This is a genomic window from Xanthomonas sp. CFBP 8152, assembly GCF_014199025.1.
GTDB lineage: Bacteria > Pseudomonadota > Gammaproteobacteria > Xanthomonadales > Xanthomonadaceae > Xanthomonas > Xanthomonas arboricola_B.
Window position 1 is genome coordinate 423,632 of the sequence record NZ_JACHNO010000002.1, and the last position, 57,671, is coordinate 481,302.

Annotated in this window: 48 protein-coding genes and 1 other RNA gene (1 of these 49 cut by a window edge); 20 read left to right on the forward strand and 29 right to left on the reverse strand. The window is 66.3% G+C overall.

What is annotated here, in order from left to right; all coding sequences use genetic code 11:
- Positions 1-171: 171 nt before the first annotated feature.
- Genes ftsL through mraZ form a run of 3 tightly spaced genes read right to left on the reverse strand, consistent with a single transcriptional unit; the run spans position 172 to position 1,960 of the window.
- A complete protein-coding gene (gene ftsL / locus FHT09_RS09540) occupies positions 172-435 on the reverse strand; it encodes a cell division protein FtsL (RefSeq protein ID WP_005991913.1) in 264 nt (87 codons plus the stop codon).
- Entirely contained in the window at positions 432-1,490 is a 1,059-nt protein-coding gene (gene rsmH, locus FHT09_RS09545; RefSeq protein WP_166775443.1) for a 16S rRNA (cytosine(1402)-N(4))-methyltransferase RsmH, read from the reverse strand. Before rsmH ends, ftsL begins: the two co-directional genes overlap by 4 nt.
- A gap of 14 nt (positions 1,491-1,504) precedes the next feature.
- Positions 1,505-1,960: a division/cell wall cluster transcriptional repressor MraZ gene (gene mraZ / locus FHT09_RS09550; protein WP_104538522.1), complete on the reverse strand. Its 456-nt coding sequence runs from the start codon at positions 1,958-1,960 to the stop codon at positions 1,505-1,507.
- 314 nt (positions 1,961-2,274) lie between these two features.
- Between mraZ and FHT09_RS09555 the strand changes: the two genes are divergently transcribed.
- On the forward strand, positions 2,275-3,048 hold the full coding sequence (locus tag FHT09_RS09555; protein ID WP_104606801.1) for an NRDE family protein: 774 nt from the start codon (positions 2,275-2,277) through the stop codon (positions 3,046-3,048).
- Between the two features lie 198 nt (positions 3,049-3,246).
- On the opposite strand, the gene rnpB is transcribed toward FHT09_RS09555, so the two are convergent.
- Both rnpB and rsmI read right to left on the reverse strand, forming a co-directional pair.
- Positions 3,247-3,674, reverse strand: an RNA gene (rnpB, locus tag FHT09_RS09560) — RNase P RNA component class A.
- Positions 3,675-3,836: 162 nt separating this feature from the next.
- Positions 3,837-4,658: a 16S rRNA (cytidine(1402)-2'-O)-methyltransferase gene (gene rsmI / locus FHT09_RS09565; protein ID WP_039523544.1), complete on the reverse strand. Its 822-nt coding sequence runs from the start codon at positions 4,656-4,658 to the stop codon at positions 3,837-3,839.
- An 82-nt stretch (positions 4,659-4,740) separates the two neighbouring features.
- On the opposite strand from rsmI, the gene FHT09_RS09570 reads away from it, so the two are divergent.
- The 4 genes from FHT09_RS09570 to FHT09_RS09585 are packed head-to-tail and all read left to right on the forward strand — an operon-like array spanning position 4,741 to position 8,782.
- Complete coding sequence (locus FHT09_RS09570; protein WP_104606775.1) at positions 4,741-6,471, forward strand: penicillin-binding protein activator; 1,731 nt, start codon at positions 4,741-4,743, stop codon at positions 6,469-6,471.
- Positions 6,472-6,475: 4 nt separating this feature from the next.
- Positions 6,476-6,844, forward strand: a complete 369-nt coding sequence (locus FHT09_RS09575) for a YraN family protein (protein ID WP_104538525.1) — start codon at positions 6,476-6,478, stop codon at positions 6,842-6,844.
- A 16-nt stretch (positions 6,845-6,860) separates the two neighbouring features.
- Entirely contained in the window at positions 6,861-7,400 is a 540-nt protein-coding gene (locus FHT09_RS09580) for a metal-dependent hydrolase (RefSeq protein WP_104606776.1), read from the forward strand.
- Complete coding sequence (locus FHT09_RS09585) at positions 7,397-8,782, forward strand: FAD-linked oxidase C-terminal domain-containing protein (RefSeq protein WP_104606777.1); 1,386 nt, start codon at positions 7,397-7,399, stop codon at positions 8,780-8,782. Before FHT09_RS09580 ends, FHT09_RS09585 begins: the two co-directional genes overlap by 4 nt.
- Before the next feature lie 13 nt (positions 8,783-8,795).
- Here FHT09_RS09585 and FHT09_RS09590 read toward each other — a convergent pair whose 3' ends face one another.
- From FHT09_RS09590 to FHT09_RS09615, 6 genes are read right to left on the reverse strand one after another with little or no spacing between them, the layout of a single operon-like run.
- A complete protein-coding gene (locus FHT09_RS09590; protein ID WP_104606778.1) occupies positions 8,796-9,512 on the reverse strand; it encodes a response regulator transcription factor in 717 nt (238 codons plus the stop codon).
- Positions 9,502-12,168 carry a sensor histidine kinase KdpD gene (locus tag FHT09_RS09595; protein WP_104606779.1) on the reverse strand — a complete coding sequence of 889 codons (2,667 nt, stop codon included), beginning with the start codon at positions 12,166-12,168 and terminating at the stop codon, positions 9,502-9,504. Before FHT09_RS09595 ends, FHT09_RS09590 begins: the two co-directional genes overlap by 11 nt.
- A gap of 55 nt (positions 12,169-12,223) precedes the next feature.
- Positions 12,224-12,877: a potassium-transporting ATPase subunit KdpC gene (kdpC, locus tag FHT09_RS09600; RefSeq protein WP_047130174.1), complete on the reverse strand. Its 654-nt coding sequence runs from the start codon at positions 12,875-12,877 to the stop codon at positions 12,224-12,226.
- Positions 12,878-12,880: 3 nt separating this feature from the next.
- Complete coding sequence (gene kdpB, locus FHT09_RS09605) at positions 12,881-14,929, reverse strand: potassium-transporting ATPase subunit KdpB (protein ID WP_104606780.1); 2,049 nt, start codon at positions 14,927-14,929, stop codon at positions 12,881-12,883.
- 11 nt (positions 14,930-14,940) lie between these two features.
- Entirely contained in the window at positions 14,941-16,755 is a 1,815-nt protein-coding gene (gene kdpA / locus FHT09_RS09610; RefSeq protein ID WP_104606781.1) for a potassium-transporting ATPase subunit KdpA, read from the reverse strand.
- A gap of 15 nt (positions 16,756-16,770) precedes the next feature.
- The gene (locus FHT09_RS09615) at positions 16,771-16,863 is read right to left on the reverse strand and encodes a potassium-transporting ATPase subunit F (protein WP_006452907.1); all 93 of its coding nucleotides are present in this window, start codon (positions 16,861-16,863) and stop codon (positions 16,771-16,773) included.
- Positions 16,864-17,880: 1,017 nt separating this feature from the next.
- Here FHT09_RS09615 and FHT09_RS09620 point away from each other — a divergent pair.
- A complete protein-coding gene (locus tag FHT09_RS09620; protein ID WP_039509881.1) occupies positions 17,881-18,219 on the forward strand; it encodes a hypothetical protein in 339 nt (112 codons plus the stop codon).
- A gap of 41 nt (positions 18,220-18,260) precedes the next feature.
- On the opposite strand, the gene FHT09_RS09625 is transcribed toward FHT09_RS09620, so the two are convergent.
- Together FHT09_RS09625 and FHT09_RS09630 are read right to left on the reverse strand one after the other, a co-directional pair.
- Positions 18,261-19,187, reverse strand: a complete 927-nt coding sequence (locus FHT09_RS09625; RefSeq protein WP_047130177.1) for a DMT family transporter — start codon at positions 19,185-19,187, stop codon at positions 18,261-18,263.
- Positions 19,184-19,975, reverse strand: a complete 792-nt coding sequence (locus FHT09_RS09630) for a PhzF family phenazine biosynthesis protein (RefSeq protein ID WP_047130234.1) — start codon at positions 19,973-19,975, stop codon at positions 19,184-19,186. The genes FHT09_RS09625 and FHT09_RS09630 overlap by 4 nt, the downstream gene beginning before the upstream one ends.
- 129 nt (positions 19,976-20,104) lie before the next feature.
- Between FHT09_RS09630 and FHT09_RS09635 the strand changes: the two genes are divergently transcribed.
- Complete coding sequence (locus FHT09_RS09635) at positions 20,105-21,514, forward strand: PLP-dependent aminotransferase family protein (protein ID WP_047130178.1); 1,410 nt, start codon at positions 20,105-20,107, stop codon at positions 21,512-21,514.
- Positions 21,515-21,575: 61 nt separating this feature from the next.
- Here the strand turns inward: FHT09_RS09635 and FHT09_RS09640 are convergent, their stop codons facing one another.
- The 11 genes from FHT09_RS09640 to FHT09_RS09690 form a co-directional block, all read right to left on the reverse strand.
- Positions 21,576-22,292: a DUF4386 domain-containing protein gene (locus tag FHT09_RS09640; protein ID WP_104606782.1), complete on the reverse strand. Its 717-nt coding sequence runs from the start codon at positions 22,290-22,292 to the stop codon at positions 21,576-21,578.
- 44 nt (positions 22,293-22,336) lie between these two features.
- Positions 22,337-22,741, reverse strand: a complete 405-nt coding sequence (locus tag FHT09_RS09645; RefSeq protein WP_104538845.1) for a hypothetical protein — start codon at positions 22,739-22,741, stop codon at positions 22,337-22,339.
- Positions 22,734-23,012: a hypothetical protein gene (locus FHT09_RS09650; protein ID WP_104606783.1), complete on the reverse strand. Its 279-nt coding sequence runs from the start codon at positions 23,010-23,012 to the stop codon at positions 22,734-22,736. Before FHT09_RS09650 ends, FHT09_RS09645 begins: the two co-directional genes overlap by 8 nt.
- 9 nt (positions 23,013-23,021) lie before the next feature.
- Positions 23,022-23,522 (reverse strand): helix-turn-helix domain-containing protein, encoded by a 501-nt coding sequence (locus tag FHT09_RS09655; protein WP_258077247.1) that lies wholly within the window; start codon positions 23,520-23,522, stop codon positions 23,022-23,024.
- Positions 23,523-23,534: 12 nt separating this feature from the next.
- The gene (gene fghA / locus FHT09_RS09660; RefSeq protein WP_104606784.1) at positions 23,535-24,365 is read right to left on the reverse strand and encodes an S-formylglutathione hydrolase; all 831 of its coding nucleotides are present in this window, start codon (positions 24,363-24,365) and stop codon (positions 23,535-23,537) included.
- Positions 24,366-24,423: 58 nt separating this feature from the next.
- Entirely contained in the window at positions 24,424-24,999 is a 576-nt protein-coding gene (gfa, locus tag FHT09_RS09665; protein WP_104606802.1) for an S-(hydroxymethyl)glutathione synthase, read from the reverse strand.
- Positions 25,000-25,067: 68 nt separating this feature from the next.
- Entirely contained in the window at positions 25,068-26,177 is a 1,110-nt protein-coding gene (locus FHT09_RS09670) for an S-(hydroxymethyl)glutathione dehydrogenase/class III alcohol dehydrogenase (protein WP_104606785.1), read from the reverse strand.
- Positions 26,178-26,240: 63 nt separating this feature from the next.
- Positions 26,241-26,516: a formaldehyde-responsive transcriptional repressor FrmR gene (gene frmR / locus FHT09_RS09675; protein ID WP_016902624.1), complete on the reverse strand. Its 276-nt coding sequence runs from the start codon at positions 26,514-26,516 to the stop codon at positions 26,241-26,243.
- Between the two features lie 275 nt (positions 26,517-26,791).
- The gene (locus FHT09_RS09680; protein WP_258077248.1) at positions 26,792-27,208 is read right to left on the reverse strand and encodes a hypothetical protein; all 417 of its coding nucleotides are present in this window, start codon (positions 27,206-27,208) and stop codon (positions 26,792-26,794) included.
- A 164-nt stretch (positions 27,209-27,372) separates the two neighbouring features.
- On the reverse strand, positions 27,373-27,666 hold the full coding sequence (locus FHT09_RS09685; RefSeq protein WP_104606803.1) for a hypothetical protein: 294 nt from the start codon (positions 27,664-27,666) through the stop codon (positions 27,373-27,375).
- 499 nt (positions 27,667-28,165) lie between these two features.
- Complete coding sequence (locus FHT09_RS09690; protein ID WP_104606786.1) at positions 28,166-29,266, reverse strand: glycosyltransferase; 1,101 nt, start codon at positions 29,264-29,266, stop codon at positions 28,166-28,168.
- 137 nt (positions 29,267-29,403) lie between these two features.
- Here FHT09_RS09690 and FHT09_RS09695 point away from each other — a divergent pair, with 137 nt between their 5' ends.
- Complete coding sequence (locus tag FHT09_RS09695) at positions 29,404-30,123, forward strand: response regulator transcription factor (RefSeq protein WP_104606787.1); 720 nt, start codon at positions 29,404-29,406, stop codon at positions 30,121-30,123.
- On the forward strand, positions 30,120-31,640 hold the full coding sequence (locus FHT09_RS09700; protein WP_184416929.1) for an ATP-binding protein: 1,521 nt from the start codon (positions 30,120-30,122) through the stop codon (positions 31,638-31,640). The genes FHT09_RS09695 and FHT09_RS09700 overlap by 4 nt, the downstream gene beginning before the upstream one ends.
- A 135-nt stretch (positions 31,641-31,775) precedes the next feature.
- Here the strand turns inward: FHT09_RS09700 and FHT09_RS09705 are convergent, their stop codons facing one another.
- Positions 31,776-33,140, reverse strand: a complete 1,365-nt coding sequence (locus FHT09_RS09705) for a glutamate--cysteine ligase (protein WP_104606789.1) — start codon at positions 33,138-33,140, stop codon at positions 31,776-31,778.
- 309 nt (positions 33,141-33,449) lie between these two features.
- Here FHT09_RS09705 and FHT09_RS09710 point away from each other — a divergent pair, with 309 nt between their 5' ends.
- Together FHT09_RS09710 and FHT09_RS09715 are read left to right on the forward strand one after the other, a co-directional pair.
- The gene (locus FHT09_RS09710; protein ID WP_104606790.1) at positions 33,450-34,292 is read left to right on the forward strand and encodes a helix-turn-helix transcriptional regulator; all 843 of its coding nucleotides are present in this window, start codon (positions 33,450-33,452) and stop codon (positions 34,290-34,292) included.
- Between the two features lie 104 nt (positions 34,293-34,396).
- Positions 34,397-35,371 carry an MBL fold metallo-hydrolase gene (locus FHT09_RS09715; RefSeq protein ID WP_104606791.1) on the forward strand — a complete coding sequence of 325 codons (975 nt, stop codon included), beginning with the start codon at positions 34,397-34,399 and terminating at the stop codon, positions 35,369-35,371.
- Positions 35,372-35,443: 72 nt separating this feature from the next.
- Here the strand turns inward: FHT09_RS09715 and yihA are convergent, their stop codons facing one another.
- Positions 35,444-36,067, reverse strand: coding sequence for a ribosome biogenesis GTP-binding protein YihA/YsxC (yihA, locus tag FHT09_RS09720; RefSeq protein ID WP_104606792.1), 624 nt, complete (start codon positions 36,065-36,067; stop codon positions 35,444-35,446).
- A 144-nt stretch (positions 36,068-36,211) separates the two neighbouring features.
- Here yihA and FHT09_RS09725 point away from each other — a divergent pair, with 144 nt between their 5' ends.
- The 7 genes from FHT09_RS09725 (at position 36,212) to betA (ending at position 44,905) form a co-directional block, all read left to right on the forward strand.
- Positions 36,212-37,009, forward strand: coding sequence for a c-type cytochrome (locus tag FHT09_RS09725; RefSeq protein WP_181141376.1), 798 nt, complete (start codon positions 36,212-36,214; stop codon positions 37,007-37,009).
- A 97-nt stretch (positions 37,010-37,106) separates the two neighbouring features.
- Positions 37,107-37,757, forward strand: a complete 651-nt coding sequence (locus FHT09_RS09730) for a thiol:disulfide interchange protein DsbA/DsbL (protein ID WP_104606793.1) — start codon at positions 37,107-37,109, stop codon at positions 37,755-37,757.
- A gap of 91 nt (positions 37,758-37,848) precedes the next feature.
- Complete coding sequence (locus FHT09_RS09735) at positions 37,849-38,664, forward strand: thiol:disulfide interchange protein DsbA/DsbL (RefSeq protein WP_104606794.1); 816 nt, start codon at positions 37,849-37,851, stop codon at positions 38,662-38,664.
- Between the two features lie 49 nt (positions 38,665-38,713).
- Positions 38,714-39,451 carry an endonuclease/exonuclease/phosphatase family protein gene (locus FHT09_RS09740; RefSeq protein WP_104606795.1) on the forward strand — a complete coding sequence of 246 codons (738 nt, stop codon included), beginning with the start codon at positions 38,714-38,716 and terminating at the stop codon, positions 39,449-39,451.
- 136 nt (positions 39,452-39,587) lie between these two features.
- Positions 39,588-41,567, forward strand: a complete 1,980-nt coding sequence (gene betT, locus FHT09_RS09745; RefSeq protein WP_104606796.1) for a choline BCCT transporter BetT — start codon at positions 39,588-39,590, stop codon at positions 41,565-41,567.
- Between the two features lie 40 nt (positions 41,568-41,607).
- The gene (gene betB, locus FHT09_RS09750) at positions 41,608-43,080 is read left to right on the forward strand and encodes a betaine-aldehyde dehydrogenase (RefSeq protein ID WP_104606797.1); all 1,473 of its coding nucleotides are present in this window, start codon (positions 41,608-41,610) and stop codon (positions 43,078-43,080) included.
- Positions 43,081-43,234: 154 nt separating this feature from the next.
- A complete protein-coding gene (gene betA / locus FHT09_RS09755) occupies positions 43,235-44,905 on the forward strand; it encodes a choline dehydrogenase (protein ID WP_104606798.1) in 1,671 nt (556 codons plus the stop codon).
- A 1,295-nt stretch (positions 44,906-46,200) separates the two neighbouring features.
- Here the strand turns inward: betA and FHT09_RS09760 are convergent.
- Positions 46,201-49,080 (reverse strand): TonB-dependent receptor, encoded by a 2,880-nt coding sequence (locus tag FHT09_RS09760; RefSeq protein ID WP_104607316.1) that lies wholly within the window; start codon positions 49,078-49,080, stop codon positions 46,201-46,203.
- Between the two features lie 275 nt (positions 49,081-49,355).
- Between FHT09_RS09760 and FHT09_RS09765 the strand changes: the two genes are divergently transcribed.
- Positions 49,356-51,329: a transglycosylase SLT domain-containing protein gene (locus FHT09_RS09765; RefSeq protein ID WP_181141457.1), complete on the forward strand. Its 1,974-nt coding sequence runs from the start codon at positions 49,356-49,358 to the stop codon at positions 51,327-51,329.
- Between the two features lie 811 nt (positions 51,330-52,140).
- The gene (locus tag FHT09_RS09770) at positions 52,141-53,373 is read left to right on the forward strand and encodes a multifunctional CCA addition/repair protein (protein WP_104607314.1); all 1,233 of its coding nucleotides are present in this window, start codon (positions 52,141-52,143) and stop codon (positions 53,371-53,373) included.
- A 179-nt stretch (positions 53,374-53,552) separates the two neighbouring features.
- Here the strand turns inward: FHT09_RS09770 and FHT09_RS09775 are convergent, their stop codons facing one another.
- Both FHT09_RS09775 and FHT09_RS09780 read right to left on the reverse strand, forming a co-directional pair.
- Complete coding sequence (locus FHT09_RS09775) at positions 53,553-56,216, reverse strand: TonB-dependent receptor (protein ID WP_258077288.1); 2,664 nt, start codon at positions 56,214-56,216, stop codon at positions 53,553-53,555.
- Between the two features lie 630 nt (positions 56,217-56,846).
- Positions 56,847-57,671, reverse strand: the 3' portion of a protein-coding gene (locus FHT09_RS09780) for a S41 family peptidase (protein WP_258077287.1). 531 nt of this gene lie beyond the right edge of the window; 825 of the gene's 1,356 nt are visible here — the last part of the coding sequence; its start codon lies beyond the right edge, outside the window; it ends in the stop codon at positions 56,847-56,849.

Here is a 57,671-nt window from a genome sequence, read left to right on the forward strand (position 1 = left end):
GTGCAAAACGGCTGTCCTGCCGTTTTGTCATGGGCGTACCTGTGTGTGCGCCACCCTGCGGGCGGCTTCGCCGTGCAAAACGGCTGTCCTGCCGTTTTGTCATGGGCGTACCTGTGTGTGCGCCACCCTGCGGGCGGCTTCGCCGTGCAAAACGGCTGTCCTGCCGTTCGGTCATGGGCGCACCACCACGATGTCGTTGGTCTCCGGGAACTTCATCCCGATGCGCGCACGCGCGACCTGATCCACGCGATTGCTTTCCGCCCAGGTGGCCTGCTCCAGCTGCAGCCGGCCGAATTCGATGTTCAATTCATCGCGCGTGTGCTCGAGCTTGGACAACTGCACGAACAGCTTGCGATGCATGTGACGCATGTACACGACCCCGATCGCCGAGGCGATGCTGCAGGCGAGCAGCACGATGAGCAGCAGGCGGCTCATGCGGCGTCTCCGTTCGGAGACGCCGGGAATCGGGAATCGGGAGTCGGGAATCGGAAAGCAGCGGCACTGTTGCCTTTGTCCATTCCCGATTCCCCATTCCCCATTCCCAGCTTTTCGGCCACCCGCAATACCGCGCTGCGGGCGCGAGGGTTGACGCTCAGTTCGGCGTCGTCGGCCTTGATGGCGCCGCTGATCAGCTGCAGCGTCGGCACGAACGGCTGTGCTTCGGGCAGGCGGCGGTTGCTTGGCGGGGCCTTGGCGTAGCGGGCCATGAACTGCTTGACGATGCGGTCTTCCAGCGAGTGGAAGCTGATCACCGCCAGGCGGCCGCCGGGCTTGAGCGCGCCCAGGGCGGCATCCAGGCCGGCTTCCAGATCGTCCAGTTCGCGGTTGATGTAGATGCGGATCGCCTGGAAGCTGCGCGTGGCCGGATGGGTCTTGCTGTCGCCGCGCGGCATCACCGAGGCGATCAATTCGGCCAGTTGCGCGGTGCGCAGCAGCGGCTGTTCGGCGCGGCGCGCCACGATGGCGCGCGCGATGCGGCGGCTCTGGCGCTCTTCGCCATAGGTCCACAGCACGTCGGCGATGTCGCGGTCGCTGGCATGCGCCAGCCACTCGGCCGCGCTCTGGCCGGCGTCCGGGTCCATGCGCATGTCCAGCGGGCCGTCCTTGCCAAAACTGAAACCGCGCCCGGCCACGTCCAGCTGCGGCGAGGACACGCCCAGATCCAGCAGGATGCCGTCGACGGTTGCCGCAGCGACCACCTGGCCGAGGCCGGCAAAGCTGCCGCGATGGATGGACACGCGCGCATCGTCACCGAACGACTGTTCGGCCACGGCGATCGCGTCGGGGTCCTTGTCCATCACCAGCAGTCGACCTCCCGGGCCAAGGTGTTGCAGCACACCACGGGCGTGTCCGCCACGCCCGAACGTGCCATCGAGATAGGTTCCGTTGTCGATCACCTGCAGGCCGTCCAGAACCTGCGTGTACAGCACCGGCACGTGGGCCGCCGGTGGCTGCGACACCGGGTGACCGGGCTGCGCTTCACCGCGCATCCGGGCACCCCGGCTCACAACCTGAGATCGAGCAATTCATCGCCCAGATCCCCGTCAGACAAGGTCTGCTGGATCAATGCGCGATGTGCCTGCTCGCTCCAGAGTTCGAATTTGTCGCCCATGCCCAGCAGCACGGCCTTCTTCTCGATGCCGACCGCATTGCGGTGGCTGGCCGGGATGCTCAGACGGCCATTGGCGTCCAGCTCGAGCATTGCGGAAGAACCCACCAGTTTCTGCTGCAGCGTGCGGACCACGCGCTGGGTATTGGGCTTGGACATCACATCGTCACGCACCCGCTCCCACTCCTTTTCCGCATACAGCCACAGGCATCCGGCTTCGAACGGGTTGTACGTCAGCACCAGGCGATTGCCGCTCGCGCGCGTGACCAGGTCGCGGTACGCGGTCGGCACCGCCATACGCCCCTTGTCGTCCACCGTGATGGCAGTCTCGCCCTGAAACACCGAATACAACCTCGAATACCCGCTGGGGGATCATTGAACCACGAAAAACCACAAAACACCTGGTTTTCCCTCCGTTGCCCACCTTAGCAGCGCGTCAAAGGTTGTCAACAACTTTGAAGGCCATAAATCGCCAGTTGCATCAATGAGTTGCAGCACTCTTTAGAGACTTGTTCAAAGGTTATCCACAAGTTGCTGTTTCATCTCAGATTTTGAGATTGAACAAAAATTCAGGGGCGTGAAGGCGATGTAAACCCGACCGCAGTCTCACTTCACACTGCGCCAGCTGCACATGGGCATTGCGCAAACAGGCGACAATCGGCGCCATGTGCCTGGTCGCTCTTGCCTGGAAAACCCACCCGCGTTGGCGTCTGCTGCTGGCGGGCAACCGCGATGAGTTCCACGACCGGCCGACCGCTGCGCTGGCGCGCTGGCCGGCGCCCGCCAATGGCGTACTGGCGGGCCGCGACCTGCGCTCGGGCGGCAGTTGGGTGGGGTTGGGCAGCGACGGGCGCGCCGCAGTGGTGACCAACGTGCGCGACCCGCTCGCCAGCACGTCCGGGCGCTCGCGCGGACATCTCATTGCCGATTACCTGGCCGGCAGCCTGGACGCGGCCGTTTACGCTGGCGACCTGGCAGCGGCCGCGCACGAATTCCCGCCATTCAATCTATTGCTGTGCGACACCGAGCGCTGCGAACACCTCAGCAATCACCCGCCGTTGGCGCGCACGCTGGCGCCCGGCATCCACGGCATGTCCAACGGCCCGCTGGACGCGCGCTGGCCCAAGACCGCTGCACTGACTGCAGCCCTGCAGGACTGGTGCGCCGCAGGTACCGACGACCTGCAACCGCTGTGGACCGCCCTGGGCAACCCCGCCATCGCGCCTGACGCCGCCCTGCCCCACACTGGCGTAGACCTGCCCACCGAACGCCTGCTCTCGGCCGCCTTCATCAACGGACCCAGCTACGGCACCCGCGCCAGCACCATCGTCGCGGTGGACCATCAAGGCTGCGGCTTCATCCACGAACGCCGCTTCGGTCCCGCCGGGATCTTCCAGGGCGACACACGGCTGGACATCGTCGGGACGCGTCGACAATGACCGCAGCAACCGGCTCACATTGATCGCAGCCAAGGCAAGGCGCCCGGCAAAGCACCCAAGTGCAAGCCCCCTTGAGTCAAGGGGGCGCGGCAACAGCCGCGGGGTTCTGGCATGCCCGGAGCGGGGCCCGCGTTTTGTACTGCCGAAGGCGGTACCAAGCGTGGGCATCTTCGAGAAGGGCGAACGCCCAAACGAAGGTGGCGGAGCCGGCCGGTAAGCCGGGTTCTGTCGTGGACAGTCATTCGTCTAGGCGCTACGTCACCGCAGCGCTCAAGCAACCTACCCGGATCCAGCGCGGGCCACGCCAATGGATCCCTATTTGGTCTTGCTCCAGGTGGGGTTTGCCGTGCCGGTCCGTTACCGGACTCGCGGTGCGCTCTTACCGCACCATTTCACCCTTACCGGCCCCTCGCCACCCCTCTGCGGCCTCCGAACGCACTTGGCGATGCTGATGCATCGCCGACACGTTTCAGTGGCGGCAGAGGGGTGACGAGGGACGTAGGCGGTATCTTTCTGTTGCACTTTCCGTCGGCTTGCGCCGCCCAGGCGTTACCTGGCACCTTGCCCTATGGAGCCCGGACTTTCCTCGGCACTCTTGCGAGTGACGCGACTGTCTGGCCGACTCCGCCGGGGCGCACTATACGCTATCGCCACCGTGCAGAACGGCGTAACGCTGCTAGCCCCGCAATTGCCGGTAGGCCCGCAATTGCCCGTAGGAGCGCACCTGGGCGCGAGAGGCCTTACCGAGAAAAATCCCAGTGCACGTCAACCTGCTCCTGCAACAGCACCTAGCCGCCATACAACGCCTTGCGTGGTGCACCGGTCAGCTCGGCGGCCAGCTTGGCGGCGGTGGACGGCGGCAGGTGTTCGGCCAGCTTGGCGTAGACGCGGCGGCCTTCGGCCAGCTGGCCTTCGGCGGCGTCGGCGGCGCCCTGCACCATCACCACGAACTCGCCCTTGCGCTGGTTGTCGTCGGCTTCGACCCTGGCCTGCAGCTCGGCCAGGGTGCCGTCGAGCACGGTTTCGAACAGCTTGGTCAGCTCGCGGGCGATCACCGCCGGACGCTCGTCGCCGAAGGCGCCGCGCAGGTCGGCCAGCGACTCGACGATGCGGTGCGAGGACTCGTAGAACACCAGGGTGCGGGTTTCGCCGGCCAGGTGCGCCAGGCGCTCGCGGCGGGCGGCGCTCTTGGCCGGCAGAAAGCCCTCGAAGCCGAAGCGGTCGCTGGGCAGGCCGGCCACGCTGAGCGCGGCGATGGCGGCGCAGGCGCCCGGCACCGGGCTGACCCGGATCCCGGCGGCGCGGGCGGCGCGCACCAGCTTGAAGCCGGGGTCGCTGACCAGCGGGGTGCCGGCGTCGCTGACGATGGCTAGCGACTCGCCCTCGCGCAGGCGCGCGACGATGCGCTCAGACATGGCTTCTTCGTTGTGGTCGTGCAGGGCCAGCAGCGGGCGGTCGATGCCGAAATGGCCGAGCAGCTGGCGGGTATGGCGGGTGTCTTCGGCGCAGATCGCGGCCACGCCACGCAGCACCTCCTGCGCACGCGGCGACAGGTCGGCCAGGTTGCCGATCGGCGTGGCGACCACATGCAGGGTTCCAGGGGAGGTCATCGACGGTATTCCGTAGGGCAAAGGGTAGAATCGTAGCGTTTTTAACGGTCCGCCCCGGCGGACCCCGTCCAATGGATCTGAAATGAACAAGCGTGTTGCAAGGATCTCCGCCCTGTCGCTGATGGCGATGCTGGCCGCCGGTTGCGCCACCAGCAGCGTGACCCAGACCGCCTCGCCGACCCAGAGCGCGGCGCTGGCGTTGCTGGACCAAGGCAAGCCGCGCGAGGCGGCCCAGCAACTGGAAGCCGAGGCCGCCGGCGCCAGCGGTGCGCAGCGCAGCCGCCTGCTGGCGGCGTCCGCATTCGGCTGGCACGACGCCGGCGATGACGCACGTGCGCGCACGCTGCTGGCGCAGGTCACCCCGCGTCATCTCAGCGGCGAAGACCGCGCCCGCTTCGAGCTACTGACCGGCGAGCTGGCAGTGATCGACAAGCAGGCCGCGCAAGCGTTGCAGGCGCTGGGCGACAGCCCGCAAGGCCTGCCGCAGCCACTGCAGACCCGCTGGCTGCTGGCACGCGCCGCCGCACTGGAAGGCACCGGCGACCTGTTCGGGGCCGCCGCCGACCGCGCACGCGCCGACGCCAGCCTGACCGGCACCCCGCGCAGCGAGAACCAGCGCGCGATCGTGCGCCTGCTCGCCGCGCTCGACGACGCCACGCTGAAGGGCCGCACCGCGGCGCTGCCGGCCGGCGACCCGCTGTACAACTTCGCCGGCCGCGCCTTGATCAGCCGCGGACTGGCGCTGCCGCGCGCGTTCGACCGCGACGCGCAATGGGGCTTTGATACCAGCAAGCGCCCGCCGGCCGAACGCGATGGCTACCGCCCGCCGGTCAAGCTGGGCGTGCTGCTGCCGCTCAGCGGCAGCCTGGCCACCGCCTCGGCACCGGTGCGCGACGGCCTGTTGGCCGGCTACTACGCCGAAACCCGCCGCCGCCCGGAACTGCACTTCTTCGACACCGCCGGCACCGCCGCCGGCGCCAATGCCGCCTACGACAAAGCGGTGAGCGCCGGGGTCGATTACGTGGTCGGCCCGTTGGGTCGCGACGAGGTCAGCGCCGTGTTCGCACGTGGCCAGCTGGCGGTGCCGGTGCTGGCGCTCAACCGCCCCACCGACAACAAGGCCCCGCCCAGCGGCAGCGCCGGCTTCTCGCTGGCGCCGGAAGACGACGGCATCATGGCTGCCGAATACCTGCTCGCGCGCGAGCGCCGCAACGTGCTGATCGTCGGCACCAGCGATGACAACGGCAAGCGCACCATCAAGGCGTTCCGCGACCGCTTCAGCGAACGCGGCGGCAGCGTGGCCGGCAGCATCAGCGTGGCCGAGGTGCCGGGCGACATCGGTGCACAGCTGCGTAACTATGGTGCTGCCGATGCAGTGTTCCTGGCGGTGCGTGGCAACACCGCGCGCGCGCTGGCACCGCAACTGGCCCTGAGTGGATTCGCCGGCAAGTCACGCGTGGGCACCTCGCAGCTGGTGGCCGGCACCGGCAAGGTCGAGGACGACCTGGCCCTGGATGGCATCATCTACCCGAGCGAAACCTGGACCGCGCTGGGCGTGTCCGGTCTGCCGGCCTCCACCCAGGTCGCCAGCACGCTACCCAGCGCACGCGGACCGGGCGCGCGCCTGTTCGCGTTCGGCTACGACGCCTGGAAGATCAGCGCGTACCTGGAAAAGCTCGCCACCGGTACCGATGGCGGCCTGCGCGGCGCCACCGGCACGCTGCATCTGGATGGCTTCGGCAACGTGCTGCGCACCCCGGCCTGGTCCACGTTCAACGGTGGCCGTCCGGTGCCGATCGCCGACGGCCGTTGACGCCATGCCGGCAACGCGCCAGCAGCGTGGTGCGGCGGTGGAAGCGGCCGCACGCGCGCTGCTGGAGCAGGCCGGGCTGCGGCTGGTGGTGGGCAATGCCAACTACCGCGGCGGCGAACTGGATCTGGTGATGCGCGACGGGCAGGCGCTGGTGTTCGTGGAAGTGCGTTATCGCCGCGACAACCGCTTCGGCGGCGGGGCGGCATCTGTGGATGCGCGCAAGCGCCGCAAACTGGTGCTGGCCGCGCAACTGTTTCTTGCCTATCACCCGGCGCTGGCAACCTTGCCGTGCCGCTTCGATGTGGTGGAAGCCAGCGGCGAGCCGCCGGTGCTGAACTGGATCCGCGACGCCTTCCGCGCCGACGATTGCTGATAACGACCCACGCGCGATGCCCACCATCATCACCCATGCCGCGGTGCCGCTGGCGCTCTGGTGCGCCAGTGAACGCGGCCGCGTATCGCCGCGCCTGCTCGGTGCCGGCATCGTCGCGGCGATGCTGCCGGATGCCGACGTGCTGGCGTTCGCGTTGCATGTTCCGTATGCGGATGCGTTCGGCCATCGCGGTGCCAGCCACTCGTTGCTGTTCGCCGGGCTGAGCGCGCTGCTGGGTGGGGTTGCGCATCGCCTGTTGCGTGCGGACGCGCTGCAGGCAGCCGCATTCCTGTTCGTCTGCACCGCATCGCATCCGCTGCTGGATGCGATGACCTCCGGCGGACTGGGCGTTGCGCTGACCTGGCCCTGGAGCGAGGCGCGCTGGTTCGCGCCGTGGCGGCCGATCCGCGTGTCGCCCTTGGCCAACGGTTTCTTCAATGCGCGCGGCCTTGCCACGCTGCTCTCCGAGCTGCGCTGGGTCTGGCTACCGCTCACCGTCGCGGTGCTGGGATGGACATGCATCCAGCGCGCGGCACCACAGGATCACCCGTCATGACCGATGTGCTTCCCACTGCCCTGGCCGCGTTGCTGGCCGCGCGGCTTGGCCCCGATGGCTGGTTGACCGGCGGCGACGCGCGGCGCCGCTATGGCGAGGACGATTCGCGCCGCTGGGCATTGCCCGCCGCCGTCGCCTTGCCGGGCGATACCGAGGATGTGGTGGCGATCGTGCAGGCCTGCCGCGCACATGGCGTGCCGATCGTGGCGCGCGGCGCCGGCACCGGCACCACGGGTGCGGCGGTACCGTTTTCCGGCGGCGTGGTGGTGTCGATGGCACGCATGCATCGCATCCTTGCGCTGCGTCCGGCCGATCGCTGCGCCATCGTGCAACCGGGCCTGCTCAACGGCCACTTGCAGCAGGCCTTGCAGCCGCATGGCCTGTTCTGGCCGCCGGATCCGTCCAGCGCGGACATCTGCAGTGTAGGCGGCAACCTGGCCACCAATGCCGGCGGCCCGCGCGCGGTGAAGTACGGTGCCACCCGCGACAACGTGCTCGGCCTGGTCGCAGTGACCGGCACCGGCGAGGTGATCCGCTGCGGCGGTGCGTACACGAAAAATTCCACCGGCTACGACCTGACACATCTGCTGGTCGGCAGCGAAGGTACCCTGGCGATCATCGTCGAAGCGACCCTGAAGCTGACGCCGCGCGCGGTCGCACAAGCCGGTTTGCGCGCGCTGTATCGCGATGCGGCCAGCGCCGCAGCGGCGGTGTCGCGCATCATGGCGCAACCGACCACGCCGACAATGCTGGAATTCATGGATGCCAGTGCGATCGCATTACTGCGCCGCAACGGCAGCGATGTGCCCGAGGCCGGCGCGATGCTGCTGATCGAAGCCGATGGCGATCACGACACCCTGCCCTACGCATTGCAGGCCTTGCACGATGCCGCCGATGGCGAGGGCGTGGTGAGCCTGGACGTGGCCGCCGATGGCAGCGCGCGCGACAGGTTGTGGGCTGCGCGGCGTGCGCTGTCGCCGGCATTACGCACGATCAAGCCGGGCAAGATCAACGAAGACGTGGTGGTGCCGGTCTCGCGCATCCCCGAACTGGTGGCCGGCGTGGAAGCGCTTGCCGCCGAGTTCGCGTTGCCGATTGTGGCCTTCGGCCATGCCGGCAACGGCAACCTGCACGTCAACATCATGTACGACCCGGCCGATGCCGACGAAGACGCGCGCGCACATGCCGCATTGCCGCGCCTGTTTGCACTGGTGCTGGCGCTGGAAGGCACGCTCTCCGGCGAGCACGGCATCGGCGTGGCCAAGCGCGATTTCATGGCCCAGGCCTTCAGCGCACCGACCCTGGCGGCGATGCGCGCGATCAAGGCCGCGCTGGATCCAGACGGGATCCTGAATCCGGGCAAGGTGCTGCCACCGTTCTAGTGGCGTTGTCGCCTCAACGCGTCACCCCGATAAAGCGCAAACCCACGCCCGGTTCGGTGACGATGTAATGCGGGTCGGCGGCATCGTCGTGCAGTTTCTGGCGCAGCTTGCCGACCAGGATGCGCAGGTAATGGGTGTCTTCCTCGTGGGTGGGGCCCCACACCTCGCGCAGCAATTGCGGCTGGGTGACCACGCGGCCGGCGTGCTTGAGCAACAGCGCGAGCAAGGCATATTCCTTGCGGCTCAAGGGCACCGCCTCGCCATCGAGCGTGACCTCGCGCAGGCCCAGGTGGATATGCAGGCGGCCGTCGTTAAACACGCTCTCTTCCACCGTGCTGCCGGCGCCGGCCTGGCGCAGCAGCGCGCGGATGCGCGCCATCAGTTCCTGCACGCCGAACGGCTTGGTGACGTAGTCGTTGGCGCCGGCATCGAGCGCGGCGACCTTTTCGGTTTCGCCGGCGCGCACGGTAAGCATGATCACCGGCACGTTGGACCACTGGCGGATCTCGCCCAGCACCTCGTGGCCGTCGCGATCGGGCAGGCCGATGTCCAGCACCACCAGGTCGGCGCCCTGCCCGGCCAGCGTGGCCAGGCCTTCCTCGGCAGTGCCGGCCTGCAGCACGCGATAGCCCTGCGCACGCAGGCTGATGTCGAGAAAGCGGCGGATCTGCGGCTCGTCGTCGACGATCAACACGCGGGCAGGCGGGATGGCAGTGGGGTCAGTCGGCATCGGGGCGAGGTGGCGCGGCGGGAACCAGCAGCGGCAGCGTAATGCGGATCGTGGTGCCGTGACCATCGGCGCCGGCCAGTGCCTCCACGCTGCCGCCATGGGCGCCGATCATGCCCTGGCAGATGGTCAGGCCCAGCCCGGTGCCGTGACGGCCGCGGTCGCCACGCTCCACGCTGTAGAACATGTCGAAAATGCGCGCGCGCTCGTCCTCGGGAATGCCGGGGCCCTGGTCGCCGATATCGATCTGCAGGGCGCCGGCCTGCAGCCGCGCCTGCACGGTCACCGCAACTCCTGGTGGCGAAAATTTCGCCGCATTCTCCAGCACGTTGAAGATGGCCTGTTCCACCAGTGCCGGGTGCACCCAGATCGCTGGCAGGTCGGCGGCCAGATCCAGTTGCAGGCGCACCGCCGGCTGGTAGCGCTGCAGCCGCCGCGTGGCCGAGCCAATGAGCTCGTCCACGCCGATCCAGTCGCGCTTCAAGGTCAGCCCGGTGTGGCCGAGCCGGGTCATGTCGAGCAGGTTCTGGATGTAGCGATCCAGCCGCTCGCCTTCGAGCTGGATGGTGTCGAGCAGGCTGTGGCGGTCCTGTGCGTCCATCGCATCGCCGTAGCTGGCCAGGCTGCTGGCCGAGCCGATCATCGAGGCCAGCGGCGAGCGCAGATCGTGCGAGACCGACGACAGCAAGGCCGAGCGCAGGCGCTCGGTTTCGCCACTGACGCGCGCGCCTTCCAGATCGGCGACCAGGCGCGTGCGCAGCGCTGCCTGGCCGATGTCTTCCACCATCGCTTCGGCCAGCCGACGCTCTTCCAGACCGGGCCGCTGCACGCTCTGACGAAAGCGCAGCGCGGCCACTCCCAGGCTGCCGCGTTCGTGCCGCACCGGCAGGCACCACCACTGCGCGCCGGCCAGCGTATCGGTGAAGCGGCCGGCCGGCTGCGCGTGGCGCTGGGTCCAGTCCGCCGCGCTGCGATCGAGTGCGCCGAAGCTGGCCGGTGCATCGCTCTCGCGTTGCTCCAGACGCAACCAGGCCTCGGCATCCAGTGCCGTGGCCAGGGCGCGACGGCCGGCTTCCAGCACCTGCCCCAGATCGGCGGCAGTGCTGAGCTCGCGGGCCAGCGTCTGCAGCGCGTTGGCATGCGCATTGGCGGCGCGCAAGGCCAGCACCTGGCTGCGCAGGCGCGAGGCCAGACGGCCGGCGACCAGCGCGGCGATCAGGAACAGGCACACCGTCACCACGCCCTGACGCGCGCTGATGTGCAGGGTGAAGCGAGGTTCGATGAAGAAGAAGTTGTAGGCGACAAAGCTCAGCAGCGCGGCGATCACCGCGGCGGCCATGCGCGTGCGCGAGGCCACCAGCACCACCGCGACAATGAACACCATCGACAGATCGTCGATGTCGGTCCAGCGCTGGATCACCCACGCCACCGCGACCGCGGCCGCGGCGGCGATCGCCGCGAAGGCCAGGTCGTCGCGCTGCAACCACTGGCGCGGATTGCGCCAACGCTGGCGTGCGCGTGCGCGTGCACGCGCATCGGCGGAGCTGACGATGACCAGTTCGTAATGCGCGCCGCGCTGCAGCAGTTGCTGGGTCAGCGTGCGGTTGAACATGCGCGCCAGCGGGCGTTCGCGCGTGCGCCCCAGCACCAGCGTGGACACGCCGTTTTGCGCAGCGAAATCCAGCAATGCCTCGGCGACGTTGGCGCCGTGCAGCAGCGCGGTATCGCCCCCCAGGCGGCGTGCCAGTGCGAACGCGCGGTCGATCTCCAGCTGCCAGGCGGCGTCGGCCACGGTGCGCGTCTGCACGGTGACCACCGTCCATGGGGCATCGCGTCGTTCGGACAACCGCCGCGCCACCCGCACCAGATAATCCGAGCTGCCACGGCCATCGATGGCCACCACCACGCGGCGACGCAAGGCGGCGGTGCCGGGCAAACCGCGTGCGGCCTGGGTGTCGCGCAGGTCGCTGTCGACGCGGTCGGCCGCGGTCTGCATCGCCAGCTCGCGCAGCGCGGTGAGGTTGGAAGGCGAAAAGAACGCCTGCAAGGCCTGTGTCGCCTGCTCGGGCAGATACACCTTGCCCTGCTGCAGGCGCTCGATCAGTTCGCGCGGTGGCAGGTCCACCAGCACGATGTCGCGCAGACGGTCAAATACCGCATCGGGCACGGTTTCGGACACGCGCACGCCGGTGATGCGCAGCACGATGTCGTTGAGGCTTTCCAGGTGCTGGATGTTGACCGTGGTGTAGACATCGATGCCGGCATCGAGCAGCTCGACGATGTCCTGCCAGCGCCGCTCGTGCCGGCTGCCCGGCACGTTGCGATGGGCCAGCTCGTCGATCAGGGCCAGCTTCGGCTTGCGCGCCAGCAACGCATCCAGGTCGAGTTCTTCCAGCTCCCGGCCCTGGTAGCCGATGCGGGTGCGCGGCAGCAGCGGCAGGCCGTCCAGCAGTGCGGCGGTTTCGCTACGGCCATGGGTTTCCACCACCCCGGCCACCACGTCCATGCCCTGGCGCAGGCGCTCGCGCGCCCGCGACAGCATGGCGTAGGTCTTGCCCACCCCGGGCGCTGCGCCCAGAAACACGGTCAGGCGCCCGCCATGTTCGCGCTGCAGTTCGCCGATCAGCGCGTCGGCTTGTTGGGTGCGGGCGTCAATCATCGGGAATGGGGAATGGGGAATGGGGAATCGCAAAGCCTACAGCTGCCCGATGATCCTAGTGCTTTTGCTTCACCCCATTCCCGATTCCCGACTCCCCATTCCCGGCGCGCTCCAGCGCCAGGTTCAGCGCCAGCACATTCACCCGCGGCTGCCCGAGCAGGCCGAACTGTGGTTGTTCGGTGGCGGCCTGTACCAACGCGGCCACGCGCTGTTCCGGCCAGCCGCGCGCGGCGGCGACGCGGCGCACCTGGACCTGTGCGCCGGCCGGGCTCAGGTGCGGGTCCAGGCCACTGCCGGACTGGGTGATCAGCTCAGCGGGAACCGCCTCCGGTGCGATGCCGTCGCGTGCCGCCACCTCGGCGCGCGTGGCGGCGATGCGGGTTTGCAGGTCGGGATTGGAACGCGCCTGGTTGCTGCCGGCGGCCGCGGCCGGGTCGTACTTGGCCGCCGAGGGACGTGGCTGGAAATAGCGCACATCGGCAAACGGCTGCGCCACCAGGGCCGAGCCGACCACGCGCGCATCATCGCGCAGCAGCGAACCGTGCGCCTGCACCGGGAACAGCGCACCGGTGATGCCGGTGGCGACCAGCGAGTAGCTCAGGCCCAGACCCAGCAGGATGAACAACGCCAGCATCACGGCCCCGCGCAGGGCGCCGTCGTCACGCAACGGCTGCGACATGGATGTACCGGTTCTCGAAGAAATCGTCATGACTCAGTTCCCTAAAGTGGCGACAAGCGCCAGGTCGATCACCTTGATGGCGGCAAACGGCAGCAACACGCCACCCACGCCGTACATCACCATGTTCCGGCGCAGCAAGGCCGTGGCGCTGGAGGGGCGAAAGCGCACGCCGCGCAACGCCAGCGGAATCAATGCCGGAATGATCAACGCATTGAAGATCAACGCCGCCAGCACCGCATGTCGCGGGTTGGACAACTGCATCACGTTGAGTGCGGCCATCGACGGAATCGCCGCGGCAAACAGCGCCGGCAGGATCGCGAAATACTTGGACACGTCGTTGGCCAACGAGAACGTGGTCAACGCACCGCGCGTGATCAGCTGCTGCTTGCCCACTTCGACCACCGCCAGCAGTTTGGCCGGATCCGAATCCAGATCGACCATGTTGCCGGCCTCCTTGGCCGCCTGCGTGCCGGAGTTCATCGCCAGGCCCACATCGGCCTGGGCAAGCGCCGGTGCATCGTTGGTGCCGTCGCCGACCATCGCCACCAGCCGCCCGCCGGCCTGCTCGGCGCGGATGCGGGCCAGCTTGTCTTCCGGGCGCGCCTGGGCGATGTAGTCGTCCACGCCGGCTTCGGCGGCAATCGCGGCGGCCGTGAGCGGGTTGTCGCCGGTGATCATCACCGTCTTGATGCCCATCGCACGCAGCTGCGCGAACTTTTCCTTGATGCCTTGCTTGACCACATCGCTCAGCTCGACCACGCCCAGCACATGCCGGCCTTCGGCCACCACCAGCGGGGTGGCGCCACCGCGCGCGACTTCTTCGATGCGGCCGTTCAACTCCGGCGACACCGTGGCGCCCTGCGCCTGCACATAGGCCACGATCGCATCGCCGGCACCCTTGCGGATGCTGCGCCCGGCCAGATCCACGCCGGACATGCGGGTTTGCGCGGTAAAGGCGATGAAATGCACGCCCTCCGGCTCGATGGCCACCGCGCCCTGCTGGCGTGCCAGCTTGACGATGGACTTGCCTTCCGGCGTCGGGTCGGCCAGCGAGGCCAGCATTGCCGCATCGCGCAGCTGCGCACGGTCGATGCCGGCCAGCGGATGGAACGCGGTGGCCTGCCGGTCGCCGTAGGTGATGGTGCCGGTCTTGTCGAGCAACAGCACGTCCACGTCGCCGGCCACTTCCACCGCCTTGCCGGATTTGGCCAGCACATTGGCCGACAGCGCGCGGTTCATGCCGGCAATGCCGATCGCCGGCAACAACCCGCCGATGGTGGTCGGGATCAGGCACACCAGCAGCGCGATCAGCAACAGCGGATCCAGCGTAACGCCGACAAAACCCGCAATTGCCGGCAGCGAGGCCACCACGATCAGGAAGGTCAGCGTCATCGCCGCCAGCAACAAAGTGAGCGCGATCTCGTTCGGCGTCTTCTGCCGGTTGGCGCCTTCCACCAAGGCGATCATGCGGTCCAGAAAGCTGTGCCCCGGCTCGGCGGTGACCTTGAACACGATCTCGTCGGAGAGCACGCGCGTTCCGCCGATCACGCCACTGCGATCGGTACCGGCCTCGCGTAGCACCGGTGCCGATTCGCCGGTGACCGCCGCTTCGTTGATCGTTGCAACGCCGCGCACGATCTCGCCATCGGCCGGGACGAATTCGCCTTCGGACACCATCACGTAGTCGCCCGGGCGCAGTTCCGCCGCCGGCACGCGGGTCTGGCGGCCGCCGAGTGCGGTTTCCACCCGGCGGGCGACCAGATCCTTGCGCGCACGGCGCAGCGATGCGGCCTGCCCACGCCCGCGCGCTTCGGCGATGGCCTCGGCGAAATTGCCGAACAGCACGGTGACGAACAGGATCGCCGTCACCGCCCAGCCGAACCCGGCATTGCCATACCCGCTGGCGGTGATCACCGCCGCCAGCAGCGTGCCGCCCATCACCACCGCCATCACCGGGCTGCGCAGCAGATGCCGCGGCGCCAACTTGAGGAAGGCCGCGCGCATTGCCGCCACCAGCACGGCGGCGTCGAACAACGCCGCGTCACCGCGCGCGCGTTTTTCAGTCGTATCGATCGTAGACATTGCTCAAACTCTCAGGACGCCGCCAGGGCGAGGTGTTCAGCGATAGGACCCAGCACCAGTGCCGGCATGAACTGCAGCACGGTGAGCACCAGCACGATCGCCATCAGGGTCAGCGCGAAGGTTGGCGTTTCGACCTGCAGGCTGCCGGCCGATTCCGGCGCGCGCCGCTTCACTGCCATGCGCGCGGCCACCATCAGCGGCAGGATCAGCGCGGGATAGCGGCCCAATGCCAGCACCGCCGAGCAACTCAGGTTCCACCAGTACGTCGCATCGCCCAGGCCTTCGAAACCCGACCCATTGTTGGCAAAGGCCGAGGTGTACTCGTAGAACACCTGGCTGATGCCGTGGAAGCCGGGATTGGAATTGGCGGTAAATGCCGGCACCGCCAGCGCCACTGCGGTGAAGCCCAACACCACCAATGGCTGCAGCAGGATCAGCAGCGCAAGCAACTGCACCTCGCGCGCTTCGATCTTGCGGCCGAACAACTCTGGCGTGCGCCCGGTCATCAAACCGGCCAGGAACACGCTCAGCAGCAGATACACCACGAACTGCTGCAGGCCGCAGCCGATGCCGCCCCAGATCGCGTTGATCAGCATGTCCACCAGGGTGACCAGGCCGCTCAACGGCGCCAGCGAATCGTGCATCGCATTGACCGAACCGTTGGAGGTCTGCGTGGTCAGGGCCGCCCACAACGCCGAGGCATCCGCACCGACACGCACCTCCTTGCCTTCCATCGAGGCAGGCGAGCCGGCGCTGGCCGAATGCGCTTCGGACCACAGCAACAGCGCGGTGGACGCGGCCGACATCGTCAGCATGGTGCCGAAGACCAGTGCGGTGAGACGCCTGCGCCCGGTCAGGTAGCCGACCATGAACACCACGCTCACCGGCAACAGCACCAGCGCCAGCGTCTCCAGCAGATTGCTCAGCGGCGTGGGATTTTCCAGCGCCACCGAACTGTTGGGGCCGTACCAGCCACCGCCATTGGTGCCGAGCTGCTTGACCGCGACCATCGCTGCCACCGGTCCGACCGGAATGGTCTGCTCGGGCATGCCGGCGCTGCTGTCCAACGGTGTGGCGGTGGCCGCACCCTGCAGCGTGGAGGGCACGCCCTGCCAGCCGAGCAGCACCGTCCACAGCAGGCACAGCGGCAGCAACACACGCACGCTGGCGCGGATCACATCCGCCCAGTAATTGCCGACGTCTGCCTCGGGCAGTGCCTCCAACCCGGAAGCCGACTGCTGCCGTCCCGGGCGCGGCATGACGATCTCCGGCTCGTCCGGCCCGGCCACCGGTTGTTTAGCGCTCGCGGTCGCATTGGATGCCGGCAAGGCGTCGGACACAGTGGCGACGGCTCGCCCACCGAACAATGCGCGCAAGGTCGCCACCGCCAATGCCAGGCCCATCATCGGCGTCACCACCTGCAGGCCGACGATGCCGGTCATCTGCGCCAGATACGACAGCTGCGCCTGGCCCGAGTAGTGCTGCTGATTGGTGTTGGTGACGAACGACACCATGGTGTGCAGCGCCGTGTCCCAGCGCATGTTCGGAATGGCGTCCGGGTTGAACGGCAGCCACGCCTGGGTCATGAACACCGCCCAAGTCAGCAGGCCGACAACCAGGTTGCTGAGCAAGAACGCCACCGCATACCCACGCCACGACATGCCCTGCTGCGGGCGGGTGCCGAGCAACGCATACAACGGCCGTTCGATCCAGACGAACAGGACATCGCCACGCATCGGGGCGCCGCGCATCACCGCTGCCAGGTAGCGGCCCAGGGGCCAAGCCAGCACGATGGCCAGCGCGTAGACAAGGAGAGTTTCAATCATTGGAGCGCACTCGCATCAGAAGTCTTCGGGGCGCAGGACCACGTACAGCAGGTACGCGGCGGCAACGAGTACGGCCACGCCGCACAACAGGGACAACCAGGCAGGCATGTCGGCTACTCCCCGAGACGCGCGCGACGCGGCGCGATGGATGCGAGATGCGACGGCGCATGCAGCGTCTGCAGGCCGACAAGGCAAAGCGCTGCCGCACCGCGCGCGCAGCGGCGATGGAGCAGACAGGTCAAGGGATGCATCGGGATCGTCCACGGCGGAACCGCTCCGCCAACCTGCGCAGTGTCTGCCCGGGCTGCGTAAAGTCGCTATGGACCTGCGACAGCCGCCGCGTAAATTCCGCATAAATGCTGGGTGGCGACGGTCTTCAGTCACGTCTCCACGCTATGCAGTCGTTTCCGAGCAACCGCGACCTCACCCACGCCGTCCGGTCCCAACTCAGGACAACCACGTTTTGAGTGAAGGCGTATGAGGTCGTAGCAAAGCCTCATTGGTCGAGGGCGCGGTGCCCTCACCACTTCCGGGACACGCCGTGAATCCGTCCATGGAGGCTCCTTGGCGGCATCCATGCCGCCAAGGGTCCCGGAACCGGCAAGGGCACCGCACCAGGATTTGCTGAGGTTGCTTTATCGAAAGCCTGCTGATTGCTTGGCTCGTCTTGGCAAATGATTGGCCATGCTGCAAACGATGCATGCCGCGCCTTGCTTACCCGTGCGCACCGACCATCTGGACTGGTCCTTGCCCGCCCACCGTCGCGGGACCTTACGCGGCATGGATGCCGCGTAAGAGCCTACACGGACGTACTTGCGGCGTGTCCTGCGAGGGTGGGCGGGCAAGGGCCCTGCAGCCAAGCCGCAGAGTAGCCGCTCTACAACTGATCTAGCCGCGCGACCTCATCCCTAATACACAAGGAGACAAAGACAACCGGGATTCCGAGTTGCAGCCTCGCTCACCAGATGCCGTCAAAACCTGGGCAGGCGAGCGCACAGCGCCCTCCCCGCTCGCGAAACAAGCCGTGACTCCGCAGCTGGAGGCTCCCACGTGTCCCCACCTGTCGACGGAGCGATCACCGCCGCTGCACTAACGTACCGGCGTCATCCATCAGAGTCCTTGCACATGCCTGTCAGCTACTCGATCAGCCTGCCCGACCCCAAGCTCGCCCGCGGCGGCGATGCGAGCGTGAGCTTCAGTGCCCATGGCGCCGAGGCCTTTGCCGAACAGTTGCAGGCCGCCCTACGTGATCCGGCCTGGTTCGATCGCTGGCGCCAGCTGCAGGCCGACCCGGACGCGGTGGACCCCAGCCTGGGCGTGACCGATCCATCGGCCACGGTTACCGGCAAGCAGGGCGACCTGCGTGTGGACCTGGTCGCCACCACCAGCATCCCCGGCGACCTGCTCAAGCAGCGCATGCAGGCCCTGGCCGGGCACCACTGGGAACTGCGCGACGTGCGTTGAGTTCTACGGCCGCCGCGTGCACTGCGCGGCGGCAACTTCGCTCAGGTCGGTGCGCTGTCTGTTATGCGCCGCGGCCAGCGCCATTTCAGGTTCACCGCCAGCGTGCCCACCACGATCAGCGTCAGGCCCAGCCACTGCACCGGCACCAATGCGTGACCGTAGAGCAGATAGTCCAGCAGTAGCGTCACCAGCGGATACACGAACGCCAGCACCGCAATCGTGGCCACATGCAGATGGCGATAGGACGAATAGAACAGCACATAGACGATACCGCTGTGGATCACGCCCAGGCCCGCCAGCCACAGCCAGTGCAGGCCCGGATGCAACGCCGCACTGCTGGAAAACCCGGCCAGCAGGAACGTGCCGACCCAGCACTGCACCGTCACCACCGCCAGCGGCCGCTCGCGGCTGATACGGCGCGACATCAGCAGCGACGCACCGCATAGCAGCGCCGCCAACAGCGTGAGCGCGATGCCGATCAGATAGCCACGGTCGGCCGCCTGCCACAACCGCGCCGGGTTTGCCGAGCAGGCCACGCCGACGAATGCCAGCAACGTCCAGCCCAGATCGGCACGCCGCGTGCGCTCGCCCTGCAACAGCGCGGCCAGCAGCAACATCACGAACGGAAACACGTGGTAGACCATGGTCGCCACGCCGATCGACGAGCGCGCCATGCCGGCGAACAACGCCACCCAATTCAACACCAGCAGCACGCCGCTGATGATGGCATCGCGCAACAGCGCACGCTCGCGCCATAGCCCTCGCAGCTGTCCACCGACCAAGCCGCATACGGTAAGAAACAGCGCCCCGAACAGGCAGCGATAGAACACCGCCGTCACCGGATCCTGGCCGCTTTCGTGGACGAACACGCCGACCGAACCGATCAGCACTTCGGCAACCAGCAGTTGCCAGATCGCGCGGCGCCCGGCGCCGGCCGATGTCGCTTGCACGGGCAATGGAATACTCATAGCGCAATGGTTCCCTGCAGATACTGGACGGCGCTGCCACGCACGTAGACATGCTGCGGCTCGACCCGACACTGCAGTTCGCCGCCACGCGCGGAGGCCTGCCACGCGGTGAGCTGCGTCTTGCCCAGCCGCTGCGCCCATAGCGGTGCAATCGCGGCATGAATCGATCCGGTGACCGGGTCTTCGCTACCGCCGTTGGACGGCCAGAAATAGCGGGAAACAAAATCATGCTCTTGGCCTGCCGCGGTGACCGCCACATCGCGCGGCGCCAGTGCCAGCATCCGGCCCAGATCCGGCGTTACCGCACGCACCTGTGCCTGGTCGGCGTAGACGGCGATGTACGCCTGCGCGTTCGCGTAGACAGCCTGCGGCGCGATCGACAACGACTCAGACAACGCTTGCGGCACCATCTGCACCAGGGACGGCAACTGGTTGGGGAAGCGCAGCTCGAAGCTGCGCTCGTCCACCCTGGCAACGGCGATCTCACCGACAGCCGGCGCACGCAAGCGCAGCGGAAATGCCGCGTGCTGGTACGTCGCGATCACGAATGCGCTGGCCAAGGTCGCATGCCCGCAGAAGCCGACCTCCTTCATTGGAGAAAACCAGCGGATGTCGAACACGCCGCTGTCGTCGCGAACGAAGAAGGCGGTCTCCGAAAGATTGTGTTCGCTGGCGATGGCCTGCATCACCGGCTCCGGCAGCCAGGCCTGCAACGGCACCACGGCTGCCGGATTGCCCTTGAAACGCACCGTGGTGAACGCATCGACGATAAACACGGGAAGCAGCACGGCCAACCTCACAGAAGGAATGCATACCTGGCGTACTCGCCGGGCACGCCCAGTCTGCAACGTGCTACACGACCATGACAGATTCAGATACGCTGCAAATAGACCAATACAGATGGAAGGCACCCGCCAATGCTCCTGTACGAATCGCTGGCCACGCAGCTGCGGCAGCAGATCGAAGGCGGCACCTTGCGTGCCGGCGAGCGCCTGCCCTCGATCCGGCAACTGGCCGCCAACCATGGCATCAGCACTGCCACCGCAGTGCAGGCCTGCCTGCAACTCGAACGCGAAGGGCGCGTGCAAGCGCGCCCGCGCTCCGGCTACTTCGTGCGCAGTACGATCTCTGCGTTGCCGGCCGCAGCCCCCGCCACACGTCGGCGCAAACCCGGCGTGGTCGACAACCCGGCCTTGCAGCGCGTGCTCGACACCTTGGCGCGTACTGACCTGGTGCCGCTGCACACTGCCACGCCCGCGCCTGCGCTATTGCCCACCGCGCAACTGGCCGCAGCCCTGTCGCGGCAGTTGCGTCGCCAGCGCACGGCTGCGTTGGATTACGCGCCGCCGCAAGGCCACGCCGCACTGCGCCGCCAGATCGCACAGCGTTATGCCCACTGCGCAACCAGCGTCGACGCGGAAGAAGTGGTGATCACTGCCGGCGCGATGGAAGCGATCAGCCTGGCGCTGCGCACGCTTACCGCACCAGGCGATGTGGTGCTGGTGGAAACGCCCACGTATCACGGCATCTTGCAGGCGGTGGCTGCGTTGCGGCTCAAAGTGCTGGAAGTACCCAACCGTCCCGGTCACGGTATCGATATCGCGCGTCTGGATGTGCTACTGCAGCGCACGCCGGTGCGTGCGGCAGTGCTGGTCCCCAACTTCAACAATCCAAACGGCAGTCTCACTTCCGACAGCGCCAAACGCGCGTTGCTCGACAGCTGCGCACGCCATGGCGCCGTGGTGATCGAAGACGATATCTACGGCGAACTGGATTGGTCGGGCCAACGTCCCCGTCCGCTGCGCCATTTCGATATCCACGCCAACGTGATTACCTGCGGCTCGTTCTCCAAGGTGCTCTCGCCCGGCCTGCGGGTGGGATGGTTGCTCGGTGGCGACTGGACCGACGCCCTGGTGCGCGCCAAGTACTTTTCCACCGTCGGCAGCGCCAGCCTGCCGCAACTGGCAATGGCCGATTATCTGGCGCAACACGATCTGGAACGGCATCTGCGCAAGCTGCGCCGCACCCTGGCCGACAATGGGCAGCGGCTGCGCGATGCGCTCGTGCGGTATTGGCCGGAGGGCACGCGCGTGGGCGACCCGGCAGGTGGGTTATCGCTGTGGCTGCAGTTACCCGACGGCGGTAGCGGCCAAGCCTTGTTCGAGGCCGCACTGGCAGAACGCATCGGCACCTCGCCCGGTCATCTGTACTCCAGCCGTGGCGACTACGCAGATCACCTGCGACTGACCTGCGGCCAGCCGTGGAGCGACACGCTGGAACGTGCGATGCGGCGATTGGGCAAGCTTGCGGCGCAGGTGGTGCGTTAGTTTCGTTGCAGGCATCAACTTCGTGTTGCCAATTGCGCCTGCTGGACAAGGGGAACGGCGCCTACATCGCAGCGGCCCTGGCATCCCACTGCCGCCGATCGACACCGCGGATCAGCAGCCACAGACAGAACGTCGTTTCGCCCACCAGAACCGGCAGCAGAACCCCGGGATTGATCAGCCGTGCGAATGCAGGCGCCAGCAGCTCGGCGAGCGAAGCCACCAAATAACTGATCCCGGCCAGCAACATCAATCCACCCACGAACCTGGGGAAATAGCGCGATCGCCAGATCAGCGTGCCGCTGACCAGGCAGGCGGCGCCGAAGAAGAGCAAAGCGATGTTGAAACCGAGGTCATGGCCCAGCAATGCCAGCGCGACCAGCGAAAGGGCCTGATCAGGGTTGGCCGCCGAAGAGCCGCCGGACGCCAGGGGCAGTACCATCAGCTGGAACAGTTTGCTGACCGCCTCTACCGAAAGCGACGCAAGGTTCAATAACACAAACAACAGCGCCAGGCCTCTTCCAGCAGGCCGCAGCAGCATGTATTCGATCCACAGCTGCACCACCGCAAGCAGCGGCACCACCAGATTTGCGGCCAGCCCCAGCGTCCACAGCTGCGCATCCTGCACGATGGCGTGGATCGTGGCCTGGGCATCGCCCGGCACGATCAGGGAGTTCGCCACGTAGCCTTCGGCCAGACCGCCGAGAACGATGACGGCGAGATAGAGCGCGCCTGCAACTCGCGCATAGAACTGCGGGCGAGCCTGAATGTCGTACGCCATGGAATGTCCCGTCCTTTTGCGTTGTGGGCGAGGCAGGACGGCAGTCACCGCCAGCGGTCGCCGGGCATACGGATGAACATCGACGCGACGTAGCGCCATGGGATCACGATCGGAAAGACCACGACCAACAGGCAGGCCGACAACGTGGACCACGTGCCGGCATCCATCCGATCAAGCAGCAACCGAGGCGTGGCGACCATACCCAGCCAGATCAGCTTCCATGCAATCTCGAACAGCAGCAGCGGCAGCAGCTTCAGCGGATAGCGAAGCCCGAGCAATGCCAGCAACCCCATCGCTCCCAGCATGCACTGCACCACACCCTCCATCAGTTCCCAGCTGCCGTGTCGCAGCACGATGTCTGGCCAGACCTGTACGCCCAGACCAACCACGAGCAACAGATAGCCGGCGCGCAGGCCGTACAACCGCCAAAGCGGCACGGTGTCAGGCACGCACCCGGGCGTATTGGAGACGGAGGCGCCGCTGGCGACGGTCCCGGTCGCCGTCATTCGAGACGTCCTTGAGAATTCTTTCGATACCCTCCAGGCGGATGCGCATGTCGTTCAACGCAGTCTGCGTTTTCTCGGCCAGCTCGCGGTAGGCCTGATTGTGATCGAGTTGCGCCTTGGCCTGTCGGATCGCGACGAAGTAGCGCATCCCGAAAACCAGCAGGATCGTGCTCAGCGGCAGGCAGATCGTCAAAAGATACAAATGCTCCGACAAGGCCGTCTCCTATTTTTCTGTCTTGTCGGTCAGCGACATCGCCGCTTCCGCAATGACCGAAGGTGAAAGTTCCAAGCGAAAGGCGCTGACCTCGAAGTAGTTGAGCGCTTTTCCGTCCTGTGACAACTCAAGTTGACTGGTCACCAGACCCGCAGCTTCGAGCTTGTTCAAATGCAGATGCAACAACGGACGACTGATCCCGATCTCACGCGCCAGACTGCTGATGTAGTTGCGGCCACCGGTTTCCAGCGCCGCGACGATCCTGAGTCGATGCGGATTATCCAGCGCCGAAAGAATTTCCAGCAATCGATCCCCTGTCGTTTGCCCCCCCCTTTTCATGCGTAATAAATATCTGACAGGTGGCGGCGTGTCAAGCGCTGCGGACAAACGTTGCACAAGCGCATTGCAGGAGTGTGGGTCGGCAACCGGCGTTATCAGGCCATTGCGGCAAGCAGGCACAGTCTGCGCACCATCGGCGCGCGTCTTGTAGCGCCCGCGCCGCAGACGCACCCGACCGGACCATCAACCACGCAACGCCGCAGCATGGTGCGCGATGTGTTCGCCGATAAAACTGGCAATGAAGTAATAGCTATGGTCGTAACCGGGCTGCATCCGCACCGTGACCGGATAACCGGCAGCCTTGGCAGCCTCTTCGAAGAGCGCGGTTTTCAGCTGGTTTTCGAGAAATTCGTCGCCATCGCCCTGATCGACCAACAGCGGCAGGCGCTCCTGTGCCTGGGCGATCAACGCAGTGGCGTCGTACGCTTGCCACGCTGCGCGATCGGGCCCCAGATACTGGCCGAACGCCTTCTCGCCCCACGGCACCTGGCTTGGCGCGACGATCGGCGAGAATGCCGACACGCTGCGATAGCGGCCCGGATTCTTCAAGGCGATGGTCAAGGCGCCATGGCCGCCCATCGAATGGCCGCTGATCGCACGCGCGCCGGTGGTGGCGAAGTGCGCTTCGATCAATGCCGGCAATTCGTTCACCACATAGTCGTACATGCGGTAGTGCGCCGCCCATGGCTGCTCGGTGGCATCGACATAGAAGCCGGCGCCTTTACCGATGTCATAGCCGTCCGCGTCGGCCACATCGTCGCCACGCGGGCTGGTGTCGGGCGCGACGAGGATCACGCCATGCTCGGCCGCGTAGCGCTGCGCGCCGGCCTTGCCAATGAAATTCTGTTCGGTGCAGGTCAGCCCGCTCAGCCAGTACAGCACCGGCAACGGACCATCGGCGGCCTGCGGAGGCAGATAGACGCCGACCTGCATGCTGCAGTTCAAGCTCTGCGACTGATGCCGGTAGACGTCTTGCCAGCCGCCGAAGCAGGCGTGGTGTTCGATACGTTCCATGGGATTCCTTCGGTAGAAACCTGCGGCCGGCAGGCATGCCGGCCGCAGGATGGGGCGATCAGTGCAGCAAGCCCTTCTTGCGTGCCACATTGGCCGCCAGCGCATCCATCAATCCCGGCGACAGGCAGTCGTACGGGGTCAGGCCGAGCTCATTGAGGCGCGCGCGTATGCCATCCATGTCATCCGGCGACGTGCCGGTTTCGATGATGGAGGACACGAACGCCGCAAAGCCCGGCGGCGACCAGCCTGGCTGCTGCGACAACTCGGTATGGATGAAGTCCAGACCGTAAAACGCGTGATCCTTGTTTTCGATGCGACCGAACATATGCACGCCGCAGCCAGTGCACGCGTGCCGCTGGATCGCCGCGCTTTCGTCGACGATCTTGAGCTTCTCCGCATGCGCGGTCACCGTGACCTTGTCGCGTGGCACCACTGCAATCACCGAAAACGTTGCGCCTTCCGGCTTCCAGCATTTACTGCAGCCGCAGGCGTGGTTGTGCGCGGTCTGCGCACCCACCTCCACGGTGACCTTGTCGCTGGCGCAGTGGCATTCAAGGGTTCCGCCTTGAAAAATTTCTGCACCGCCACGCGCTATACCGCTGTCTACCGAAGGATGAATCGAGACGCTGGTCATCATGCCCCTCCCGGAGTATCGGGTACCACGTGCGCGGAAGCGGCCGCGCGCCGATCCTGGCCGTACGGTCAGAAATGAATCACGGTGCGGATCGACTTGCCTTCATGCATCAGGTGGAAGGCCTCGTTGATCTCTTCCAGCGGCATGGTATGGGTGATGAACGGATCGAGATCGATCTCGCCCTTCATCGATTGCTCCACCATGCCCGGCAACTGGGTCCGTCCCTTAACTCCGCCGAAGGCCGAGCCGCGCCACACGCGGCCGGTGACCAGCTGGAACGGACGGGTGCTGATTTCCTGGCCGGCGCCGGCCACGCCGATGATGACGCTCTCGCCCCAGCCCTTGTGGCAACACTCCAGCGCCGAACGCATCACGTTGACATTGCCGATGCACTCGAAGCTGAAGTCCACGCCGCCATCGGTCAGCTCGACGATGACTTCCTGGATGGGCTTGTCGTAGTCCTTGGGGTTGATGCAGTCGGTGGCGCCCATGCTGCGCGCCAGATCGAACTTGCCAGGGTTGGTGTCGACGGCCAGGATGCGCCCGGCCCCGGCCTGCACCGCGCCCTGGATCACCGCCAGACCGATGCCGCCCAGGCCGAACACCGCCACGCTTTCGCCCGGCTTGACCTTGGCGGTGTTGTGCACCGCGCCGATGCCGGTGGTGACGCCGCAACCAAGCAGGCAGACCTTTTCCAGCGGCGCTTCCGGGTTCACCACGGCCAGCGAGATCTCCGGCACCACGGTGTATTCGCTGAAGGTGCTGCAGCCCATGTAGTGGTAGATCGGCTCGCCGTTATAGGAAAAGCGCGTGGTGCCGTCCGGCATCAAGCCCTTGCCCTGGGTGGCGCGCACGGCCTGACAGAGATTGGTCTTGCCGGACAGGCAGAATTTGCACTTGCGGCATTCGGCGGTGTACAGCGGGATCACGTGGTCGCCGACCTTGACGCTGGTCACGCCCTCGCCGACCTGCTCGACAATGCCGCCGCCCTCATGGCCCAGCACGGACGGGAAGATGCCTTCCGGATCGTCGCCAGACAAGGTGAACGCGTCGGTATGGCACACACCGGTATGGGTGATGCGGACCAGCACCTCGCCCGCCTTCGGCGGTGCGACGTCGATCTCGACGATTTCCAGCGGTTTGCCGGGACCGAATGCAACTGCTGCACGGGATTTCATGTGATGGCGCTCCTGACGATGAGGTTCAAGGACGGGCACGGCATGCGCCGACCCGGTGGGAGTTCATTTGAGATAGGACCGGACCAGCCCGAGCAGCTCCTGCACCCGCTCGGCGCGCTGCGCATCGGAGGCGGCGGCATGACCGAAGTCTTCGCGGATATGCGCTTCGAGCACCTGCGACATCAGCCCATTGACGGCACCCCGGATCGCGGCGATCTGCTGCAGCACAGGCGCACAGTCTGCGCCCGCCTCCAGCGCGCGCTCGAGCGCGTCGCATTGCCCGCGCAGGCGTCGCACGCGCGCTAGCGCCCGCTTTTTTTCCTGCGGCGAGTGGGGCATGACGGCTCCGACGGAATACTGGGGGGCAGTATATGGACTTGCCGGGAAAAAGCCATGCCCAGGAAAGCAGCCCGCTCGCGAACTTCTGCGAAGGGCGCGGTCCGGATTGGAGCCCGGCGGCGGCGACACCGCGTCGGCCATGGCGCTGAACGTCCGTCCAGGCGGCGGCTCGCCGACTCGTGGTCCTGCGCTGCTGCGGATTCGGCGCGCCGGCCACCGCCGTCGTCGCAGTGCAGCACGACGGTGGCGGGCGTGTGCAGGCGCTGCCTGCATCTTCAGCTGTCGTCGCCTTCCAGCCGCATGCTCTCCGACACCGGCAGCTCGTTGGTGCAACGCACTGCGTCCGTCCACAGCACGTAGGCCGTTTCGGCCTGCAAGCGGTACGTCAGCACGCGTTCGATCAACTCGCGGCCGTAGCCGGACCCTTGCGCCGTCTTGCCCGGCGCCGGCATGCGCACGCCGGTCTCGCTCCATCCGATGCGCGGGCGGGCGCCTTTGGCCGTCCCCAGCAGGCGCCAACCCACCTGCAACTGGCCGCTGGCCTGTGCAAGCGCGCCGTGCTTGCTGGCGTTGGTCGCCCGCTCATGCAGGGCCAGCGCAAAGGTTGGCACGGTGCTGGGGTGCAGATGCACGCCGCCGGCGCCGGCCAGCGCCATGCGGTCGCCATGACCTTGCGCGTCGATCGCGCCCATGACCGGACCAACGCACTGCGCTCCTCATGTCCGCGATAGACAGGCAACCCCATCTCGCGGGTGTGCGCACTGACCAGCCGGGCGAGACCACACGGTGCGCAATCGATGGCGAAGAGCGTGTCGGTAGCGCGGCCGACACAGCGGAATCGCCACGATCAGCATGATCAGCCATGCCGGGGCGGCGGCTTGAAGCCTTCGGCCTCCAGGCATTGCGCCAGTGCCGGCGGTGGCGGGCCCGGGGGCCGCCGGTCAGGCGCCGGCAATGCGATGCCTTGCGCTGTGGCACAGGCCTGCAACGCGGCGTCGAAGTCAGGATCGTAGGGTGGCGGACCAGATGGTTCGCCGGGTTCGTGCCAGCCAGCAGGCCCCGGACCGTCACGCCACGGCTCGCCCGGCATCGGCGGTAGCCGCGTCACGCCCTTGTCGGCCAGACAGCGGTCAAACGCACTGCGATTCACGCCCTCCGCAGGCGCATCGTGATGCGGCGTGGCCGCAGCTGGCGGAGGCAACGCCTTCCCCTGCTCCTGAGCACACGCCTGCATCGCGGCCAGATCGCTCGCGCTCGGTGGCGGTGGCGGTGGCGGACCGCGCTGCGCCTGCGGTGGCGCGGGTGGCGGCGGTGGCCCGCCGGAAGGCGCGCCGCAGAAGCTGGCGCAGCCGCCCAAGCCGAGCACTGCAAGCAGCGCACTGATGGCAACGGCGGTGGAGCGTGTCTGGACCATCGTGAATCTCCCTGGCTGGATGGCGCACATATGCGTACTGCACGCATATGGCAATGGCGGGATGCACCCGCTTGGTCAGGGAGAGCGTTGCATTGCGATATGTCGTGCATTTGCCGCTGCGCGCCGATCGCTGGCGTGCGCGGTCACGCGGCGTGCAAGGCGTGGAGCCGCGCAAGCACCGCGCGCTGCATGCAATACGCTTGACCGCGGGAAAGCCTTGAGCCGGGCTAACGCATCAGTTCTCGACGACCGCCGGGGCCACGCTTGCGATGGCATCCACCGCATGTGCGGGCAACGACGCCAGCACCGCATTGCGAAAGCGTGTAGCGAATGCGGCATCGTTGGCCTGGTAGAACGCCCGCGCGTTGGCCGACAACTGGTCCAGCTGCGCCTGCGGCAATGCCAGCGCGGTTTCCACTGCCTGCGCAATGCCCGCCGCGTCCACGTAGTAGTACGACGCCAGACGCCGCTGGCGCACCTCGGCCGCCCCAATCAGCACGCCGTGCTCGGGCCTGACCAGTTCGTTCATCGGCTCACCGTCGGTGGCCAAGGTCACAGCGCCCACGCTCAGCGCTTCCATCAGGTAATGCCCAAAGCCCTCGGCCTCGGACGGGCACAGATGGAACAGATGCGCGTTCTGCAGCCGGCGCAGTTCGGCGTCGTCGAGATAACGGACGCGGTGGTCGATGTTCGGCGCCACCACCGGCTTGCCGGCCGTCCGCGGGTTCTGCACCACCGTCAGCAGCGGCCACTCCGGATACCGTTGCCAGGTCTCCAGCAGCACGCGGGTACCCTTGGCGGTACTGCGCCCGGCCAGATGGAAGAACGCACGTTGACGCGCGACCTGCGCGTCGTAGCGATCCGGGCTGGTGAAGCCGATGAACCGCGTGGTGCAGCCCAGGCTGCGGAAAATCCGCTCCGCGTGATGGGTCTTGCACAGCACTGCGTCGAACTGCGGCAGCCGCGGCAGCCATTTGGGCAGCAACCACTCCGGATTGGGCACCAGCAGGTTGGTCTGGCCCAGCGGCAGGCAGCGCGCATACACGCGCTCGGAGAAGATCTGCACCGGCACCCGCCCGAACAGCGCGCGACCCGCCCACAGACGGGCTTCGCGCGCGGTATCGTGCAGCCGCTGACTGGTGAAGCCCACCTCCTGCACCGGTATGCCGCCGGCACGCAGCGTCTGCGCCATCAGTTCCATGTCCCGGGTCAGGCCCACGCCGTTGTCGCGGCTGATCACCCGCATCATCGGAAACGCCTTGTCATGCGCACACTCGCCATTGCAGCGGCACAGTGTCGATGGCCCGGTTTCCTGCGCGATGTCCCGTTCTGTCATGTTGCGTCACACGTGTGCCAAAGGTTGACAAATTCAAGCATTATGATGCGTGCTCCAGCCCTGCAACTGCGAGCACCATGTATCCGGTAGCCACCACCCTGCGCGGGCCAAGCTCCGCGCCACCGACGATGATCTCCATGGACATGCAACAACCCTGCGTTCTTGTGGTCGACGACGACCCGGACCTGCGCAAGCTCATCGGCGAGTTCCTCAGCGCCCACGGCTACCAGGTGGAGGTTGCCGAAAACGTGGCGGAGATGCGCAAGAGCATCGCGCAGCGTCGCCCGGACCTCATCGTACTCGACGTGATGATGCCTGGAGAAGACGGCCTGAGCGCAGCGCGGGCGCTGGCCAGCGAGCGCGGTTCACCTGCGGTCATCATGCTCAGCGCGCTGGGCAACGACACCGACCGCATCATCGGCCTGGAAGTGGGCGCCGACGATTACCTGGCCAAACCCTGCAATCCGCGCGAACTGCTGGCGCGGGTACGCGCCCTGCTACGCCGCAGCCAGGCCAGCAGCGAGCAGGCCGATCACCGCGGCAATGTCTACGAGTTTGCCGGCTGGCGGCTGGACGTAGTGCGTCGCGACCTGCGCGACCCCACCGGCATCTTCATCAACCTGTCCGACGGCGAGTTCGCGCTGCTGCGCACCTTCGTGGAGCATCCGCAGCGGGTACTGAGCCGCGACCAGTTGCTGGACTACGCCCGTGGCCGCGACACCGACGTCTACGACCGCGCCATCGACAGCCAGATCAGCCGCCTGCGCCGCAAGATCAACGAGCGCGTGCATACCGAATTGATTCGCACCGTGCGCAACGAGGGCTACATGCTGCTGCCGGGCGTTTCGCGTCTGTGAGCAAACCGGCACGTCGCGGGCTGTCGATCTTTGCCCGTACCTTCGTGTTGCTGGCGGTGGCGCTGCTCACCGCCCAGGTCATCGGCATCGCCCTGCTGGTGATGCGCACCCCGGTCTACGAGCCACCGGTGCATCCGCCGGAAGTGGTGGCGCTGCTGTCCACGCGCATGCCGGCCGGCACCCAGACCTTGACGGTGCACGAGTCGGCCCAGGCCCCACTGCCGCCGGCAGGCCAAGTGCGCGACGGGTTTGCCGAAATGCTGCTGGCCCATTGGCTGGATGTCCCCGAGCAGCGCGTGCGCTTCTACCGCAGCGCCGACGATCGTCAGGGCATGCGCGGCATGTCCCCACCGCCGCGCATGCCCGGTCAACCGCAGGCATCCGGGGCCGATGACGACGATGCCAGTCCCGTCGGCAATCGCCACGCTGCCTTGCAGCGCTCGCCGCCGGCACCAGACGACTGGCCGCGCGATCACCCCCCCGGTGCCCCGCCGTTCGGCAATGGACTGCGTCCGGACGATACTCCCGGCGCCTGGGAGAGCGAGCGCCTGACCCCGGGCGTACCGTTGCTGGACGGCTTCACCGCCGCGTTGCAGCAGCCCGATGGCCGCTGGCGCACGGTCGAATCGCCACCGCGACGACTGTCGGCCGAGTTCAAGACCCACGTGGTGCTGCTGTTCCTGGCCGGCCTGCTGGCCAACGTGCCGCTGGCGTGGTGGTTCTCGCGTGCGCTATCTGCGCCGATCAAGCGCTTTGCCGAAGCCGCCGACCGGCTGGGCCGCAACCCGGACGCCGCAGCGTTGCAACGCAGCGGCCCGCCGGAGATCGTGCGCGCGGCCGAGTCGTTCAATGCGATGCAGGCACGTCTGAACCGTCTGATCAACGAACGCACCCACATGGTGGCGGCGATCGCGCACGACCTGCGCACGCCGCTGGCGCGCCTGTCGTTCCGCCTGGACGGCCTGCAGCCGCCATTGCGCGACAAGGCGCTGGCCGACATCGACGAGATGAAGGCGATGATTTCCGCCGCGCTGGATTTCATCCAGAACGATCGCCACCGCGGCAAACGCGCGCCGCTGGATCTGCGCCTGCTGGTGGAAAGCGTAGTCGACAACGCCACCGACATCGGCGCCGATGCCGAACTGCTGCCCGGCCAGGAGCTCACCCTGGATGGCGACCCGCTGGCCTTGCGGCGCGCGGTGATGAACCTGCTGGAGAACGCGCTGAAATACGGCAAGCGCGCGCGCCTGCAGCTGCAGCGCGACGGCGAAGACGGCGTGCTGTGGATCGACGACGACGGCCCCGGGATCGACCCGACCCAACGCGAACAGTTGCTGCTTCCCTTCGTGCGTGGCGAGTCCTCGCGCAATCGCGACACCGGCGGCATCGGGCTGGGCTTGTCGGTGGCGCACAGCATCGTGCTGGCGCATGGCGGCGACCTGCGCCTGGACAACCGTGCAGCAGGTGGCGGCCTGCGGGTGACCGTGCGCCTGCCGTGCATGCCGGAGCGACGCTAGGGCCAGGTTGGAGCGCATTCCTCTGCAGGCGAGGTCGGCGAGGTCGGCGATGCCGTCGCGCACCCGAGTCTGGCTGCAACGACCAACCGCGCCCCAGCCCGGCGACGTGCTACGACCGCTGCAGGCAGCAAGCGCTCAGTACGCAAACTCGCGGAACACGCGATCGATGTCGCCATTCCATGCACCGTGATAGAGCGCCAGCTTGCGCTCGGCGGCAGTCACGCCGCTCTCGGCGATCTCGGCGATCACGTCCACAAAGCCGGTTTCGTCCTGGCCATCGGCATTCAGGCGCGCACGCCGACGCAGGCCCTCGCGGGCGATCTTGACCGCTTCCACCGCCAAATCGCGCACCGTGCCGTTGCGGAACGGCAGGCCGAGTGCATGCTTGGGCACCCCGTCGCGCAGCGCGTGGCGCTCGCTGGTGCTGAAATCCTTGACCAGATCCCAGGCCGCATCCAGCGCGGTGTCGTCGTACAGCAAACCGACCCAGAATGCCGACAGCGCGCACAGGCGATCCCACGGGCCGGCATCGGCGCCGCGCATTTCCAGATACTTCTTCAAGCGCACTTCCGGGAACGCGGTGGTCATGTGGTCCGACCAATCGCGCAGCGTCGGCAACGCGCCCGGCAGTGCCGGCAACCTGCCCTGCATGAAGTCGCGGAAGCTCTGCCCGCTGGCATCGACGTAGACGCCGTCGCGGTAGGAGAAATACATCGGCACGTCGAGCAGGTAATCGACATAGCGCTCGTAGCCGAAGCCGTCTTCGAACACGAAGTCCAACATGCCGGTGCGATCGGCGTCGGTGTCGGTCCAGATGTGCGAGCGGTAGCTCAGGTAGCCGTTCGGCTTGCCTTCGGTGAACGGCGAATCGGCGAACAACGCGGTGGCGATCGGCTGCAACGCCAGCGACACGCGGAACTTCTTCACCATGTCCGCTTCGGTGGCGTAGTCCAGATTGACCTGCACGGTGCAGGTGCGCGTCATCATGTCCAGGCCGAGCGAGCCGACCTTGGGCATGTAGTTCTTCATGATCTGGTAGCGGCCCTTGGGCATCCACGGCATTTGATCGCGGCGCCACTTCGGCTGGAAGCCCATGCCCAGGAACCCCAACTGCAACTCGCCGGCCACCTGCGCCACTTCGTCCAGATGGGTGCCGGTTTCCACACAGGTGTGATGCAGGGTTTCCACCGCCGCGCCGGACAGTTCCAGCTGGCCGGCCGGCTCCAGCGTCACCGAGGCGCCGTCGCGCAGCAGCGCGATGGTGTGGCCGCTTTCCTGCACCGGCTCCCAGCCGAAGCGGGTCAACCCGGTCAGCAGCGCCTGGATGCCGCGCTCGCCTTCGAACGTGGGCGCGCGCAGGTCGTCGAGCTGGAAGCCGAACTTTTCGTGCTCGGTGCCAATCCGCCAGTCAGCGCCGGGCTTCTCGCCGGAGGCCAGTACCTGGACCAGTTCCGCGCGTTCGGTGATCGGCGTTTCGGCAACATGGCTGGGACTCGACAAGGGCAGGCTCGCAGGAAAATGAGGGGGACGATGTGGGGATCCTCCCCTGCCACCGCAAGGCCCGCACTATAACCGCAGGGCATGGAAAGAATTGCTGCCATCGGCCGGGTCTGAGATTTCCATCCATGCGCACGGCGTGGCCGACGCAGGCGCTGGCGTGACCGCAGCACCGAGGTCGGGAGTGACGGAGGCGCCGCGGGCTGCAACCGTCCAGGCTGAAACTGGACACCCGCGACTTCTCGCAGGCGCGGATGCATGGCGTTCGATCACCCCAGCCGCGCACCCGCGATCCTGTAGCATCGCCCGGCCATGACCGTTGCACCCACACCCACACCCACCGATGCGCTGCTCGCGCAGATGGCCAGTCTGATGCACTGCGAGCGCGCCGAAGCGTTCGTCTGCGTGAGTGCGCGGCGCGAACACGGGGCACGCTCGGTGGATCTGACCCAGGCGCAGTTCGCGATTCTGCTGCAGGGCCGCAAACAGGTGCGCAGCACGACCCAATCGCTGGAGTTCGTGCCGGGCGATCTGTTCCTGGTGACGCGCCGTTGCCGGATCGATGTGATCAACACGCCCGACCCACAGACCGGTCTCTACCTGAGCGTGGTGGTCCCGCTCTGCGTAGAGGCGCTGGTCGCTGCGCGCGCGTTGTGGAACGAGCCGCTGCCCGAGGCCGGCGCCGACATCGCGCGGCTGGCGGCGATCGATTTCGAACTGACGCTGCAGCAATGGCGCGATGCGCTGCACCACGGTCTGTATGCCGAAGCACGTCTTGCGCTGGCCGCACTGGTCGTCAATCTCTGCCGCCGCGGCCACGGCGGCCTGCTGCTGCCGCCGGCGCCAAGCATCGCCGAGCAGGTGCGTACGTTGATCACCGCGCAGCCGCAGCGGGCATGGCGCTCGCGCGATGTCGAAGACAGCCTGGGCATCAGTGGCGCCACCTTGCGTCGGCATCTGGCCGCCGAACAGCGCTCGCTGCGCGAGGTGATCACCGACGCGCGGCTGGCGCACGCCATGGCCTTGCTCTACAGCACGCGCTGGCCGCTCAAGACCGTGGCCGCGCGTGCCGGGTATCGGTCTACCCGCAGCTTCAGTCAGCGCTTCCAGCAGCGCTACGGGCTGGACCCGGCCAGCATCGGCAATAGCCGCTAGATCGCCGGCGCGAGCGCTTCGCGCAGCGCAATGAGCGAATCGCGCAGGTCGCTGCGGCCAGCATGGCGACACCGCGGCGGCTGCCGCCTGTCCTGGAGTTGCTCATGTCTGTTTCCGCCCTGCGTTCGCTGGCACCGCTGTTGCTCGCCGCAAGCGCCACGCTGGCGCACGCCGCTGCGCCCGCATCCTCCCACGCACAGGTTCCCGGCTTCTACCTGCAGCGCATCGGTACGCTGCGCGTCACTGCGTTGTTCGACGGTAGCGTGGCGTTGACGCGGCAACAGCTGTCCAATGTGGACACGACAGAGCGCGACCGCCTGCTCGCGCAGGGCTACGTGCCCGAGGACAACAAGGGACTGCAGACTGCAGTCAATGCCTATCTGATCCAGGACGGCAGCCACCTCAGCCTGGTCGATACCGGCACCGCGCAATGCCTGGGGCCCGGTCTGGGCCAGGTGCTGAGCAACCTGCGCGCCGCCGGTTACGACCCCGCCCAGGTCGACGATGTGCTGCTCACCCACGCGCATCCGGACCACCTGTGCGGCTTGCTGGATGGGCAGGGCACACCGGCCTTTCCCAACGCCACGGTGTGGCTGTCCGACGCCGATGCCGCGTACTGGCTGGACCCCGCTTCGGAAGCCGGTGCCGCGCCGATGCTGCAGTTCGCCTTCCCGCTGGCACGCGCAGCCGTGGCACCGTATCAAGCCCAGGGTCGGCTGCGCCGTTTCCAGCCCGGCAAGACCGCATTGCCGGCCGGCATCACCGCGCTGGACAGCCAGGGCCACACGCCCGGCCATGTTTCGTATCGCTTCGACGGCGGCACCGGCAACACCGTGCTGGTGTGGGGCGATGTCTTGCACTACCACGCCGTGCAGTTCGCCCAGCCGGACGCATCGTTCGAGGCCGACAGCGACCGCGCCAAGGCAATCGCCTCACGGCGTCGCCTGCTGACGCAGGCCGCCGACGGCCGCTGGTGGGTGGCGGGCGCGCATCTGCCGTTTCCGGGGCTGGGTCATGTGCGCCGCGAGGGCAAGGCGTTCGCCTGGGTGCCGACCGAATTCGGCGCGGTGCCGCAATGAAAACGGCGAGCCCTGGCTTGCCGTCCTGACGGTCTGAAGGACCAGGCGTCATGGCGCCAGGCCCGCCCCGGCTCACTCGGCGGCAGGCGCCGCACCGTCCAGGCCCAGCCAGCCGCCGACGATGCCGCGCAGTTCGTCCACGCCCTGGCGCGATTCGCCGGAGTAGGTCTGCACGGTCACGCTGTCGCCGAAGCGCGAGGTCACTTCCTTCTTGACCTTCTGCAGGGTCTGCATCTGCTGGCCACGGCCGAGCTTGTCGGCCTTGGTCAGCAATCCGTGTGCGGGCAGGCCGCGCTCGGCCGCATAGCCGAGCATCTGCAGGTCGTAATCCTTGAGCGGATGACGGATGTCCATCACCACCACCAGCCCGCGCAGGGCCTCGCGGGTGCGGAAATAGCGGTCGATGAAAGCCTGCCAGTGCGCCTGCAGGTCCTGCGGCACCTTGGCGTAGCCGTAACCGGGCAGGTCCACCAGATAGCGCTCGGGCTGGATCTGGAAGAACACCAGCTGCTGGGTGCGGCCAGGGGTCTTGGACACGCGGGCCAGCGCGTTCTGGCGGGTCAGCGCGTTGAGCGCGCTGGACTTTCCGGCATTGGAGCGGCCGGCGAAGGCGACCTCGTACCCGCCATCGTCGGGCAATTGCCGGGCGTTGTGGGCGGACAGGTGGTAGCGGGCTTGTTCGATAAGGAGCGACATCTCCCTAGGATCGCACGTTCGGGGCCCAACGGTTTTGCTGCACTGTTCGTTGACCCTGGCGCAAAGGCGTGTCGATAATCGAAGCACGCCTGCCACAGCCAGCACCCAACGCGCGCGGGCCGGGTCCATACGGAGCTTTAGCTGATGCGCCATGCTCGTGTGCTTGTCCTCGCCGCCCTCGCCGTGCCGGTCATCGCCGCCGTGGCGTTTGCGCAATCGGCAGTCACGCCGATCCCCGATCCACCGCCGGTGCGGGTGGCCCCGCTGGAGGTGGACCTGTCCAAGACCACCTGGGGCGATGCCAAGGCCGGCCAGACCAAGGCCGCCGCCTGCGCGGCCTGCCATGGCCCGGACGGCAATCCAGCGGTGGCCATGTACCCGCGCATCGCCGGCCAGACCGAACGCTACGTGGCGCATCAGGTCGCATTGATCGCCAGCGGCGAGCGCAATACCGGCATGTCGGCGGTGATGGTGCCGTTCGTCAAGGACCTCACCGCGCAGGACATGCGCGACCTGGGTGCCTACTTCGCCACGCAGAAATCCGCTGCCGGGGTGGCCGACGATACGGTGGTCAACGAGGGGCCGTCCCAGGGCCTGAAGTTCTACGAGGTCGGCGAGAAGCTCTACCGCAGCGGCGATGTCGCGCGCGGCGTGCCGGCCTGCATGGCCTGCCATGGCCCGTCCGGCAGCGGCAATCCGGGCCCGGCGTATCCGCGCCTGGGCGGCCAGCATGCCGAGTACGTGGCGCGGCGCCTGAAGGAGTACCAGGCCGGTACCACCCAAGAGCGCAACCCGGCGCTGTTCAATATCATGGCGCAGGTGGCGCACCCGCTGACCGAGCAGGAGATCCAGGCGCTGGCCAGCTATCTGCAGGGTCTGCACGACCGCGCCGACGATGCGGCCGCCGCGCAAACGCCCGCAACAACGCCCGCACGCTCATGAGCTGACCGCCGCAACCGCCACACCGTGTCACGACGCCGGTCCCGCGACCGGCGTCGTCGTTTCCCGCCCTCCCCCTTTCCATCCCCACGGAGCCTGCATGAATCTGCTTTCCCGCCTGTCCCTGCTGTTGTTGCTGCTGATGCCGCTGGCGGCCTGTGCCGCCGACAAGAACGCCCCGCCGGTCGAAGGCGACGACTACATCGTCATCGACGGCGGCCAGCCGTATGCGCCGCTGGCCGGCAAGGTGGAAGTGGTCGAGGTGTTCGGCTACACCTGCCCGCACTGCGCGCACTTCGAGCCAACCCTGGAGACCTGGGTGGCCAGGCAGCCGTCGTATGTGCGCTTCACCCCGGTGCCGGCGGCATTCGGCGGGTTCTGGGATGCGTTCGCGCGTGCCTACTTCGCCGCCGACCTCCTGGGCGTGGCCAAGCGCAGCCACCGCGCCATGTTCGAGGCGATCCACGAGAAGCAGACCGTGCCGACCCAGAATGTCGCCCCGGAAGAACTGGCCGCGTTCTATGCCGGCTATGGCGTGCCGCAGCAGCGCTTCATCGAGACCTACAACAGCCAGGCGGTGGATGCCAGGCTCGATGCCGCGCGCGAGTTCGCCAAGCGCAGCAAGCTCCCCGGCACCCCGGCCATCATCGTCAACGGGCGCTATCTGATCGGCGCGCGCAACTACCCGGACATGCTGCGCGTGGCGGACTACCTGATCGCCCGCGAACACGCCGGTCCTGCCAAGCGCTGAACCGCGTAACCGCCACCAACGGCCGCCCATGGCATCATGCGCCCCGCGGCCGTCCGGCCCTTTCCTCGCCCCACGCTGGAGATCCAATCCGATGAAGACCCGCTTCGCCCTGACGCTGATGGCGCTGCTGCCGATCCTGGTCGCCTGCAAGGCCCAGGACGGCTCGTCCGACACCGCACCTGCCGCCGCCACGCCGGCTGCCGAGACGGCGCCTGCTGCGGCCGCTGCCACGCCGGCCGCCGACCCCGCCGCGCCGCCTGCGGTTGGCGAGAGCGCCAGCGCCCCGCCGGCCGCCGCACCCAGCGCCGCACCGCGCGCGCCGAACGGCCCCGAGCCGGTCGCCGGCACAGATTATCTGGATATCGAAGGCGGCCAGCCGTACCAGCAGGCCGCCGGCAAGATCGAAGTGGCCGAGGTCTTCGGCTATGTCTGCCCCGCCTGCAACGCGTTCCAGCCGCTGATCGGGCCGTGGAAGGCCGGTCTGCCGTCGGACGTGCACTTCGTCTACGTGCCGGCGATGTTCGGCGGCCCATGGGACGATTACGGCCGTGCGTTCTATGCCGCCGAAACCCTGGGCGTGCAGGAAAAGACCCACGAAGCGCTGTACAGGGCCATCCATACCGAGCAGACCCTCAAGGGCGAGCGCGGCAAGGATTCGGTGCAGGACATCGCCGCGTTCTACGCCAAGTACGGCGTGGACCAGAAGACCTTCATCGACACCATGAGCAGCTTCGGCGTGTCGGCCAAGACCAACCGCGCCAAGCAGTTCGCCACCCGCAGCAAGCTCACCGGCACCCCGTCGCTGATCGTCAACGGCAAGTACCTGGTCAAGGGCCAGAGCTTCCCGGACATGCTGCGCATCGCCGATCACCTGATTGCGCGCGAACGCGCCACGCTGGCCAAGTGATCCTGTCGATCGCCGCCCTGTGAACGCTTCGGATTCGCGCACCCTGCGGGTGCTGACCGCCAACATCCAGGCCGGCTCCAGCACCCGTCGTTACAGCGATTACGTCACGCGCAGCTGGTCGCATGCGTTGCCGCTGGGCAGCAAGCGCACCAGCCTGGACAGCATCGCCAAACTGGCCGGCGAGCGCGATATCGTCGGCCTGCAGGAAGCCGATCCGGGCAGCCTGCGCTCGGGTTTCACCAACCAGACCCACTACCTGGCCGAGCGCGCCGGCTTCCATTACTGGAGCCACCAACCCAACCGCCGCATGGGCGGTGTCGCCTCCAGCGCCAACGGCTTGCTCAGCAAGCTGGAACCGCTGGAAGTGCAGGACCACGCCCTGCCCGGCCGGATCGGCGGGCGCGGCATCCTGCTGGCCAAGTTCGGGCAGGGTCGCGAAGGCCTGGCGGTCGCAGTGGCGCATCTGTCGTTGGGCGCCAACTCGCGCATGGCGCAACTGGCCTTCATCGCCGAGTTGTTGTCCGAGCATCCCAACGCGATGTTGATGGGCGATTTCAACTGCATGGCCGACCGGCCGGAAATGCAGGCGCTGTACCGGCATACGCGATTGCAACCGCCGAGCTGCGAAGTGCATACGTTTCCCAGCTGGCGTCCGGATCGGGCGATCGACCATATCCTGGTCAGCGACAGCTTGAAGATCGAACATATCGAAGCGATTCCCGCAGCGTTCTCCGACCATCTTGCGGTCGGCATGGATATCCGCGTACCGCTGCCCCTGCTGCGCTAGCAAGCACGCAACGTGGCCATGGGTTCGCACTGGCGGACTCGACCGATGACACCCCCTCGACACTGCCTGTGCGATAACGCAGGCGGTTTTTCGTTGGGAGCACGGCACGTGATACGCGTCATATGAGTGTGTCGGCATGAGTGCGGTAGAGCCGCAGCGGTTGCCGGTGCGCACCCTGCGGCCGGTGTTCGTGCTGGCGGCGACCGTGGTCTGTACGTTTGCGTTGTTGGTGGCGTTGTTTCCGCTCGAGGCGGGCCGCGTGCTGCTGGACGCGCAGACCTGGGCCTCGCGCAATGTCGGCTGGTACTACCTGTTGGCGATGACGGTGTATCTGGTGTTCGTGCTCGGCGTGGCCTTGTCCAGCTACGGCAACATCAAGCTCGGCGCCGATCACGACGAGCCGGAATTCAGCTATCTCTCCTGGGCCGGCATGTTGTTCGCCGCGGGTATCAGCATCACGCTGTTCTTCTTCTGCGTCTCCGAACCGCTCACCCATTATCTGCAACCGCCGCAAGGCGGAAACGGCAGCGGCGAGGCCTCTGCGCGTCAGGCGATGCAGTTGCTGTTCCTGCATTGGGGACTGCATGGCTGGGGCGTGTTCGCGCTGGCAGCGATGGCGCTGGCGTATTTCGCATTCCGCCACAACCTGCCGCTGGCCTTGCGCTCGGCGCTGTATCCGCTGATCGGCAAGCGCATCAACGGGCCGATCGGCTACACCGTGGATGCGCTGGGCATCGTGGCCACCGTGTTCGGCCTGGGCGCGGACATGGGCTTTGGCGTACTGCACCTCAATGCCGGCCTGAGCACCTTGATGGATGTGCCGCACACCCATTGGGTGCAGGTCGCGCTGATCGTGGCGATGATGGGCGCGGCGATCGTGGTGGCGGTGTCCGGCGTTGAGAAAGGCGTGCGCTGGATGTCGGACATCAACATGCTGCTGGCGATCGCGCTGCTGCTGTTCATGCTGTTGGCCGGTCCCACGCAGTATCTGCTCAACGCGTTGATCCAGAATCTGGGCGACTACCTGGGCAGTGTGGTCAACAAGAGTTTCGATGTGTACGCCTACGGCGGCCGCGGCGACTGGCTCGGCAATTGGACGGTGTTCTACTGGGCGTGGTGGATCGGCTGGGCGCCGTTCGTAGGCCTGTTCATCGCCCGCATTTCGCGCGGCCGCACCATCCGCGAGTTCGTGCTCGGCGTGTTGCTGATCCCGCTCGGCTTCACCCTGGCGTGGCTGTCGATCTTCGGCAACAGCGCGCTGGACCAGTTGCTGCATCACGGCCAGGGCGCGCTGGCGCAGCAGGCCATCGATGCGCCGCAGACGGTGCTGTATTCGCTCCTGCAGAGCTACCCGTGGAGCCGCACGGTGATCACGGTGACGGTGGCGATCAGCTTCGTGTTCTTCGTGACCTCTGCCGATTCCGGTACGGTGGTGCTGTCCACGCTGTCCTCGCACGGCGGCGAACCGCACGACGACGGCCCGCGCTGGTTGCGCGTGTTCTGGGGTGTGCTCACTGCGGTGGTGACCGGCGGCCTGTTGCTGGCCGGCAGCATGGATGCGCTGAAATCGGCCGTGGTGCTGGCCTCACTGCCGTTCTCGGCGGTGCTGCTGCTGATGGCCTGGGGCCTGTCGCGCGCGCTCAGCGAAGAGTCGCAACGCAAGCGCGCACAGCTCTACAGCCCCAGCCCGCTGATCGGACAATCGCGGCATCACCGCGGCTGGCGTCAGCGCCTGGGCCAGGCGATGCATTTCCCGGCGCGCGATGAGGTGTATCGCTTCATGCACGACCAGGTGCGCCCGGCGATCGAAGCGGTCACCGCGCAACTGCAGGAAGAGGGCTGGCAGGTCAGCAGCCGGCTCGACGACGGCGACATGGACATCAGCGTCGATCACGGCGAGCAGCAGGGCTTCCGCTACCAGGTGGTGATGCGCGGTTACCTGACGCCTTCCTTCGCCGCGCAACGCCTGCGTAACCAACGCTATTACCGCGCCGAAGTGTATCTGTACGAAGGCAGCCAGGATTACGACCTGGTCGGTTACAGCCGCGAGCAGATCATCAACGACATCATCGATCAATACGAGCGTCACCTGCAGTTCCTGCATCTCACGCGCTGAGGTGCCGCCGCTGCCGCGTGCGCCCCACAGGAGGTTTGTCATGCCACGTTTTCCCGACCAGTTGCTGTACATCGGCGGCCGTTATGTTCCCGCCCGCGGCGGCCACACCTTCGAGGTGGTCAATCCCGCCACCGGCGAGGTGCTGGCCAATGTGCACAACGCCGGTGCCGACGATCTGGATGCCGCGGTCGACAGCGCCAAGGCCGGCCAGCAGCAATGGGCGGCACTGACCACGGTGGAGCGCTCGCGCATCCTGTTGCGTGCAGTGGCGCTGCTGCGCGACCGCAACGACGCGCTGGCCGAGCTGGAAACGCTCAACACCGGCAAGCCGCTGAGCGAAACCCGCAGCGTGGACATCGTCACCGGCGCGGACGTGCTGGAGTATTACGCCGGCGTGGCGCAGGCGCTGCAGGGCGCACAGCTGCCGTTGCGCGAAGGCAGCTTCTTCTACACCCGGCACGAGCCGCTTGGCGTGGTCGGCGCGATCGGCGCGTGGAATTACCCGATCCAGATCGCGCTGTGGAAGGCCGCGCCCGCGCTGGCGGCCGGCAATGCAATGATCTTCAAGCCCAGCGAGGTGACACCGCTGACCGCACTCAAGCTGGCCGAACTCTTCACCGAGGCCGGCCTGCCCGATGGCGTGTTCAACGTGCTGCCCGGCGATGGCGCCAGCGTGGGCACCGCGCTCACCGAACACCCGCAGATCGAGAAGATCAGCTTCACCGGCGGCACCGCGACCGGGCGCAAGGTGATGGCGAGTGCCTCGAGTTCGTCGCTGAAAGACGTCACCATGGAACTGGGCGGCAAGTCGCCCTTGATCGTCTGCGCGGACGCCGACCTGGATCTGGCCGCCGACATCGCCATGATGGCCAACTTCTACAGCTCCGGGCAGGTATGCACCAACGGCACGCGCGTGTTCGTGCCGCGCGCGCTGCGCAACGCCTTCGAAGCGCGGCTGCTGGCACGCGTGCAACGCATCCAGATCGGCGACCCGCTGGACGAGCGCACCACCTTCGGCCCGATGGTCAGCGCCGCGCACATGCAGCGCGTGTTGGACTACATCGAACAGGGCAAGGCCGAGGGTGCACGTCTGCTGTGCGGCGGCCAACGTCTGCGCGACGGCGCGCTGGCACAAGGCTGCTATGTCGCACCGACCATCTTCAGCGACTGCACCGATGTGATGACCATCGTGCGCGAGGAGATCTTCGGACCGGTGCTGAGCCTGCTCGCCTACGACGACGAAGACGAAGCGATCGCACGCGCCAATGCCACCACCTACGGCCTGGCCGCGGGCGTGGTGACGCCGGACCTGGCACGCGCGCATCGCCTGATCCATCGCCTGCAGGCGGGCATCTGCTGGATCAACACCTGGGGCGAGTCGCCGGCACCGATGCCGGTGGGCGGCTACAAGCAATCCGGCGTGGGCCGCGAGAACGGCCTGGCCACACTGCAGGCCTACACCCGCACCAAATCCATCCAGGTCGAACTGGAGCGCTACGCGTCGGTGTTTTGAACGCTGACGCCACACGGCAGGCTGTCCCCGGCAGCACCGGCGAGATGCGCGCTCCGCAGCCTGCGGATCGTGCCGTTTCGCACAGAGACGCCCGCCCACTGCGCAATCGCTTTTGAAAGCCGCTTCACACCGGCACCGCAACAAGGAGAACCTCATGCAACGCGAGTACGACTACATCATCATCGGCGCCGGCTCGGCAGGTAACGTGCTGGCCGCGCGCCTGACCGAAGATCCGGGCGTCAGCGTGTTGCTGCTGGAAGCGGGCGGGCCGGACTATCGGCTGGACTTCCGCACCCAGATGCCGGCTGCATTGGCGTTTCCGTTGCAGGGCCGTCGCTACAACTGGGCCTACGAGACCGAGCCGGAGCCGCATATGGACAACCGGCGCATGGAGTGCGGGCGCGGCAAGGGATTGGGCGGCTCGTCCCTGATCAATGGCATGTGCTACATCCGCGGCAATGCCCTGGATTTCGACCATTGGGCCAAGCGGCCCGGCCTGGAAGACTGGAGCTACCGCGATGTGTTGCCGTACTTCCGCAAGGCCGAGACGCGCGACATCGGCGCCAACGCTTATCACGGCGGCGAAGGCCCGGTCAGCGTCGCCACGCCGAAGAACGACAACAACGTGCTGTTCCATGCCATGGTCGATGCCGGTGTGCAGGCCGGTTACCCGCGCACCGACGATCTCAATGGCCATCAGCAGGAAGGTTTCGGGCCGATGGATCGCACGGTGACGCCGCAAGGACGTCGCGCAAGCACCGCGCGCGGCTACCTGGATATGGCGCGTCCGCGCGATGGCCTGCACATCGTCACCCATGCCACCACCGACCGCATCCTGTTTGCCGGCAAGCGCGCGATCGGCGTGCATTACCTGGTCGGCAACAGCAGCGAGGGCATCGACGCACATGCACGCCGCGAAGTGCTGGTGTGCGCTGGCGCAATCGCCTCGCCGCAACTGCTGCAACGCTCGGGTGTCGGCGCGCCCGATCTATTACGCGCGCTCGACGTGCAACTGGTGCACGACCTGCCCGGCGTCGGCCAGAACCTGCAGGACCACCTGGAGGTCTACATCCAGTACGCCTGCACCAAACCGGTATCGTTGTATCCGGCATTGCAATGGTGGAACCAGCCGGCCATCGGTGCGGAGTGGCTGTTTGCCGGCACCGGCACCGGTGCCAGCAACCAGTTCGAGGCCGGCGGTTTCATCCGCACGCGCGAAGAGTTCGACTGGCCCAATATCCAGTATCACTTCCTGCCGGTGGCGATCAATTACAACGGCAGCAATGCGGTGAAGGAACACGGCTTCCAGGCGCATGTGGGCTCGATGCGCACCCCCAGCCGCGGGCGCGTGCATGCCAAGTCGCGCGACCCGCGCCAGCATCCGTCGATCCTGTTCAACTACCAATCCACCGATCAGGACTGGCAGGAATTTCGCGATGCGATCCGCATCACCCGCGAGATCATCGCCCAGCCCGCACTGGACGCCTACCGCGGCCGTGAAATTAGCCCGAGCGCGGACTGCAAGACCGATGCCGAGCTGGACGCCTTCGTGCGCGCCCGCGCAGAGACGGCGTATCACCCGTCCTGCTCCTGCGCGATGGGCACAGATGACATGGCGGTGGTCGACGGACAGGGCCGCGTACACGGCATGGAGGGCCTGCGGGTGATCGACGCATCGATCATGCCGCGCATCATCACCGGCAACCTCAACGCCACCACCATCATGATCGCCGAGAAGATCGCCGACCGCATGCGTGGCCGCACGCCACTGCCGCGCAGCACGGCGGACTACTACGTGGCCGGCGATGCGCCTGTGCGCGGGTGATGCTAGAAAACGCGGTGCGCCGCCTTGGGTCGAGTGCGCGGTGCCCTCACCGCACCAGAGAGTTTGCAGGTTGTTGTTGAAAGCCTGTCTTCTGATCTCGTTGCGTTGCGAAGCTGATCGGATGCGCCATTACCGAACAACGCACGTCCTGCATTGCTTGCAACCATGCACACCGACCATCTCGACGGGTCCTTGCCCGCTCACCGTCGCGGGACCTTACGCGGCATGGATGCCGCGTAAGAGCCTACACGGACGTACTTGCGGCGTGTCCTGCGAGGGTGGGCGGGCAAGGGCCCCGCAGCGAAGTTACAGATCAACCGCTCTGCAATTGATCTATCCGCACTCTCCAAGCACTGCAAGTCAACCGAGATTTCGAGTCGTAGCGCCGTTTAGATGCGATCAAAAGCTTGGTTAGTCGAGTGCGCGGTGCCCTCACCGCTCGCGGGACACGCCGCAGGTACGTCCTTGTAGGCTCGGTGGCGGCATCCATGCCGCCACACGGTCCCGCAATCGGCGAGGACACCGCACTAGAGAGTTTGCAGGTTGTTTATTGAAAGCCTGTCTTCTGATCTCATTGCGCTGCGGAGCTGATCGGATGCGCCATTACCGAACAACGCACGTCCTGCATTGCTTGCAACCATGCACACCGAACAACTCGACTGGTCCTTGCCCGCTCACCGTCGCGGGACCTTACGCGGCATGGATGCCGCGTAAGAGCCTACACGGACGTACTTGCGGCGTGTCCTGTGATGGTGGGCGGGCAAGGGCCCTGCAGCGAAGCTACAGATCAACCGCTCTGCAATTGATCTATCCGCACTCTCCAAGCACTTCAAGACAACCGAGATTTAGAGCCGTAGCGCCGTTTAGATGCGATCAAAAGCTTGGTTAGTCGAGTGCGCGGCGCCCTCACCGCTCGCGGGACACGCCGCAAGTACGTCCTTGTAGGCTCGGTGGCAGCATCCATGCCGCCACACGGTCCCGCAATCGGCGAGGACACCGCACCAGAGAGTTTGCAGGTTGTTGTTGAAAGCCTGTCTTCTGATCTCGTTGCGCTGCGGAGCTGATCGGATGCGCCATTACCGAACAACGCACGTCCTGCATTGCTTGCAACCATGCGCACCGACTAACTCGACTGGTCCTTGCCCGCCCACCGTCGCGGGACCTTACGCGGCATGGATGCCGCGTAAGAGCCTACAAGGACGTACTTGCGGCGTGTCCCGCGAGGGTGGGCGGGCAAGGGCCCTGCAGCAAATCCGCAGATCAGCCGCTCTCCGCTCCACGACTGACACGACGGACTAAAACTTCAAATCCACCCGCGCATACCAGAAGCGCCCACCGGGGATGTCGTAAGTGGAGGCGTCGTAGCCATTGAGGGAGCACGACAGGCAGAGCGGCGGGTCCTTGTCGAAGACGTTGTTCAAGCCGGCCGTGAGCTGCAGCCCCTTGAGCCAATCGGCGCGATAGCCCAGCTGTGCATCGTGGTAGGTGATCGCCTCCAGGCGATTGGTCCCCACTGCAGGATCGGAACACACCGCAAATTCCACTGCATCGCCGCATTGTTCGGTGAGTTTGGAAATGTGGCGCGCGGTCCACGATGCGGTCCAGTTACCCAGCGACCAGTCCAGTACTGCGTTGCTGGTCCATTCGGGGATCGCGCTGTCCACCACTTCGATGCCCGGCCCCTGCGGCTGGCGCTGTCCTGCTGCACCGAGTGCCTCGTAGCGGCCCACGAAGGTGTTCTGCCAGGACACCTTGAAACGGCCAAACGCCGTTTCCGGCAAGGTCCAGAACAGGTCCACATCCCAACCGTCGGTCTTGATCGAACCCAGATTGGTCAGCCGATTGTTGAACGCATTGATGCCGCCGGTGGATGCGCGGCCGATGCCGTTGCAATACAGCGCGTCCAGGGTGTCCACACATAGATCCAGCTGGGTTTGCGCATTGATCGCCTGGATCGCGCCATCCACATGATGACGGTAGAACGTCATTTCCAGATCGAGGCGGTCGGACCAGCTGGCATTGCTGGCAAAGCCAGGGCTGAACACGAAGCCGGCACTGAAGCTGCGCGAACGTTCCGGATCCAGTTGCTCGTTGCCGCCAGTGGTGACCGAGATCTGCTGATTGGCCTGTTGATAGCTGGCCGGCACACCGAGCGCCGCGCAGTTCGCGGCGCTGCCGCGCGGCGCGGTACCGCCTAGCCCGATCGAGCATGGATCGGACAACTGCAGATCGGCGCGCGCCGCCGAACCGAACAGCTCGCCGATGGTTGGCGCACGGAAGCCTTCTGCATAACTGGTGCGCAGCACCAGCTCATCGGTGACCTGCCAACGCAGGCCGTACTTTGGCGTGAACTCGCCGCCGAAGGTGGAGTAATCCGAATAGCGGCCGGCGATATTCAAGTCGAGTTTGTCGCCCAACGACGCGTTGGCGAAGATCGGGATATTGAGTTCGAGATAGGCCTCGTTGACGTCGTAGCTGCCTGACGTCGGCAACGACGGCACACCGTTGTAGCGCCCCGCCACGGTGAGCGGATCGGGTTGGTAGGCACCTTCGTATTTGCGGTATTCGTAGCCGGTGGCGAACGACACCGCACCACCGGGCAGCTGGAACAGCTCGCTGCTCAGATTGGCGGTCAACAGGCTCAACTCGTTCTGGCTGCGGTCGCGCACCACCGGCTGGATCCAGCGCAACATCTCCGGCGTGATGCTGCCGGCGCCGCTGAAGATATCCAGTGGCACGCAGCCGGCCACCGCCGCGCACGCGGCCGGATCGCCCAGGCCGAGGTTGATGTTGTAGAGGTTGTAGCTGCCGTAGTTGGTCTGTTCGGCCTCGTTCTTGCTGTACATGCCGTTGATGTCCCAGAACCAGGTGCGCGCCGCACCTTCGAAGGTGCCCACCAGACCGGTGCCGAAGTACTGCGTGTCGACCTGTTGCTCGAAACGGCGCGCCCCGCCTTCCACCGGTCGGCGGCCGATCTGGATCAGGTTGGTGGCCGAGTTCAACTCGAAGCCGAACGGATTGAACGGATTGAGCGCGGAAATCACGATGTTGTCGGCCAGCGGATTGCCGGTGCCGGCATCGGGGCCGAGAAAGATCGGCTCGGGCGCCGCCTGGTTGGTCGACTCGCGCCGGTTGCCCAGCGCCTTGACGTACCACTGCACGTCGTCGTTGAAGTAATAGCGAAACTGCGCGAATACGCCCTTGCGCTCGGATGGCGTCAGCAACAGGTTCTGTTCTGCAAAGTTGTAGCGGTCCGCGGTGCCGAAACAGTGGTAGTCGTCGCTGCGCGTACAGCCGGCGCTGCCATCGTATTGCGGCGTGCCGACGCCGGCGTTGGGCGTGAGGTTCTGGCGCACGCCGGTATTGGGGTCGACGAACTGGAAACGGCCATCCGGCGTTGCCGAGCTGGCGAAGGTCAGCCCGGTGCCCGGGATCGGAAAGCGGGCCTGCGCGCGGTCGCGTGCGTAGATTGGATCCTGCTTGACGTAGCTGGCGCCCAGAAACAGGCTGAAATCCTCGCCACTGGTGCCCCAGGCCAGGTCCATGCCCTGGTTGGCGCCGTCGCCCTTGCCGTACTGCCCGTAGTTGAGCGTGACCTGCGCACCGTCGAAGCTGCGCCGGGTGATGATGTTGACCACGCCGGCGATCGCATCCGAGCCGTACAACGACGAGGCACCATCTTCGAGCACCTCGATGCGCTCCACGATGGCCAACGGAATGGTGTTGAGATCGGTCGAGGAGCCTACCCCGGAGGCCGAGGATTCGTTGACCCAGCGGATGCCATCGACCAGGACCAGCACGCGCTTGGAGCCGAGATGGCGCAGATCCACCTGCGCCGAGCCGGCGCCCACGCCGCCGCCATCGGGCGGAAAGCCGAAGTTGCCAGACGAGTTGAACTTGGCGTTGAGCGCCGAACCCGACGCGGTGAGTTCCTGCAGCACCTCGCCGATCGAGGTCAGGCCGGTGCGTTCGATGTCGGCGCGGTTGAGCGTCTGGATCGGCACCTGGCCCTGCAATTCTGCGGTCTTGATGCGGGTGCCGGTGACCTGCACGCTGTCGAGCGTGCGCGTACTCGGGGCCGCCGCGGGCTGTTGCGCCCAGGCGAATGCGGGAATCAGACACAACGACAACTGCACGGCCAGGCATGACCGAGGGGAGCCAATCAGACGCTTCATCCTTTCTCTCTCCAGAAGGATTTCCAAGTGTCCGCACGCCCCCGTGCCCTGCGGTCCGCCGCAACTTTTAAACGAAACCTTAACGCGCCGCAAGCCGACCGTTCCGCAGCGAGAAGCAGGTCGCACTACCTGCGCGTCTGCTGCTTTGGCGCGCGCCGGCGATGTGCATATGCACATGCACATCGCTGGCGCACGTCGCTGCCGACAGCGCCGGCAGGCATCGATCCTGCGGGTATTCACTCCGGCACGCAGGCGCGCTTGGGTATCATCGCGCAATGACTTATGCCCCCCGTCTTGCCATTGTTTTCGTCGGCCTGCTGTGCCTTGGCAGCACCACGCTGCATGCCCAAAACCCCGACCCGCAACTGGCCGCCATGCGCGATGCCATCGCTGCCGCAGAGCGCGGCCAGTCCGATGCCGGTCAGCTCGGTGCCCTGAGCCGTCACCCGCTCTATGGCTGGCTGGAATTTGCCACGCTCAAGCGCAACATCGACAACGTCTCCAACTCGCAGGCGCAGGGATTTCTGCAGCGCTATGCAGGCCAACCGGTGGCCGAAAGCTTTCGCAGCACCTGGTTGCCGGCGGTGGCGCGTCGCCAGGACTGGACCACCTTGCTGGCCAACTGGAAGCCCACCGACAATGTCGGCCTGCGCTGCGCGCAGCTGACCGCGCGGCAGGCAACCGGCAAGCTGGATGCCCAGTGGAGCCGCGATGCGTTGACGTTGTGGCGCACCGGCAAGGGCCTGCCCGACGCCTGCGATCCGGTGGTCGCCGGGCTGGAGTCGCGCGGCGAGCTCACTCCGGCACTGCGCTGGGAGCGCGTGGAGGCGGCCGCCGATGCACAACTGCCTGCGGTGATGCGTACCGCCGCACGCGGTCTGCCGGCAGCCGATCTGGCCCTGGCCACCGACTACGCCGCGTTTCTGGACAAGGCGCATCCACGTGCATCGAGCTGGCCCCAGACCGAGCGCAGCCGTCGCATCGCGGTCGATGGCCTGGCCAAGCTGGCCAAGAACGATCCGGACGCAGCCGAGCAGCAATTGCCGCAGCTGGCCACCGCGCTCGGCTTCAGCGAGGCGCAGCGCGGCCAGGTGCTGTACCAGGTCGCGCTGTGGACGGTGGCGTCGTACCTGCCTGATTCGGCGCGTCGCCTCAATGCAGTGCCCGATGCCTCATACGACGAGCGCCTGCACGAATGGCGTGCGCGCGAAGCGATGTCGCGGGGTGACTGGCCGGCGGCATTGGCGGCGATCCGCAAGATGACCGCCACCCAGCGCAGCGATTCGCGCTGGCAATATTTCGAAGCGCGCCTGGCCGAGAAGACCGGCGCTGCCGCTGCCGCACAGCCGCTGTATCGCGCCGCCGCGCAATCGCCGACCTTCCACGGCTTCCTGGCCGCCGATCGCCTGCAGCAGGCTTATCGGCTGTGCCCGTGGGAGCCCAGGGACAACCCGCAGGCCAAGGCCGCCGTCGCGCGTGATCCTGCGCTGGTCCGCGCAATCGCCTTGTTCCAGATCGACCGCACCGGTTGGGCGGTGGCCGAGTGGAACGATGCCGCGAGCCGCTTCGACGACACCCAGCGCCGCCTGGCGGTGCAGGTGGCCGGCGAAAACGGCTGGTTCGATCGCGCAGTGTTCGCGCTCGGCAAGCAGCCGGACGAACAACGCCTGTATGCGTTGCGCTTTCCGCTGCATCACGACGACAGCATTCGCCGCGAAGCAGCCAAGAACGCGATCGACCCGGCCTGGGTGGCCGCAGAGATCCGTGCCGAAAGCATCTTCAATCCACGCGCCCGCTCGCCGGCCAACGCAATGGGCCTGATGCAGGTATTGCCGGGTACCGGCGCGGCCGTGGCCAAGGGTATCGCCCTGCCCGGTTACGCGGGCGCCAACAGCCTGTACGAGCCGGACACCAACATTGCCATCGGCACCGCCTACCTGCGCCAGTTGCTCAATACCTACGGCCTGCCCTACCTCACCATCGCCGCCTACAATGCCGGCCCGGGGCCGACCGGGCGCTGGCAATCGCAACGGCCCAACTTCGAGCCGGACTTCTGGATCGAGACCATCAGCTACAAGGAAACCCGCGAGTACGTCGCGCGCGTGCTGGCATTCAGCGTGATCTACGACTGGCGGCTCAACGGCGACATGCTGCCGCTCAGCGATCGGCTGATGGGCAAGCTGGTGGACAAGCGCTTCAAGCCGGTGTGCACGCCAGGCCAGGCGACCGATAACGCGGCGCAGGACTGAACTCCCAGTCAGCCGCCGAGCATGGCGGCTGGATGAGGTGGTCGTGCTTGCGCGGTTGCGAGTCGTTGTCTCGGCCTGGGGCGCAAGCTAGGCCATGCCGCTCGGATACTTGCCTTTCGTTACGCTCCTAAGCTTCGGGCTTTGAGGCTTCAGACTCACAGGCTCCGAGGCTCTGGGGCCAACCAAGCTTTCCCGTCATTGCGTTGTTCCGGTGCATCGAAGGCTCGGGTCGGCGAGGGCGCGGTGCCCTCACCGCTTGCGGGACACGCCGTGAATCCGTCCGTGGAGACTCGGTGGCGGCATCCATGCCGCCACACGGTCCCGCAACCGGCAAGGACACCGCACCAGAAAGTTGGTCGGCTGCTTTTTTGAAAGCGTGTTGCCCGACCTGCTCTGGGCAGATGAGAGATTTGTGGCTTGCTTGCTGAAAGCCTGCCTGCTGCTTAGGTTGCGACGAGAGGCTGGCCGGACGCACCGTGATCCGAACAATGCACGTCCTGCCCTGCTTGCACGTGCACACCGACCATCTCGACCGGTCCTTGCCCGCCCACCGTCGCTGGACCTTACGCGGCATGGATGCCGCGTAAGAGCCTACAAGGACGTACTTGCGGCGTGTCCTGCGATGGTGGGCGGGCAAGGGCCCTGCAGCAAAGCCACCGTACCCGCTCTACAGTTGATCTATCCGCAAAGCCGTTGATCGTCCACTGTGCCTTGCGGCAAGTCCCGCGATGGTTGGCGGGCAAGGGCTCTATCGCCAAGCCGCAGATCAGTCGCTCTACGACGCACGCACCGCATCGGGCATCATGTCGCGATGAAGATCTATCTCGTTGGCGGCGCAGTCCGCGATGCCCTGCTTGGCCAGCCCGCTGGCGACCGCGACTGGGTGGTGGTCGGTGCCGATCAGGCGCAGATGGAACACCTGGGCTTCAAACCAGTGGGAAAGGATTTCCCGGTGTTCCTGCACCCGCGCAGCGGCGAGGAATATGCGTTGGCGCGTACCGAGCGCAAGTCCGGGCGCGGCTATCGCGGCTTCGTGGTGGATGCCGATCCTTCGGTGACGCTGGAAGAGGATCTGCTGCGTCGCGACTTCACCATCAATGCGATCGCACGCGACGAGGACACCGGCGAGTTGTTCGATCCGTATGGCGGCGCGCGCGATCTGCAGGCACGCGTGCTGCGGCACGTGGGGCCGGCCTTTGTCGAAGATCCCGTGCGCGTGTTGCGCGCTGCCCGCTTCATGGCGCGGCTGGCACCGCTGGGTTTCACTGTCGCGCCAGAGACCGCTGCACTGATGCGCGAGATGGCCGCCAGCGGCGAACTGGACAGCCTGGTGCCCGAACGCGTGTGGCAGGAGCTACGCCGCGTTTTGGAGAGTGCGCGGCCGTCGGCATTTTTGCGCACGCTGCACGACACCGATGCGCTGCGCGTCATCCTGCCCGAGATCGATACGCTGTATGGCGTGCCGCAACGTGCCGAGTTTCATCCGGAAGTGGATACCGGCATCCACCAGGAAATGGTCAGCGACATGGCCGCGCGACTGGCGCCCGGCGATGCGCTGGTGGGCTTTGCCGCACTGACCCACGACCTGGGCAAGGCGCTCACGCCGCCGGAGCAATGGCCACGCCACATCATGCACGAACAACGCGGTGTCGCCCCGCTGCAGGCATTGTGCGAGCGCCTCAAAGTGCCGCAGGATTACCGCCAGCTCGCCATCGCCGCCTGCCGCGAACATCTGAACGTGCACCGCCTGGCCGAACTGCGCGACCGCACCGTGCACGAGCTGCTGGTGCGCTGCGATGCGTTCCGTCGCCCCGAGCGCATCGCGCAACTCGCGCTGGTCTGCGAAGCCGACAAGCGTGGCCGGCTGGGCAGCGAAGACGCCGCGTATCCACAGGGCGAACACCTTAAACGCCTGCATGTCGCTGCGCTAGCCATCAATGCGCGCGACCTGGCTGCAGAAGCCTTGCAAGGCCCGCAGATCGGCGAGGCATTGGCGAAGGCGCGGATTGCGGCGATTGCGGCCGCAAGAAAGGCCGGCACGTAGCCGATGCATCGCGCATACCCTGTCGCTACGCGACAGGGATGTAGCCGTGCCAAGCAAAGCGTTGCTGCAGCGATACTGGCTGGCGAAAGATCCGCCGGCGACCGTCAGCGACTCATTGCAAACGCGAGTCGCCGCCATTGCAACAAGGCGGCTGCCCGAAAGCAGCCGCCCGGCCGACGTCACAGCTTGAAATTCAGGCTCAGCATGAAGGAGCGGCCGTTCTTGTAGATGTAGTACGGCTGGTTCTTGTTGCCGATATAGCTGAAGTAGGTTTCATCCAGCAGATTGGTGGCTTCCAGCGCCACGCGCAGGCGCTCGGTGGCCTGGTAGCCGAACGAGGCATCGACCTGGGTGAATGCATCGGTCATCTGCTGGCCGTTGAGGCGGCCGATCTGGGTGAAGTATTCCGAGCGCCAGCCCAGATTCACCCGCGCGCTCCATTTGCCCTGCTCGTAGTACGGGCTGATGTTGTAGGCGTTGCGCGAGTTGTACGGCAGGCTGTAATCGCCGTCGGTCTTGGAATCGGAATAGGTGTAGTTGGCCACCACGCCGAAGCCGTTGCCGAAGTTGTGCTGCAGGTTGAGCGCAACGCCGCGCACCTTGGCATCGCCAGCGTTGGTCGGCACGGAGGTCTGATAGGTGCTCGAGCCGCCGGTGGCGTTGTTGAAGAACACCCGGTCTTCCACCGTGGTCAGGATGTAGTTGGAGATATCGCGCGAGAAGAACTCGCCGCTGAGCAGGCTGCTGTCGGAGAAGTACCACTCCAGCGATGCGCCCAGGTTGGTGGACTCGTACGGACTCAATCCAGGATTGCCCGTGGACGCGGTGAGGGTGGTGTCGTCGGTGGCCACGTACGGGGTCATGTTGGTGTAGCGCGGCCGTGCGATTACCTTGGAGGCAGCAAAGCGCAGCATCAGATCGTCGCGCAGGTCGTAGGCAATGTTGAAGGACGGCAACCACTTGCCGTAGCTGTTGAGGAAGTTGACTGGCGTATAGCCGCCACCGGGCGCGTAGCTGAAACCATCGGTGGAATCGCGGGTGTGCACGTAACGCACGCCAACGTTGCCGCGATAGCGCTCGCCGGAAAAATTGCCCTGCAGGAACCAGGCGCGGTTCTGTTCTTCGATGCTGTAGTTGCCGGCGTAGCTGATCGGCAAGCCGTCATCGCCTTCCAGGCCACCGATGTACTGGCTGATGGCGCCGCTGTTGATGGTCGACCAGCGCTGCATGTCGGCGCTGGTCGACAAGCCGTCCAGATAGCCCGATGGCGTGGTGCCCGGCGAGAACGTGGCCAGCGTGCTGCCGTCGTTCGGGGTCCAAGTGCGGCTGTAGGAGGACTGCCCGGTGGCGTGATTGGTCAGCTTGATGCCGGTCAGGATCTGCGTGAACGGCCCCCACTCCACCGCATGGTCGACATCCAGCTGCAGGTAGCGCTCCTTGTCGTACTGCGGGCTGTGGCTGGCGGAGGCATTGTTGAGTTGCATCGCCGCCGCGTTGGTAGGGTCGGTGCTGTAGTCCATCGCGGTGCGGCGCCCGTCGATGTCGTAGCTGTAACCGGCGAGATTACGGAACTGGATGCCGTAGATGCGCTCGGCGCCGCCTTGCGAACTGGTATACCCCACCTGGCTGGACGCATTCCAGCCGTCGCCATGCCAGTCGGCGCGCAGATGGATGCTGCCGGTGCTGACATCGCTGTTGCGCAGGTAGCCATCCAGGAATGTGGTGGACTGATCGCCGAAGGTGCCCGAGGTCGCCACGCCGTTCTCGAAGCCCAGCGCCTGCGCATCGCCAGGGTTGGAGCCCCAGTACCCGTAGCGGCTCTGGTTGTAGTTGTCGAAACTTTCCTTGACGTATAGGCCGGTCAGGTTGAGCTCGAAATCGGCATCCGGCTTCCACTGCAATGCAGCGCTGACACCATCGCGTTTGCGCGTCTGCTGAAACAAGGCGGTGTTGATCGAGGTCGGAAACACGCCGGTGTTATTGCCGACCACGGCCGGCGCAAACGCAGCGCCGGCGACATCGTCGTAGCCGAAGATCTCCACGCCATCGCGACGCAGCACGCGCTGCGAATGCATCACCGAGGTGAGGACACCGAACGTTTCATCCTGGTTCTTCCAGCTGTACAGGGCCGACGCATTCGGCTTGCCTTCCCCGGAGCGGTCGTTGTAACCGTAGCTCACCGTGCCGGTCAGGGTATTGCGCTCGAGTTCCAGGGGTTTGCGCGTGTGCACGATCACGGTGCCGCCGATCGAACCTTCGTCGATGCGCGCCTCCGGTGTCTTGTAGACCTCCATCAGGCCGACCACTTCCGGCGCCAGCGTGCTGTAGTTGAACGAGCGGCTGTCCGGGTCGTTGGGATCGCCGCCCCAACTGGTGGAGGCAATGGTCTGGCCATTGAGCAGCACGCGGTTGAGCGCCGGATCGGTGCCGAGGATGCTGACCTTCTCGCCTTCGCCGAACTGCCGGTCCACGGTGATGCCGGACAGGCGCGAGAGCGACTCGGCGACGTTGGTATCGGGGAATTTGCCGATGTCTTCTGCACTGATCGCATCGACGATGGCATCGGCATTGCGCTTGACGTTGAGCGCCTTGCCGAGGCTGGCCTGATAGCCGACGACCTTGACCTCGTCCAGCGTGGACACCGGGGGATTGGTCTGCGCGGGCGGCGGCTGGGCGGGTTCCACGTGCTCCTGCGCAAACGCGGGAAGCACGGTGGCACCCGCGAGGGCGACGCCACCCAGCAGCAGGTGACGGACAGCAACACTCAGTCGCGAGCGAGATGGCGCACGCTCGGCAGCGTTGGCGGAATCACAGGACAACTCACACACACGGACTTGCAGCATTGCGTGGACCTCTTGGCTGATGCGTCGGGTCGCAACCCTCCGGTTGCTTGAGAACGCGCATGGAGCGCGCGCCACACCCGCGATCCGTCCCCCTGTACACCGGACGGCGAGCAGCGTCTTCCCGCGAACCGATGGCGGCATGCGGGGCAAGGCGCCAGGCCGATACATGACCGGCCGGCAACGTCTTTCATGAAGTCGGAGCACGCTCCTGATCGCTGACAACGTTATCAGCGAAGGTGCCTTCCGCACACGGCGCTGTCAACTCAGCCACACAAATAGGCAGTTTCATCCCTGAAACCGCGTCTTGAGTGAAGATGTTGGAATGACAACGCAATCGTGATCGCATTCTGTTGCTGCGATGAGGAGACCACTGCGCGTGGAGGCCTGACGCCACAAGGCTGCGCAGTCGGATGTTGCAATGCAGGGTGTTCTGCAGCCGTCGATGTGGTGCATGCAGGCGCTACTGTTCCGCAGGCAGCATTCGCGCAATGCAGATCGCCTTGCGATGGCGGCAATCGGCGGCTAAGCAAGCCATGGCACCCAAGTCGGTTCCATATTGCTGAAAGCGCACCGGCACCGGTCGATCGTCACAATGTTCAGTGGATGCGCCAGCCCCCTCGAACGGGGTGATCACCTCGAACGGATGCAGGCCTGCGTCCGCAGCCACTGTGCAGCCGCGTCGATCATATCCACCTGCGAGTCAAGCAAGACATCCGGCGGCAGCCGGCCATCGGTACGATGCCCGCTGCGATCCTGCGTGTGGCTACTGGCAATTGCAAGAACAGCGCCGCCAGACAGTTTCACAGAGCGATTGCCGGTGGTCTGGCCAGCGCTTGGCTGACCGAAGCTCAGCGTGTTCGCACGGCCGCGGAAGGAGATCGCGACCATCTCGCCGGCACTCGCCGTCTTCGGGCCGATCAAGACCGCGACCGGGCGATCTGTTTGCAGCGAGGCAATCGCGCGTGCTGAAGATCGTGCCCGCCAGGGCGATTGCTTGCCTGCCGCATCGACAAAGCTGCCGAGCACTGCATCACCCAGTAGCGGATGCAGGCCGTTGATCATTGGCCACATCGTGCCGCCGGTGTTGTTGCGTACATCGACGATCCAGCCACAGCTGGCCTGTGCGGCGGCTTGATCCAGCGCCGTTGCAAGCGATGTCTCGTAAGCACTGCTGACTTCCCTGGAAGACGTCATCAGCCCGGGGACGTCGAGATAGGCGATGCCGGATGACAGCAGACGCGCCTGCATGGTGGGCCGCTGGCGCTGTGCAACGGCTTCCACGGCATGTCGCCTGGAAGGACGCATCAGGAAACTATGGCCGTCATCGAGCTGGGCGATCAATGCATCGATGGCGACATAGGCGTCCACCTCGCGCATGTTTGCGGCCTGCGCACGCAGCTGCGGCTCACGCATGGTCCAGTCGATGCGGGCGCTGTGCAGCGCATGCTTCCGGAT

What these genes read in the sequence shown, in the direction of transcription:
- fghA (WP_104606784.1), bottom strand. Translation starts at nt 24,365, where the DNA reads ATGGAACGTATCGAACACCACGCCTGCTTCGGCGGCTGGCAAGACGTC.
- FHT09_RS09725 (WP_181141376.1), top strand. Translation starts at nt 36,212, where the DNA reads ATGCGCCATGCTCGTGTGCTTGTCCTCGCCGCCCTCGCCGTGCCGGTC.
- FHT09_RS09590 (WP_104606778.1), bottom strand. Translation starts at nt 9,512, where the DNA reads ATGCCGACTGACCCCACTGCCATCCCGCCTGCCCGCGTGTTGATCGTC.
- FHT09_RS09625 (WP_047130177.1), bottom strand. Translation starts at nt 19,187, where the DNA reads ATGAGTATTCCATTGCCCGTGCAAGCGACATCGGCCGGCGCCGGGCGC.
- FHT09_RS09765 (WP_181141457.1), top strand. Translation starts at nt 49,356, where the DNA reads ATGACTTATGCCCCCCGTCTTGCCATTGTTTTCGTCGGCCTGCTGTGC.
- gfa (WP_104606802.1), bottom strand. Translation starts at nt 24,999, where the DNA reads ATGACCAGCGTCTCGATTCATCCTTCGGTAGACAGCGGTATAGCGCGT.
- ftsL (WP_005991913.1), bottom strand. Translation starts at nt 435, where the DNA reads ATGAGCCGCCTGCTGCTCATCGTGCTGCTCGCCTGCAGCATCGCCTCG.
- FHT09_RS09635 (WP_047130178.1), top strand. Translation starts at nt 20,105, where the DNA reads ATGCTCCTGTACGAATCGCTGGCCACGCAGCTGCGGCAGCAGATCGAA.
- betB (WP_104606797.1), top strand. Translation starts at nt 41,608, where the DNA reads ATGCCACGTTTTCCCGACCAGTTGCTGTACATCGGCGGCCGTTATGTT.
- FHT09_RS09730 (WP_104606793.1), top strand. Translation starts at nt 37,107, where the DNA reads ATGAATCTGCTTTCCCGCCTGTCCCTGCTGTTGTTGCTGCTGATGCCG.
- kdpC (WP_047130174.1), bottom strand. Translation starts at nt 12,877, where the DNA reads ATGACGATTTCTTCGAGAACCGGTACATCCATGTCGCAGCCGTTGCGT.
- frmR (WP_016902624.1), bottom strand. Translation starts at nt 26,516, where the DNA reads ATGCCCCACTCGCCGCAGGAAAAAAAGCGGGCGCTAGCGCGCGTGCGA.
- FHT09_RS09770 (WP_104607314.1), top strand. Translation starts at nt 52,141, where the DNA reads ATGAAGATCTATCTCGTTGGCGGCGCAGTCCGCGATGCCCTGCTTGGC.
- FHT09_RS09555 (WP_104606801.1), top strand. Translation starts at nt 2,275, where the DNA reads ATGTGCCTGGTCGCTCTTGCCTGGAAAACCCACCCGCGTTGGCGTCTG.
- FHT09_RS09585 (WP_104606777.1), top strand. Translation starts at nt 7,397, where the DNA reads ATGACCGATGTGCTTCCCACTGCCCTGGCCGCGTTGCTGGCCGCGCGG.
- kdpB (WP_104606780.1), bottom strand. Translation starts at nt 14,929, where the DNA reads ATGTCTACGATCGATACGACTGAAAAACGCGCGCGCGGTGACGCGGCG.
- FHT09_RS09620 (WP_039509881.1), top strand. Translation starts at nt 17,881, where the DNA reads ATGCCTGTCAGCTACTCGATCAGCCTGCCCGACCCCAAGCTCGCCCGC.
- FHT09_RS09615 (WP_006452907.1), bottom strand. Translation starts at nt 16,863, where the DNA reads ATGCCTGCCTGGTTGTCCCTGTTGTGCGGCGTGGCCGTACTCGTTGCC.
- FHT09_RS09580 (WP_104606776.1), top strand. Translation starts at nt 6,861, where the DNA reads ATGCCCACCATCATCACCCATGCCGCGGTGCCGCTGGCGCTCTGGTGC.
- kdpA (WP_104606781.1), bottom strand. Translation starts at nt 16,755, where the DNA reads ATGATTGAAACTCTCCTTGTCTACGCGCTGGCCATCGTGCTGGCTTGG.
- FHT09_RS09760 (WP_104607316.1), bottom strand. Translation starts at nt 49,080, where the DNA reads ATGAAGCGTCTGATTGGCTCCCCTCGGTCATGCCTGGCCGTGCAGTTG.
- betT (WP_104606796.1), top strand. Translation starts at nt 39,588, where the DNA reads ATGAGTGCGGTAGAGCCGCAGCGGTTGCCGGTGCGCACCCTGCGGCCG.
- FHT09_RS09735 (WP_104606794.1), top strand. Translation starts at nt 37,849, where the DNA reads ATGAAGACCCGCTTCGCCCTGACGCTGATGGCGCTGCTGCCGATCCTG.
- FHT09_RS09710 (WP_104606790.1), top strand. Translation starts at nt 33,450, where the DNA reads ATGACCGTTGCACCCACACCCACACCCACCGATGCGCTGCTCGCGCAG.
- FHT09_RS09775 (WP_258077288.1), bottom strand. Translation starts at nt 56,216, where the DNA reads ATGCTGCAAGTCCGTGTGTGTGAGTTGTCCTGTGATTCCGCCAACGCT.
- FHT09_RS09570 (WP_104606775.1), top strand. Translation starts at nt 4,741, where the DNA reads ATGAACAAGCGTGTTGCAAGGATCTCCGCCCTGTCGCTGATGGCGATG.
- FHT09_RS09595 (WP_104606779.1), bottom strand. Translation starts at nt 12,168, where the DNA reads ATGATTGACGCCCGCACCCAACAAGCCGACGCGCTGATCGGCGAACTG.
- rsmH (WP_166775443.1), bottom strand. Translation starts at nt 1,490, where the DNA reads ATGCGCGGTGAAGCGCAGCCCGGTCACCCGGTGTCGCAGCCACCGGCG.
- rsmI (WP_039523544.1), bottom strand. Translation starts at nt 4,658, where the DNA reads ATGACCTCCCCTGGAACCCTGCATGTGGTCGCCACGCCGATCGGCAAC.
- betA (WP_104606798.1), top strand. Translation starts at nt 43,235, where the DNA reads ATGCAACGCGAGTACGACTACATCATCATCGGCGCCGGCTCGGCAGGT.
- yihA (WP_104606792.1), bottom strand. Translation starts at nt 36,067, where the DNA reads ATGTCGCTCCTTATCGAACAAGCCCGCTACCACCTGTCCGCCCACAAC.
- FHT09_RS09670 (WP_104606785.1), bottom strand. Translation starts at nt 26,177, where the DNA reads ATGAAATCCCGTGCAGCAGTTGCATTCGGTCCCGGCAAACCGCTGGAA.
- FHT09_RS09695 (WP_104606787.1), top strand. Translation starts at nt 29,404, where the DNA reads ATGGACATGCAACAACCCTGCGTTCTTGTGGTCGACGACGACCCGGAC.
- FHT09_RS09690 (WP_104606786.1), bottom strand. Translation starts at nt 29,266, where the DNA reads ATGACAGAACGGGACATCGCGCAGGAAACCGGGCCATCGACACTGTGC.
- FHT09_RS09575 (WP_104538525.1), top strand. Translation starts at nt 6,476, where the DNA reads ATGCCGGCAACGCGCCAGCAGCGTGGTGCGGCGGTGGAAGCGGCCGCA.
- FHT09_RS09680 (WP_258077248.1), bottom strand. Translation starts at nt 27,208, where the DNA reads ATGGGCGCGATCGACGCGCAAGGTCATGGCGACCGCATGGCGCTGGCC.
- FHT09_RS09640 (WP_104606782.1), bottom strand. Translation starts at nt 22,292, where the DNA reads ATGGCGTACGACATTCAGGCTCGCCCGCAGTTCTATGCGCGAGTTGCA.
- FHT09_RS09715 (WP_104606791.1), top strand. Translation starts at nt 34,397, where the DNA reads ATGTCTGTTTCCGCCCTGCGTTCGCTGGCACCGCTGTTGCTCGCCGCA.